The sequence below is a fragment of the Streptomyces sp. NPDC059003 genome (assembly GCF_042740445.1).
Taxonomy (GTDB): domain Bacteria; phylum Actinomycetota; class Actinomycetes; order Streptomycetales; family Streptomycetaceae; genus Streptomyces.
Genome location: NZ_JBHYJH010000075.1, coordinates 1 through 44416, shown reverse-complemented (window position 1 = coordinate 44416; position 44416 = coordinate 1). Strand labels below are relative to the sequence as shown.

Here is a 44416-nt window from a genome sequence, read left to right as displayed (position 1 = left end):
CGTGGGCTCGGAGTTGTGTATACGAGCCAGCTGCTCGGGAACCGAAGTTGTGCCGCACCCCACTTCTGGGGTGCGGCCCATCTGCGTAAGGCCAGAGGCCAGAAGCGTCAGCCAGCCAGAATGGCCCGCGCCAGCTTCGCGGTCTCGGTCGGCGTCTTGCCGACCTTCACACCGGCGGCCTCCAGGGCCTCCTTCTTCGCGGCAGCCGTGCCGGAGGAGCCGGAGACGATGGCACCGGCGTGGCCCATCGTCTTGCCCTCGGGCGCGGTGAAGCCCGCGACGTAGCCGACGACCGGCTTCGTCACGTTGGCCTTGATGAAGTCCGCCGCGCGCTCCTCCGCGTCGCCGCCGATCTCACCGATCATCACGATCAGGTCGGTGTCGGGGTCGGCCTCGAAGGCGGCCAGGGCGTCGATGTGCGTCGTGCCGATGACGGGGTCGCCACCGATGCCGACGGCCGACGAGAAGCCGATGTCACGCAGCTCGTACATCATCTGGTACGTCAGCGTGCCGGACTTCGAGACCAGGCCGATGCGGCCCGGCTTCGTGATGTCGCCCGGGATGATGCCGGCGTTCGACTGGCCCGGCGTGATCAGGCCGGGGCAGTTCGGGCCGATGATGCGGGTCTTGTCGCCCTGCGACTTCGCGTACGCGTAGAACGCGGCGGAGTCGTGGACGGCGATGCCCTCGGTGATGACGACCGCGAGCGGGATCTCGGCGTCGATGGCCTCGACGACGGCGGCCTTGGCGAAGGCCGGCGGCACGAAGAGGACGGAGACGTTGGCGCCCGTCTTCTCCATGGCCTCGGCGACGGTGCCGAAGACCGGGATCTCGGTGCCGTCGATGTCGACGCTGGTGCCCGCCTTGCGCGGGTTCACGCCGCCGACGATGTTCGTGCCGTCACCCAGCATGAGCTTGGTGTGCTTCATGCCCGTGGCACCGGTCATGCCCTGGACGATGACCTTGGAGTCCTTGTTGAGGAAGATAGCCATGGCTGTTCTGTCCCTCGTCCCTTACTTCGCAGCCGCGAGCTCGGCGGCCTTGTCGGCCGCGCCGTCCATGGTGTCCACGCGCTGCACCAGCGGGTGGTTGGCGTCGGAGAGGATCTTGCGACCCAGCTCGGCGTTGTTGCCGTCCAGGCGGACGACCAGCGGCTTGGTGACTTCCTCGCCCTTGGACTTGAGGAGCTCCAGGGCCTGGACGATGCCGTTGGCGACCTCGTCGCAGGCGGTGATGCCACCGAAGACGTTGACGAAGACGGACTTGACGTCCGGGTCGCCCAGGATGATCTCCAGGCCGTTCGCCATGACCTCGGCGGAGGCGCCGCCACCGATGTCGAGGAAGTTGGCGGGCTTCACGCCGCCGTGGTTCTCACCGGCGTACGCGACGACGTCCAGGGTCGACATGACCAGGCCGGCGCCGTTGCCGATGATGCCGACCTCGCCGTCGAGCTTCACGTAGTTGAGGTTCTTGGCCTTGGCAGCAGCCTCGAGCGGGTTGGCTGCGGCCTTGTCCTCGAGCGCCTCGTGCTCGGGCTGGCGGAACTCGGCGTTCTCGTCGAGCGAGACCTTGCCGTCGAGGGCGATGACCTTGCCGGAGGCGACCTTGGCCAGCGGGTTGACCTCGACCAGGAGGGCGTCCTCCTTGACGAAGGTCTCCCACAGGGTCACGAGGATGTCGGCGACCTGGTCGGCGACCTCGGCCGGGAACTTCGCCGCCTTGGCGATCTCCTGGGCCTTCTCCTTGGTCACACCCTCGTTGGCGTCGATCGGGGTCTTGGCGACGGCCTCGGGGCGCTCTTCCGCCACCTGCTCGATCTCCACGCCGCCCTCGACGGAGGCGATGGAGAGGAAGGTGCGGTTGGTGCGGTCCAGGAGGAAGGAGACGTAGTACTCCTCCACGATCTCCGGGGCCGTCTCGGCGATCATCACCTTGTGGACCGTGTGGCCCTTGATGTCCATGCCGAGGATGTCCGTCGCGCGGGCGACGGCCTCGTCCGGGGTCGCGGCCAGCTTGACGCCACCGGCCTTGCCGCGGCCGCCGACCTTCACCTGCGCCTTGACGACCGACTTGCCGCCAAGGCGCTCGGTCGCCGCGCGGGCCGCCTCAGGCGTGTCGATGACTTCACCGGCCAGCACCGGTACACCGTGCTTGGCGAAGAGGTCCCTCGCCTGGTACTCGAACAGGTCCACGCGCGTCCGTCCCTTTTCAGTGATCTCGCGCCGCTGTCGCTAGTGCAGCGGCTTCAGTCTCTGCGTGCTCTGCGTGGGCGTGCCGCGAAGGGCAACGTGACTGCGCTGTCACAAGGGAGGCGTAGCCGAAGAGTCCGGTACGCGGCATGTCCGTCTCGCAGGTTATCGCCGTGGGACCTGCGTCCCTAAATCGCAGATCACATTTGCGCGGTGATGACGGTCACAGATCGCGGTCGACCTGGTCCCGGACCGCTCCCGGGGAGGGGGTACGGCCCTGCCTCGGGCCCGTACGCGGGCGGGTCCGGGCCCCGCCGCGGGGGCGGGCACCGGGTTCCGGCGTTTGCGCACGCGATCAGCAGCCGGGAGGCGGTCCGCGGACGGCTGCACGTCGGCGACGGCACCGCCCACGAATGGCCGCACGCCCTCGGCCGCCCTGCGCGCCGGCCCCTTGTTACTGGCGCGTAGCCGCATCTGCTACCGGCGCGTGGCCACGTCCGGCACCGGCAGGGGCCGCCGCTCGATGGCCGCCGCCATCACCTCGGGGAAGAGGTCGGGCGTGCAGGCGAAGGCCGGCGCGTCGAGGGCGGCGAGCGCCGCCGCGTGGTCGTGGTCGTACGCGGGCGCCCCTTCGTCGGACAGCGCGAGCAGCGTCACGAACTGCACGCCCGACGCCTTCATCGCCGCGACCCGCTTCAGCATCTCGTCCCGGATGCCGCCCTCGTACAGGTCGGATATCAGCACCACGACCGTGTCCGCGGGCCTGGATATCTTCGACTGGCAGTACGCGAGGGCTCTGTTGATGTCGGTGCCGCCGCCGAGCTGCGTACCGAAAAGGACCTCCACCGGGTCGTCGATCTGGTCCGTCAGATCCACGACGTTCGTGTCGAAGACGACGAGCCGCGTGCTGATGGACCGCATGGACGCGAGCACGGCGCCGAAGACCGACGCGTAGACGACGGACGCCGCCATCGAGCCCGACTGGTCGATGCAGAGGACGACCTCCTTCTTCACGGACTGCGAGGCCCCTCCGTACCCGATCAGGCGCTCGGGGACGATCGTCCGGTACTCCGGCAGGTAGTGCTTGAGGTTGGCCGCGATCGTGCGGTTCCAGTCGATGTCGTGGTGGCGCGGCCTGGTCACGCGGGCGCTGCGGTCGAGCGCGCCGGTGAGCGTGGCCCGGGTGCGCGTGGCGAGCCGCTTCTCCAGGTCCTCGACCACCTTGCGGACCACGGCCCGCGCCGTCTCCTTCGTCGTCTCCGGCATCGCCTTGTTGAGCGACAGGAGCGTGCCGACCAGGTGTACGTCCGCCTCGACGGCCGCCAGCATCTCGGGCTCCAGGAGCAGCGCGGAGAGCCCGAGCCGGTCGATCGCGTCACGCTGCATGACCTGGACGACGGACGACGGGAAGTACGTCCGGATGTCCCCGAGCCACCGCGCGACCGACGGTGCCGACGCCCCGAGCCCCGCCGAGCGCTCACGGCCGCGCTCCCGCCTGCCCTCGCCGCCGCCCCCGTACAGCGCGGCCAGCGCCCCGTCCATCGCCGCGTCCCGCCCGGCGAGGGCGCACCCGGTCCCGTCCGCCGCGTCTCCTCCGAGGACGAGCCGCCACCGCCGCAGCCGCTCATCCACCGACCCGCCGACCTCCACCATCAGGCCACCCCCACAAGACTGTTCCCCATCGACCCACTCGGCCCGTTCGACCCACTCGGCCCGCTCGGCCCGCTTGTATCCGTGTCGCTTCCGAGCCCCAGGAGCAGGCCCACCACCGGCAGCACCGCATCCGCCCGCTCCGCGTCCAACTCCCCCGCGAAACCGCGCACCCCCTGCGTCACCGGCGCCGCACCCGCCTGCCCCGGTCCACGGCGCACCAGCTCGCCGAGGGTCCGGCGCACGCCCGGCTCGTACACGGAGAACGTGCGGCGCAGCAGCGGCAGTACGTCGGTGAAGGCGTCGTCCGACACCCCGGCCAGCCACCGGTCGACGAGCCCGAGCAGCCGTTCGTCGTGCACGAGCAGCATCCCGCCCCCGGCCCCGCCGCCGACGAACCCCTCGATCCACGCGGCCGCCTCACCGGGCTCGGTCCCCACGGACAGGGCAAGCCCCATGAACCGAGCCGCCTCCCCCTCGTCCAACACCCCGTCGTCCAACAGCAGCCGCGCACACCGCCCCCGAACCACCCCGACGACCCGCTCCCCCCGAACAAGCCCCCGAAGCACACCTTGCCAACGCCTACGCAGTGTGGAAACAAGGCCGCCGGACCCGGCTGTGGGCAATCGTCCCGCAGGGCGGGACGGGTGGGCACAGCCCCACGCGCCGGGCGCCCTCTCGTCAGACGGCTCCCCCTCCGACGAGGGCAAGGGCGAGGACGGCGAGGGCGAGGACGGCGAGGGCGAGGGCGAGGGCGAGGGCGAGGGCGACGGCGACAACTCCCCCAACAGGCCCACGGCCACGTGCACCGCGTCGACATGCCCCCGCATCACCCCACCCGCATCCGCGTCGAGCCCCACACACGCCGGCGGCAACCCCACGAACACCCGCTCAGCAAGCCCGAGCGCCACCTCGCCCAGGGCCCCCGTGCCAGTCCCCCGCACGTCCCCGTACCGCAGCGACCGCACCAGCGCGGGCAGCGCCTGCGCCAGGTGACCGACATCCGCGTCGAGCGCCGCCCGGTCGGCGAGGACCCGCATGACCACCGGCAACGCGTCCGGCAGGTCGGCGAGCAGACACCGCTCGGCCAGCGCCGTGACGTCGGCGAGGGCCCCCGCGCCCACCGCGTCCGCCGCCGCCTTGGCGGTGGCCGCGCCCGCCACCGTCGTGCCCCACACCCCGGCCTCGGCGACCCGTACGGACAGCTCCGGCTCCCACCGCAGCCGCCAGGTCTCCCGGAACGTGCCGGTGCTCCCTCGCGACTCCGTCGGCTCGCCCCAGTCGATGCCGAGGAGCCGCAGCCGGTGCAGGAGCCTGCTGCGCTCCGCGTCGGTGTCCTTGCGCAGGTCGAGCTCCAGCTGCCGCTCCAACGCCTCCGGCTTGAGCCGCAGCCTGCGCTGGGCCCTGGTGAGGTCCCGCTGCAACGGCACGGCCGGGGCGGACTCCGGCACCTCGCCGAGCACGTCGCCGACGACGAGCTTGTCGTGCACCAGCGCGAGCGGCACGTCGGAGCCTTCGCACATCACGGCCCGTACCGCGTCCATCGTCTCGGTGAGCCCCGGCAGCGGCCGCCCCCGCATCGCGGCGAGCGTGTCGGCGAGCCGCACGGCCTCGATGACGTGCGCGGACGACACGATCCGGTCCTCGTCCCTGAGCAGCCCCGCGACCTTGGTCAGCCAGCGCACGACGGGCCGGTCGGGCGCGCCGAACAGGTGGCCGTACCAGCCGGGCGAGTCGATGCCCGCCCCGTACCCGCTGGCGCGGGCCAGGCGGCGGTGCGTCCAGGGCACCCAGGTCATGTCGACCTTGACCTTCGGCAGCCCCTTGAGCAGCGCCCGGTCGGCGGTCAGGGTGACCTTCCGCCGCAGTGCGGGCACGTGCCAGGCCCCGCAGACGACGGCCACGCCCCCGTCCCCGACATCCCGCTGCGCCGCCCGCACTTGGAGCCGCATGTACGCCTCGCGCAGCAGATCCCGGTCGCGCTCGCTGCCGGGCGCCTCGCGCAGCACCGCCATGGCGTCCCCGAGCGCCTCGAACGGCGCGAGCGCGTCACCGCCCGCCCCGCGGAGCTCCACGACGTCCTCCCACCAGCGCTCCGGATCGTCGTACCCGGCGGCTTCGGCGAGCGCGGCAATGGGGTCGCCCCGCTCTCCGCGCCCTTCCTCGTCCTCGTGCTCGTCCTCGTGGTCCTCCTGGTGCTCCTCGTCCCGGTGCGCGAGCGCGTGTGCCGCCGGGAGGTCCATGAACCGCACCGGCACGCCCCGCCGCAGCGCCCACTGGATCGCCACCCACTCCGGGGAGAACGCGGCGAGCGGCCAGAACGCCGACCGGCCCGGCTCGTCCACCACGTGCGCGAGCAGCGCGACCGGTGGCCGCATGCCCTCGTCGGCGGCGAGCCGTACGAGCCCGTCGGCCTCCGGCGGCCCCTCGATCAGGACCACGCGGGGCTCCGTCGCGTCCAGCGCGGCCCGCACGGCGCGCGCGGAGCCCGGCCCGTGATGCCGTACGCCAAGGAGCACCGGCCCCGTCGCCGGCCCGCCCGCCGCGGCCGCCGCCCCCTCCCTGGCCGTCGTCATGCGCTCACCTCGCGGCAGGCGCGGTAGAAGTCCTTCCACCCGTCGCGCTCGCGCACGACCGCTTCCAGGTACTCCTGCCAGACGACGCGGTCCGACGCCGGGTCCCGCACCACCGCGCCGAGGATGCCCGCGGCGACGTCGCCGGGCCGCAGCACACCGTCCCCGAAGTGCGCCGCGAGGGCCAGACCGCCTGTGACCACGGAGATCGCCTCGGCCGTCGAGAGCGTTCCGCTCGGCGACTTCACCTTCGTACGGCCGTCCGTCGTGACGCCGTCGCGCAGCTCGCGGAAGACCGTGACGACGCGGCGGATCTCGTCGATGCCGTCGGGCGCGGCCGGCAGGTCGAGGGAGCGGCCGATCTGGTCGACGCGGCGCGAGACGATGTCGACCTCGGCGTCGGCACTCTCCGGCAGCGGGAGCACCACGGTGTTGAAGCGGCGGCGCAGGGCGCTGGAGAGGTCGTTGACCCCGCGGTCGCGGTCGTTGGCCGTGGCGATCAGGTTGAACCCGCGGACGGCCTGCACCTCCTGGCCCAGCTCCGGTATGGGCAGGGTCTTCTCCGACAGGATCGTGATCAGCGTGTCCTGCACGTCCGCCGGGATGCGCGTGAGCTCCTCGACGCGGGCCGTCATGCCCTCGGACATGGCCCGCATGACGGGGCTCGGGACCAGCGCGTCGCGGCTGGGGCCGTGGGCGAGCAACTGCGCGTAGTTCCAGCCGTACCGGATGGCTTCCTCTGGTGTGCCCGCCGTGCCCTGCACGAGCAGCGTCGAGTCGCCGCTGACGGCCGCCGCGAGGTGCTCGGAGACCCAGGTCTTCGCGGTGCCCGGCACGCCGAGCAGGAGCAGGGCGCGGTCGGTGGCGAGCGTCGTGACGGCGACCTCGACGATGCGGCGCGGGCCCACGTACTTCGGCGTGATCACCGTGCCGTCCGGCAGCGTGCCGCCCAGCAGATACGTCGCCACGGCCCACGGCGAGAGCAGCCAGCGCTCGGGCCGTGCCCGGTCGTCCTGCGCGGCGAGCGCGGCGAGTTCGGCGGCGAAGGCGTCCTCGGCGTGCGGCCGCAGGGCCTGTGCGGCGTCCTCCGCCTCGATCCCTGACGGACTGTCAGCAGTGCCGTCCGCGGTCTGCGTCACGGAAACAGTCATGGTGGTCCCCCTCCAGCTCGGGCATGCGGAAGCGACCGGCGCCAGCGCATGCTGCAGCGACGACGCGGCCCTCGCCGACGGCTCGGCCGCGATGTGTTTCCACGGTGCACCACGCCACTGACAATCGCCCTCGGAACGCCTCTGACCTGCGCGAACGCCGGGCCCGAGGTCGATTGTCAGTGGCGGGACCTACCTTCGACGACATGACTCAGCAGGGGGCGCGCTGGACGGCGGACCAGGTGCTTGCACTGGCACCTGACGCATCGTCACGCAAGGCGGGAAGCAGGCTCGGCGTGGCCGGGCCGTGGACGCAGGCGGGAAGTTCGGGCGAGGGGGCGGTGTGGGGGCTGTGCAAGGGCAGCGGCAGCAAGCCGTATCAGACGGTGATCGACGTGGCAGACGTGGCGGGGCCGGCGTACAAGTGCAGTTGCCCCAGCCGCAAGTTCCCGTGCAAGCACGCGCTCGGCCTGCTGCTGCTCTGGGCGGGCGACGAGGCGGGCGCGGGCGGGGAATCGGCCGTGACGGACGCGGAGCAGCCGCCGGACTGGGCGCTGGAGTGGCTGTCCGGGCGCCGCAAGAGAGCGGAGACGAAGCGGAGTTCGGCCGCCGCGCCGCAGAAGTCCGCTGATCCCGACGCGGCCCGCAAGCGGGCGGAGCGCAGGGCCGAGCGCGTCACGGCGGGCGCGACGGAGCTGGAGCGGCGCCTGGCGGACCTGCTGCGCGGCGGCATGGCCACGGCCGAGCAGTCGGGGTACGGACTGTGGGAGGAGACGGCGGCCCGCATGGTCGACGCCCAGGCCCCCGGACTCGCGGCCCGGGTCCGGGAGTTGGGCGCGATACCGGCCTCGGGTCCCGGCTGGCCCGCCCGTCTCCTTGAGGAGTGCGGACTGCTGCACCTGCTCAGCACGGGCTGGCTGCGCCGCGACCACCTGCCGGAAGCGCTCGCGGCCACGGTCCGCTCCCGCACCGGTCTGCCGACATCGGCGGAGGGCCGCCCGCTCAGGGACACCTGGCAGGTCCTCGCGCAGTACGACACGGCCGACAGCAAGCTGACGACGCGCCGCATCTGGCTGCACGGCAAGGAGTCCGGGCACACCGCGCTGCTGCTTTCGTACGGCGCGGCGGGCCGCGCGCCCGCCCTGGCCCTGCCGGTCGGCCTCGCGCTCGACGCCGAGCTGATCCCGTACGCCACGGACCCGGCATCCCGGCAGCTCCGCGCGGACCTGGGCGAGCAGTTCACCGCCCCGGGCCCCACGACGGGCCATCCGCCGGGCGTGCCGACGACGGAGGCGACGGCGCGGTACGGCGACGCCCTGCGCGACGACCCCTGGCTGGAGTCGTGGCCGACCACCCTCGACCGCGTCATACCGGTGCCGGACGGTCCCGGCTGGCAACTGGCCGACGCGGACGGCGACCTGGCCCTCCCGATAGCTCCGCACGCCGCGGCCCGCTCAGGCCTCTGGCGTCTGGTGTCCCTGTCCGGAGGCGCCCCGCTCACCGTCTTCGGCGAGTGCGGCCACCAGGGCTTCACCCCGCTGGCGGCCTGGCCGCACGACAGGGCCGAGACGGTACAGCTGTGAGCCGCTCCCCGGAGCCCGAGCCCATATACGCATCGCCGTTGCAGGAGTTGCAGGAGTTGCAGGAGGGGACATGACCGCACCCACCACCACCCACGCACAAGCAGCCGGGGACCTCACCCGCACACCCTGGGAGGACCTGGTGACGTCGGCGCTGCTCGGCACGGACAGGCGCACACCACCCGTCTCCGCACCCGGCAAGGACGCCCCGACCGCACTCCTGGACGCGGCCGCCGTGCAGACCGTGCGGCGCCGGGCCGGCCTGCGCCCCGCTCCCGCCGCCGCGCGCCCCGAGCCCGCGCCCGAGGACACCCGGCCCGTCGTACCGGCGGCGGCCCGGCGCAGGCTCGCGACACTGCTCTCCGACCACCCGACCGGCGGCAGCCGCCGCGGCACCGCCCCCGACCTGATGGAGCTGCTGCCCCAGTGGCTCGGCCTCGCCAACGAACGGGGCTTCGCGGCACCACCGGAGCTCCTGCCCGCGCTCCTGAACGCGGCCCGGGGCCGCACCGACCTGCGCCCCCAGACCCTGACCTTCGCGGGCCCGCGCGCTCGATGGCTGGCCACGCTCAACCCCGACTGGAAGTTCGCCCTGCGCACGGCACCGGGCGGCGCCCCGGCCCCGGACCCGCACGACGGGGAGGAGATCCAACGGCGCTGGCAGGAAGGCCTGTTCGCCGAGCGCGTCGCCCTGCTCACCGCCCTCCGCGTCCGCGCCCCCGCCGCCGCCCGCGACCTCCTCGTCGGCACGTGGCCGACCGAGCGCGCCGAGGACCGGCTGATGTTCCTCGACTCGCTGCGCACCGGCCTGAGCGCCGACGACGAGCCGTTCCTGGAGCAGGCCCTCGGCGACCGCAGCCGGAACGTCCGCTCCACGGCGGCCGAACTGCTCTCCGGCCTCCCCGACTCGGCGCTCGCCGGACGCATGGCGGAGCGCGCCGCCGCCTGCGTGTCCCTGGACAGCGCCGCGGACGCCCCGACGCTCACCGTGACGGCACCGCACGCGTGCGACGCGGGCATGGAGCGCGACGGCGTCACCCCGAAGCCGCCCGCCGGAAGAGGGGAGCGCTCCTGGTGGCTGGGCCAGTTGGTGGAAGCGGCACCGCTGGCCACCTGGCAGCGCGCGTTCGGCGGCCGCGCCCCGGCCGACATCGTGGCACTGCCGGTGACCGACGACTGGCACGGCGAACTGCACGCGGCGTGGTGCCGGGCCGCCGTGCGCCAGCGGGACACGGGCTGGTCCAGGGCGCTCCTCGGGACGCCCTCGGCCCCCGACGCGGCGGGCCCGGGCGCGGTGTCACTGGCGGAGCGCGCCAAGCTCCTCGCCGCCCTGCCCGCGCCCGAGCGGGCCGCGTGGGTCGCGGGATTCATCGACGCGCACGGCCTGTCGGAGGCCTTCCAGCTGCTCGGCGGGTGCGCGGTGCCCTGGGCCCCTGACCTGGGCCGCGCGGTGGTGGACGCGCTGAACATCGCCCGGGACGCGGGCAGTTACCCCTGGAGCTTCAGCGGCGTGATGGGCCTGGCCGAGCGCTGCCTCGACCCGGCGGAAGCGACCCGGCTCGACGCCCTCACGGCCGTGCCGGACGAGCGCGAGGACGCGTCGCCCGGAGCCGGGGGCTACTGGGCGGAGGCGTTCCAACGCCTGGTCACGACACTGCGCCTGCGCGCGGCGATGCGGGAGGAGCTCACCGGATGACGCGATTCGCCCGGAGGCTACGCGCCGGTCGGCTGGCGCACGTTCTCCCTGACCCACTCCACGATCGCCGTGGTCGTCGCCCCCGGCGTGAAGATCTCCGCCACGCCCTTCTCCTTGAGCGGCGGGATGTCCTCCTCGGGGATGATGCCGCCGCCGAAGACCTTGATGTCCGCCGCGTCGCGCTCCTGGAGGAGCTCGATGACGCGGGCGAAGAGGGTCATGTGCGCGCCGGACAGGATGGACAGGCCGATCGCGTCGGCGTCCTCCTGGATCGCGGTGTCGACCACCTGCTCGGGCGTCTGGTGCAGGCCGGTGTAGATGACCTCCATGCCGGCGTCGCGCAGCGCCCGGGCGATCACCTTGGCCCCGCGATCGTGACCGTCGAGCCCCGGCTTGGCGACCACCACGCGGATCGGACCGGCTCCCACACCCATCACTGCCTCCATGTACAGACGTCCACGTACGGAAATCCAGCTGTCCCAGCACGGATACCCCGCGCCGCACCGGCCGGGTAGGTGAACGAACGTTATCTCCAGCATCGCGCAACCCGCAGTTTCGTGGCGGAGAGGGAGGGGGAAATCACACGGTGGGACACGTTCGCTGCGCGCCACTCCCGTACCACCCGGCGCACGGGGACGGATCAGGCCGGGCACCAGGGCCGATCTCCACCCCGCACCCGGGCCGCGGAGGGGGCCGCACGAGGGGAGCCGCTGCGAGGTCGCCGCACCACCGTGCTGTCAGCCGCACAGCGCGGTGGTGGCGGTGCGTCGCCCACGGGGGCGACGCACCGTGGTCCGTCAGTCCACGGCTTCCCATGAGGGGCACACGGGGGACAGAGGTGTCTGCCCGCGTGCCGACCGGGAGGTCGACATGACGGTCACTGGAGTCCAGCCCTTTCGTCGCTGCAGCGCGCTGCTGCCCGCGAGACTGGCCGGGCTGCCACTCGCGCTCCTGAAGGCGACCGCGCTCGAGTTCGCGATCCTCGCCGGGCACCTCCTGCTGTACCCCTCGGGCATCATCCAGGAGCGAAGGACCATCCCACCGCCCCCACCGCCGGACGCCCCGCGGCTGCCCGCGCAGGACAAGCCCCCGGTCCTGCTCCTGCACGGATTCATCGACAACCGCTCCGTGTTCGTGCTGCTCCGCCGCAATCTCGCCCAGCACGGCAGGCAGCACGTGGAGTCGCTCAATTACTCCCCGCTGACGTGCGACGTCCGCACCGCCGCCGAGCTCCTCGGCCGCCACATCGAGGAGATATGCGAGCGCACGGGGCACGCGCGTGTGGACATCGTCGGCCACAGCCTCGGCGGACTCATCGCCCGCTACTACGCGCAGCGGCTCGGCGGCGACGCGCGCGTCCGCACGCTGGTCACGCTCGGTACGCCGCACGCGGGCACCCGGGTCGCGCCGCTGGCGGACGCGCACCCGATCGTCCGCCAGATGCGGCCGGGTTCGGACGTCGTCGAGGAGCTGCGCGCGCCCGCGCCGGGCTGCCGTACGCAGTTCGTGAGCTTCTGGAGCGAGCTCGACCAGCTGATGGACCCGGTCGAGACGGCCTGCGTCGACCATCCGGACCTGATCGCGCAGAACGTCCGCGTCTCCGGGATCGGTCATCTCGCCCTGCCGGTGCACCCCGCGGTGGCGGCGGCGATCCGGCAGGCACTCGACCTCGCGGATCCCGCGGTCGACACCGCCGCTTCGTCGGACGGTCTGACGGTCGCCTGAGGAGGTCGGGCAGGAGCGAAGGGCGCGCGACGGGCGTGTGACGGGCGGTCCGGCGGCGGCCCGACCGCGCCCCGAACGCCCGCCACCGGACCGGCGCACCCCCGCCTGCCTCGAACAATCCTCGAACGCCAGGCCAAGCCTGTGCCCACAGTCCGCCGAAAGACGGCCGAATGCCCGTTTCCTGCGAGCGCGGAACCTGCCGAAGATTGTCGCGCCCGCATACCGCCGGGTACAGTCGCGGCACTGCTCTGCCAGCCCCCCATGCTGTCGAGGCGAAAGAGAAGTTGGTGAACGACCGTCACCCGTCGGGGACCCCCGCCCCGGCCTCGGCGCCCGACGCCGACTACGCGCCCTACGGGTCATACGACCAGCAGAGCGCACAGCACGTCGGCTACGCCGGGTACGACGGCTACGCCACCGGCACCTTCACGGCCACCGGCTTCAACGCCCCGGGCGCCTATGACGCCACGGGTGTCTTCGACACGTCCGGCTCCGGATTCGCCGCTCCCGTCGGGGGCTTCGCGTCCGACCCGCTCTTCGGCGACATGCCGGGCGGCCACGACACCGGCCAGTGGGCCACGACGACGGGCGCCCAGCAGACCCTCGGCCATGACCCGTACGCCGCCCCGTCGCCGTACGACACGGGCAGCCACGACACGGCCCTGTGGGGCACCGACGGATACCAGCAGCTCGCGGACATCCCGTCGCAGCCCGGCCCCGACAGCACGGCGGTCTGGGACGCCTCCTCCTGGAGCCAGGCGGGCGAGGCGGCGACCGGCCAGTGGGCCACCACGCAGGTCTTCGACAGCGGCGTGTACGACGCCACGGCGTGGAACTCCGGCGCCGCCCACGATCCGTACGAGGCGACCCCCGAGGCGTACAACACGCCTCAGGAGACGTACAGCGGCGCAGCGGCCCACGGCGGCCCCGACGCGCACGAGTTCGCGGCCGACGACGCCCCCGCCGACGAGCTCGGCGGCATCGAGGCGGGCGCCGACAACCCGGATCACACCCCCGAGCACGCCCCGGCGGACCGGCAGGACCGCTCGGACCGTGCCCGTTCGTCGCGCACCGCGGCGTCCCGCACCCGCGGCCGTTCGCGCCGCTCCCCCGCCAAGCGTTCCGCGCTGCTCACCGTCGCCGTGCCGTCGGCCTGCGTGATGGGCGTCGCGGGCGTGGCCGCCGCGTCGGTGAGCGGCCTCGGCGGAGGCGACGACGACAAGGAGACGCGGGCATCGGCCCCGGACGCGACGGCGGTGAAGCCGTCCGCGGCCAACAACAAGCTCGACACCCAGCTCGCCAACGTCTCCGCCGACGTGGGCGACTTCAAGGACCGCGCGAGCCGTACGCAGGAACGTATCGACCTCAAGGCCGCGAAGGACGCCGCGCAGAAGAAGGCGGCCGCGGAGGCGGCCCGCAAGGAGCGGCTGCGTCCGAAGTTCGCGGTGCCGGTGACGCAGCGCGGCCTGAGCGCTTACTACGGCCAGGCCGGCATCAACTGGATGTCCGTGCACTCCGGGATCGACTTCCCGGTGTCGTACGGCACGCCGGTGATGGCCGCGACCGACGGCGTCGTGTCCACGAAGTGGAACAGCGCCTACGGCAACATGGCGATCGTGACCGCCAAGGACGGCACGGAGACGTGGTACTGCCACCTCTCCACGCACAAGATCTCGAACGGTCCCGTGAAGGCGGGCGACACCATCGCCTACTCCGGGAACTCCGGCAACTCCACGGGTCCGCATCTGCACTTCGAGGTCCGCCCCGGGGGCGGCTCGGCGATAGACCCCCTGTCGTGGCTGCGCAGCCACGGGCTCGACCCGACGTAAGCCTGCGGGCCCAACCCGACGTAACCCCCGCCTCGCGGCGGCTGCAACTCCGGCCCCCGTGACCGAAGTTGCAGCTTCCCCCGACGGCCTACAGCTTCTCGACCGGCGCGTACCGCAGCAGCAGCCGCTTCGGCTTGCCCTCTCCGAAGTCCACCGACGCCTCGGCGTTCGCCCCCGAGCCCTTCACGCCGACCACCGTGCCGAGCCCGAACTGGTCGTGCGTGACCCGGTCGCCGACGGCCAGCGCGACCACCGGCTTCTCGCCCGCCCGGCGCGTGGCGAAGCCCTGCGCGCCGCCCGCGCGGGACCGCGACGACGACAGCGAGGACGCCACCCCGGCGGCGGGGCCGGACGCCGCGGGCGCGCCGACGGAGCCCTTCCGCTTCCAGTCCACATGGACCTCGGGGATCTCCTCCAGGAAGCGCGAGGGCGGGTTGTACGACGGCTGGCCCCAGGCGCTGCGCATGGAGGCACGCGTCAGGTACAGCCGCTCCCGCGCGCGGGTGATGCCGACGTACGCCAGGCGGCGCTCCTCCTCCAGCTCCTTGGTCTGGCCGAGGGCGCGCATGTGCGGGAACACGCCGTCCTCCATGCCCGTGAGGAAGACGACGGGGAACTCCAGGCCCTTGGCGGTGTGCAGCGTCATGAGCGTGATGACGCCGGAGCCGTCGTCTTCCTCGTCGGGGATCTGGTCGGAGTCGGCGACGAGGGCGACCCGCTCCAGGAAGTCGGAGAGGGACCCGGTCGCAGCGGCGCCCTCCGCGGCCTCCGCACCCTCCACGGTCTCCGCGGTCTCCGTCCCTTCGGCGGCACCGTCCGCGCCCGCGGCGGCGCCGCTGTCCTGCTCGAACTCCAGGGCCACGGCGGCGAGCTCCTGGAGGTTCTCGATGCGGGTCTCGTCCTGCGGGTCCGTGGAGGACTGCAACTCGGCCAGGTACCCGGTCCGTTCGAGGACGGCCTCCAGGACGACCGCCGGGCCCGCGCCCGACTCGACGACCGTGCGCAGCTCCTCCATGAGCGTGTTGAAGCGCTTCACGGCGTTCGCCGAGCGGGCCGCCATGCCGTACGCCTCGTCGACGCGGCGCAGCGCCTGCGGGAAGGAGATCTTCTCGCGCAGCGCGAGCGCGTCGATCATCGCTTCGGCGCGGTCGCCGATGCCCCGCTTCGGCACGTTCAGGATGCGGCGCAGCGGGACCGCGTCCTCCGGGTTGGCGAGGACCCGCAGGTAGGCGAGGACGTCGCGGACCTCCTTGCGCTCGTAGAAGCGGACGCCACCGACGACCTTGTAGGGCAGGCCGACGCGGATGAAGATCTCTTCGAAGACACGGGACTGCGCGTTCGTCCGGTAGAAGATCGCCACGTCGCCGGCCTTGGCGTCGCCCGCGTCCGTGAGGCGGTCGATCTCGTCGGCGACGAACTGCGCCTCGTCGTGCTCGGTGTCCGCGACGTACCCGGTGATGCGGGCGCCCGCGCCCGCGTTCGTCCACAGGTTCTTCGGGCGGCGGCTCTCGTTGCGCTCGATGACCGCGTTGGCGGCGGTCAGGATCGTCTGGGTGGAGCGGTAGTTCTGCTCCAGGAGGATCGTGGTCGCGTCCGTGTAGTCCTCCTCGAACTGGAGGATGTTGCGGATGGTGGCGCCGCGGAAGGCGTAGATCGACTGGTCGGCGTCACCGACGACGCACAGCTCGGCCGGGTCGTCGCCCTCGCCTCCGGAGGGGCCGACCAGCTCGCGCACCAGGGCGTACTGGGCGTGGTTCGTGTCCTGGTACTCGTCGACCATCACGTGGCGGAAGCGGCGGCGGTAGTGCTCGGCGACGTCCGGGAAGGCGCGCAGGAGGTGGACCGTCGTCATGATCAGGTCGTCGAAGTCGAGGGCGTTGGCCTCGCGCAGGCGCGACTGGTACATCGCGTACGCCTGGGCGAGGGTCTTCTCGAAGCCGTCGGCGGCCTGGGCGGCGAAGTCCTCCTCGTCGATCAGCTCGTTCTTCAGGTTCGAGATCTTGGCGCTGAAGGACTTCGGCGGGAACTTCTTCGGGTCCAGGTCGAGGTCACGGCAGACCAGGGCCATCAGGCGCTTGGAGTCCGCGGCGTCGTAGATCGAGAACGAGGACGTGAAGCCCAGCTTCTTGTACTCGCGGCGCAGGATGCGCACGCACGCGCTGTGGAACGTCGACACCCACATCGCGCCCGCGCGCGGGCCGACGAGCTGCTCGACGCGCTCCTTCATCTCGCCCGCGGCCTTGTTCGTGAACGTGATCGCGAGGATCTGGCCGGGGTGCGCGCCGCGCTCGGCGAGGAGGTACGCGATGCGGTGGGTCAGGACGCGGGTCTTGCCGGATCCCGCGCCCGCGACGATGAGCAGCGGGGAGCCCGCGTGCACGACGGCCGCGCGCTGGTTCTCGTTCAGCCCGTCCAGGAGGGTCGCCGGGTCGATCGCGGGGCGGGGGGCGCCGTCCCGGTAGTACGCGTCCGCGGGCGGGGGCGCGTCGAACTTCCCGCCGAACAAGTCGTCCGGAATGGGCTCCGGAGCGCTGTCCTCGGGCGGCGGCGGGGGCTCCTCCTCATGTGCCTGCGAGGGCTTGAGGTCCGCCAGGAAGCTGTCGTCAAAGAGGCTGCTCATCGCCTCCCGAGTCTAGGCGGACCCACTGACAACCCGCCCCGGGTTCCGGCCATCCACGCTCCGCCCCGTCGCCGTCACGCAGCGCGACAGCACGTCAGGGCCGCGCCAAGGGCTTCGTAAAGTCACGAAAATGTATCGGGCATATCGAACATCAACCTTCCCCGGCACCACACGAGTTGGCTAGCGTGCTCCGCGGGCCGCACGTCCCCCACCGGCGATCCCCGCCGGTCACGCGTGGCCTCCGCCGAGTCCGACGCGTTGTCCGACCTCCACGTCGTCCGACGCTCCCGGAGCCGGGGACCCACCATGATCCTGGGGTGAATCGGTCCCGTACGCCGTACGGGACGGTAGGGCAGCCTTCCGAACCACCCGCCCGAACCCGACAGCTAACCCGGTAGGCGGTCCACGGAAGGAGTCGCCGACCTTGGCGTCGCACCGCAAACCGCGCAGTCGCTCAGCGCTCATACGCACGACCCCCGCCCTCGGCATCACGACGGCCGCCCTGACCTCGGTGGCCCTGCTCTCACAGAGCGCGAACGCCGCGCCGTCCGCCCCCTCCGAGCCCGGGAAGCCGACCCTCGAAGAGGTCCAGAAGAAGGTCGACGACCTCTACCACCAGGCGGGCGTGGCCACGCAGAAGTACAACTCGGCCAAGGAGCGCACCGACAAGCAGCGCAAGAAGGTCGACCGCCTCCTGGACGACGTGGCCGAGCGCACGGACAAGCTGAACGACGCCCGCCAGGAGCTCGGCTCCTTCGCGGCCGCGCAGTACCGCACCGGCGCCGTCTCCGAGACGGCCGCGATGATGCTCGCCGACGACCCGAAGGGGTTCTTCGACCAGAACCACCTCGCGGACCGGCTCACGAGCCGCCAGAAGAAGGCCGTCGACGACTACCAGACGCAGCAGGTCGCGGCGACCCAGCAGCGCGCGAAGGCCGCGAAGAGCCTGAAGACGCTCGGTGACTCGCGCGACGACCTGAAGGCGAGCAAGCAGACCGTCCAGACCAAGCTGAGCGAGGCCCGCGGCCTGCTGTCGAAGCTGACCGCCGAGGAGAAGGCGCGGCTCGCGGCGATCGAGAAGCGGAAGGAAGAGGCCGCCCGGCGCAAGGCCGCCGAGCTGGCGCGCAAGCAGGCGGAGGCGGAGCGCAAGCGGAAGGCCGAGGAGGCCGAGCAGCGCGAGCGGGAACGGGAGCGGGAACAGGGCCGGGATCAGGACCAGGACCAGGGCTCCGGTGGGGGTACGGGTACGGGGTCCGGCTCGGACAGCGGCTCCGGGTCCGGGTCGGGATCCGGCTCGGGCTCGGGCTCGGGCAGCACGGACGGCAGCTACGCCGCCAAGGCCGAGAAGGTGATCTCCTTCGCCGAGCGGCAGATCGGCAAGCCCTACGTGTGGGGCGCCACCGGGCCCGACTCCTACGACTGCTCCGGGCTCACGCAGGCCGCGTGGAAGACCGCCGGGATCTCGCTGCCGCGGACGACCTGGGACCAGGTGAAGACCGGCACGAAGGTGTCGACGTCGAACGCCAAGCGGGGCGACCTGGTCTTCTTCTACGACGACATCAGCCACGTCGGGATCTACATCGGCAACGGCAAGATGATCCACGCCCCGAAGCCGGGCGCGAACGTCCGCGTCGAGTCGATCTACTACATGCCGATCCACAGCGTGGTGCGGCCCGCATAACCACCCTCTACGTAGAGGGGGCCGTACACGCCCTCCCTCCACACGCCCCTCTACGTAGAGGGGCGATAGACGTGTGGGCCCGCACCCCGGTCCGGGTGCGGGCCCACGTACGTCAGGTGGCCGGGGCCTACGTCCACAGGACGGCGATGAAGATGTTCGCCGTCGTCAGCGCGCCGACCGCGCCGAACATCGCCTTGTCCACCTTCTCCTCGTCGCGCTTCACGTACACGAGCGCGAGGATCACGATCAGCAGGGCCAGCTTCACGCCGATCTTGACGTTGTTGACCGTGTTGTCGTCGGCCTGGTTGAGGCCCACCAGGGCCACGCCGGTGACCAGCATGGTCAGCGCGCCGTGCAGCATCGCGGGGCTGAAGCGGGCCGTGCCCTCACCCATCGCCTTCATCTGGGTGAGGAAGCCGCCCAGGAGCGAGGCGATGCCGATGATGTGCAGGCCGACGAAGAGATGGATGAGTACGTCCATGGGGCGGAGCCTAGCGGGGCCCCTATCACCTCCCTCCGGGCAGGGCTGCCGCCAACGCCACATCGGTCACAGGAGCGGGTGAAGCGGGCACCGGGTGGCCATCGGCCCGATCGCTCGCGTTCACCCGTCGACCCGCGCCTTCCACTTCCGCGCATCGCGCCACGGCCCGGCGAGGAAGAGGTTTAGCGTCCTCCACCAGGTGACCGGCTCCCCACCGCCGCCCGGACCACGGACGGCAGCCGGCCGCCCCCGCCGAGAAGTCCGGCGGCGTTCCGCTCCCCCTGTGCGGCGCGCCGCCGGACACGTACCGGACCGCCGGCCCCCCACCGGCATCGGGCCACCGTGGAAGGACGTGGAGCCTCCGTGGCAGAGCACCGCAAGCCCAAACAGCGCTCGCTCAGCGGCCATACCGCCCGTACCGCCGCCACCCTCGCCCTCGCGTCGGCCGCCACGGCGACCGCCTTCGAAGGCACCGGGCACGCCGAGCCGCGGCTCACCCCCAGCGAGGTGAAGGCCAAGGTCGACGAGCTCTACCGCGAGGCGGAGGTCGCCACCGAGAAGTACAACGGCGCCAAGGAGAAGGCCGACGAGGCCGAGCGGTCCCTCGGCGACCTGCGCGACGAGGCCGCCCGCAGGACGGAGCGGCTCAACTCCGCGCGCCAGGGCCTGGGTTCCCTGGCCACCGCCCAGTACCGCACGGGCGCCATCGACCCGTCGCTCCAGGTGGCGCTCTCCTCCGATCCCGACGAGTTCCTGGACCGGGCGAGCCGCGCCGACCGCGCGGGCCACCGGCAGGCGGCCACCGTCAACGACGTACGCAAGCAGCTCCGCGAGCTCGACCAGCTGCACTCCGAGGCGGACGACACGCTCGCCGACCTCAAGGCCCGCCAGGCGGCCCTGAAGAAGCACAAGAAGACCGTGACCGGCAAGCTCGGCGACGCCAAGCGGCTGCTCGACCGGCTGACCGCCGACCAGCGGGCCCGCCTCGCCGCCGACGAGGGGGGCGAGCGGGCGGGCGACCCCAACAGGGCCTCGCGCGTCGGCGACCGCGACACGGCGGAGCGTAGCGGCGCGAACGGAGGCGGGGGTGCCGTGGGCGCCCCCGACTCGCGGGCCTCGGCGGCGGTCTCGTACGCCTACAAGGCGCTCGGCAGCCCCTATGTGTGGGGCGCCACCGGGCCGAACGCCTTCGACTGCTCAGGCCTCATCCAGGCCGCCTACCGCTCGGCGGGCGTGTCCCTCCCCCGCACGACCTACGCCCAGATCGGCGCGGGCAAGCGCGTGTCACGCGCCGAACTCGCTCCGGGAGACCTGGTGTTCTTCTACTCCGGCATCAGCCACGTCGGCCTCTACGTCGGCAACGGCCGGATGATCCACGCCCCCAACCCCAGCGCGCCGGTCCGCCTGGCCCCCATCGACCAGATGCCGTTCGCGGGGGCCACGCGGGTGGTGTGACGCCGGGGCGGTGGGGTGCCGTCGGAACGTCGGGGTGCCGTCGGAACGTCGGGGCGCCGTCGTGGCGTCAGACCAGCCTGCGGGCCGTCGCCCACCGCGTCAGCTCGTGCCGGTTCGACAGCTGGAGCTTCCGCAGGACCGCCGACACATGCGACTCGACCGTCTTCACGGAGATGTAGAGCTGCTTGGCGATCTCCTTGTACGCGTAGCCGCGGGCGATGAGGCGCAGGACCTCGCGCTCGCGCTGCGTGAGGCGGTCCAGGTCCTCGTCGACCGGCGCCGCGTCCGTCGACGCGAAGGCGTCCAGGACGAAACCGGCGAGGCGCGGCGAGAACACCGCGTCGCCCTCCTGGACGCGGAAGATCGAGTCGACCAGGTCGGTGCCGGTGATGGTCTTGGTGACATAGCCGCGGGCGCCGCCCCGGATGACGCCGATGACGTCCTCCGCGGCGTCGGAGACGGACAGCGCGAGGAACCGCACCGGGTCCTCCGCGTCCGCCATCAGGGACGCGCAGCGGCGCAGCACCTCGACGCCACCGCCGCCCGGCAGGTGCACGTCGAGGAGCACGACCTCGGGGCGCGCCGCCGTGATCACCGAGACCGCCTGGTCGACGTCGGCGGCCTCGCCGACGACCTCGACACCCGTGCGCTCGGTCTGGCCGATCTCCGCCTGCACGCCCGTGCGGAACATCCGGTGGTCGTCCACCAGGACGACCCGCACGTGCCGCCCGGCGCCGGTCCCCGCGTCCGCGCTCGCCCCGGCGGCCTCCCCGGTCCCGGCGGCCGGGTCCACGGGCCCGGTCGTCCCGGCCGGCTCCGCGGGCCCGCCCGCTTCGGTCGCGTCGCTCATGTCGCCGCCGTCCTCTCCATCTCCAGCTCGACTTCCGTGCCGCCGCCCGGCACCGCGCGCAGCCGCGCCGTGCCGCCGTTCCGCTGCATGCGGCCGATGATCGATTCTCGTACGCCCATGCGGTCGTCCGGCACGGAATCCAGGTCGAATCCCGGGCCGCGGTCCCGGACGGACACGAAGACCGTCTCCCCCTCGACTTCGGCGAAGACCTGCACCGCGCCGCCCTCGCCACCGTACTTGGCGGCGTTCACCATCGCTTCCCGCGCGGCCTGCATCTGTGCCGTCAGGCGGTCGTCGAGCGGGCAGTCGCCGACGACGACCACCTCGATCGGGACGCCGTGCTTGTCCTCGACCTCCGCGGCGCTGCGCCGGACCGCCTCGGCGAGCGTGTCCGGCTCCTCCGCCTCGTCCTTGCCGGTGCCCTCCGGTTTGTACAGCCAGGCGCGCAGGTCGCGCTCCTGGGCGCGGGCGAGGCGGCGCACCTCGCCCGGGCTCTCCGCGTTGCGCTGGATCAGGGTCAGGGTGTGCAGCACCGAGTCGTGGACGTGGGCGGCGACCTCCGCGCGCTCCTGGGCGCGGATGCGCATCAGACGCTCCTCGGAGAGGTCCTGCGTCATCCGCACGAGATAGGGGCCCGCGAGCAGCGCGATGCCGACGAGCACGGCGAGCGCCGCCTGCAGCGCGGCGCCGAGGTCGGAGGCGGAGCCGCGCAGCACGAAGATGCCGGAGACACCGACGCCGACGAGGAGGACACCGGCGCCGGACCGGGCGATCGTCAGGGTGCGCCGCTTGCGGCCGACCTCCATCCAGCGGGCCCGCCGCGCGTTGTCCGCCTGGCGCCAGACGAGGGCGACACCGGCGGCGACGAGCAGCGTCGGCCACAGATACGCCTTCGTGGGGCCGCCGAGGTCGACGCTGCCGACGAAGACCATGGCGACGACGAGCATGGCGAGCAGCGCGAAGATCTGGCCCTTGTCCGGCTTGCGGGCGACGAGTCTTCGGCGGCCGTCCGGCGCCGTCTCCGTCGTCACCACCGCGGGTCTGCCGTCCCCGACGCCGCCGACGCCGAGCGGCACGAAGAACCAGAACGCCGCGTACAGCAGCGCGCCGAGGCCGTTCGCCGTGAACAGGCCGATGAAGATGAGCCGCACCCAGATCACGGGCAGCCCGAGGTGCCCGGCGAGGCCGCGCGCGACTCCGCCGAGCATGCGGCCCTCACCGCTGCGGTAGAGCTTTCGCAGCGGCCGCTCTTCTTCGGTGGTGACAGCTGCGGCTTCCGGCATGTCCACGATGGTCACACGCGGGCGGCGGCGCGGGCATCAGGGTGCATCCCCGAGACTCCCCTGATCTCTGCCGCGGCTGTGCCGGTCCGGCCGGTCAGGGGCGATATCAGGGATCGGCCAGGGTTGTCCCGACTGCCGCGGCCGGGCCGCGGCCGTCACCATGGAGGCATGACAGATCAGCAGCCCGCGCCGGGCCCGCAGGCCCCGTCGCGCGATCCTCTGTCCGCCGCGGCCGACGAGCCGGGCGGGCCGGAGGCCGTGCGCGAGCGCAAGTTCCGCCGCGACCGCAGGCACCGCAAGCTGGGCGGCGTGTGCGCGGGGCTCGGGCGGCACTGCGACATGGACCCGGTGATCTTCCGCATCGGCCTCGTCGTCCTCGCGATAACGAGCGGCCTGGGCCTGGTCTTCTACGGCTTCGCGTGGCTCCTCATTCCGTACGAGAACGAGGAGGAGAACGAGGCGCGCAGGCTGCTGACGGCCCGCGTCGACGGCCACGCGCTGACGGCGGTCCTCTTCGCGCTCGTGGGCTGCGGGGTCTTCCTGACGCTGTTGAGCAACGGCGGGGCGCTGACGTTCGCGGCCGTCCTCGGCCTGCTCCTCGCGGGCGCGGGGTACTGGTCGCGGCAGCGCGGCGCCCCCGACCCGGACCCGGCGGCCGCGCAGGCCGTGGCGGATGCCCCGCCGGAGACCAAGGCCCCGCCTGTCACGGGCGCCCCGTCCTGGTGGCGCGACCCCCTTGTGCGGGACGGCGTGCAGGAGAAGATCCCGCAGTACTTCTGGGGGCCGGACCCGGTCGCGATGGAGTACGACCCGGCCGCGGCGCACGCCACGGCTGCGGAGCGTGCTGCCGCGGCCGAGGCCGCGCGGCGCGGGCCGCGGGGTCCGCGCTGGATCGGCGGCTGGGTGTTCCTCGCCGCCGTCCTCGCGGCGGGCCTCGGCACCACCCTGACCTGGGCGGACCACCCGCTCGGCAGCAGCCTGCAGATCGGTTTCGCCTGTGCGCTCGCCGTGCTCGGCGTCGGCATCGCGATCAGCTCGTTCCTCGGGCGCACGGGTGCGGGATCCCTCGTCCTCGCGGTGATCACCGCCGCCCTCGTCGCGTCCTCGGCGGCCCTGCCGAAGAACATCACGACGGACTGGATACGTACGGACTGGCGCCCGGCCACGGCATCGCAGGTCCGCCCGGCGTACGAGCTGGGCACCGGCGTGGGCACCCTGGACCTGAGCGGGATCGACCTCCGCAAGGACCAGACGCTGACCACACGGGCCGAGGTGGGCGCGGGCCGTCTGAAGGTGATCGTGCCGAAGGACGCCAGGGTCGAGCTCGAGGTGGAGGTGGGGGTCGGGGACATCCAGTTGCCGAGCGACGACCGGCGGGACGTGGACATCGCCCCGGGCAAGGAGCGCAAGGCGACTCTCGACCCGCCCGCGGGAAGCAAGGGCGGCGGCACGGTCGACCTGCGGCTAGAGGTGGGCGTCGGACAGGCGGAGGTGGCACGTGCTGCGTCATGAGTTCCAGCCGGGCAGGCTGGTGGCGGGTTTCTTCCTGACAGCGGCGGGGCTCGTGTACGCGGGCGACGCGGGCGGCCTGTGGGACACGCCCTGGTTCGTGATCATCCCGATCGTGACGGGAGGTCTGTGCCTCGCGGGCGCCGCGGCGACCGTGGCCCATGGCATACGCAAGAACCGCGCGGGCCGCGCGGGTCACGCGGGTCACGCGGGTCACGCGGAGGCGGTCGAGGGCCGGGCACACAGCGCCGGGGCCGGGGCCGGGTCTGGATCCGGGACTGGGTCTGGATCAGAGTCCGGGTCGGGGTCCGGGTCGGGGTCCGGGTCGGGGTCAGGGGCCGGCGAGGTCTAGCCGAGGTGTAGTCCGGTGCCGCGGCGGCGTTCGGTGAGCCAGGCGTCGACGGAGAGGACGGACGCCCCGGCGAGCACCAGGGGCAGCCAGGCCATCAGGTAGGCGAGGTCGTTGCCGAGGTAGTACGGCTCCTCCTGCCAGCTCATGGTCAGCCAGAGGCTGAGCGAGATCAGGGCGCCGCCGAGTGCGGCGACCCGGGCGAACAGGCCGATCAAGGTGCCGATGCCGACGGCCAGTTCACCGAGGGCGATGGCGTAGCCGAAGCCGACGGGGTTCTTCAGGGCCAGGTCGACGAGGTCGGGGATCGCGGAGAGGTCGCGCACGCCCCGCATGGTGTCGCCGATGGACCCGGTGCCGCTCTCCTTCATGAAGGCGCTGTCGGTGAGCTTGTCCAGGCCCGCGTAGACGAAGGTGACGCCGAGGAAGATCCTCAGTGGGAGCAGGGCGTACCGCGTGGCGTTCTCGCGCCAGTCGTCGCGCCTGACATAGCTGGTGTGGCTGTCGGTGCGCATGCCGTGAGCCATCGCTGCCCGCCTCTCCTGTTGAGCCGTCAACTGACCATACGTAGGAGTGGGAGCCGCTGCTCAGTGGCGTGCGGAGGAGATCTCGACGGTTCCCCGGAAACGCGCAGGGTCCGGGGTTCCGGAGCCCTGGCCGGGCGGACAGGGAGCACACAGGAGGGGGAAGGGCATGCGTCCATTCGGGGCGGTGCGGGCTGCCGCACGGGCGGTGGGAGCGGTGGTGCGGCGCGGGGGTCAGTCGGTGACGTCGATCGTGCAGCGGTTGGTCTCGACGCCGGCCGCCGTGACCACCTGGACCTCGACGCGGCCGGGCTCGACGTCGACGGGCACGGGGACGGTCAGGACGGCGTCGGTGGGATTGGTGAAGCCGCCGGCGACGGGGACGAGCGGCACGTGGACGTGGACGGCGCCGATGCGGACGGCCATCCTGGCCAGCCGGTCCGCGCTCTGCGCACCGGGCGGCACGAAGCCCGCGCCGCGGATCTCGATGTCGTCGCCGGTGCGGATCGGCGCGTCCAGATCGCCCGCCTCCCGGCGCCGTACGACGGAGAGGATCACGGGGCGGCCGCCTTCGGCGTACTTGCCCGCGACGTACGTGGCCGCCGACACGAGGACGAGGACGGCGAGGCCCCACGGCAGATCGGGCAGCTGCTCGGGGCGGCGGGCGAGGCGGACGGCGACGAACACCACGGCGACGGTGCTGACCAGGACGTACTGGACGTCGGCGAAGTGGCCGCGGCCCGCGTCGTCGGTGAGCAGGTCGGCGGCGCGCGGCCGGTCGGCGCGGACCTTCTGCAGCCGCTGGCCGAGGACCCGCAGGCCCACCACGCGGCGGACGAGGACGGCGACGGCGCACACGACGGCGAGGACGGTCACCAGGCCTGCCGCGCGGGCGAGTTCGAGGCCGTCGATGAGGTCGTCACGGGCCTCGTGGCCGGAGGCCGCGGCGAGCTCGCAGGCGAGGACGAGCACGGAGAAGACGGTGAAGAGGACCCAGCAGCCTGCCACGGCCCGTGAGGTGGACAGGCGGTTGTCCTCGCCGATGACCGGTGCGAGCACCCCGCCCCGCGCCCGGTGCAGATACGCGGCGCCGGACAGCAGGACGGCGACGGCGAGTGCCGCGAGCAGCCCGGCCGTGCGCGTGTCCGTCCAGCCGGTGCCGACCGCGGTGAGCGCCTGGACGAGCAGCAGCGCCACGACACCGGCCCAGACGGCGGCGAGGGTGTACTTCCAGAGCCGGGCGAGCCAGGCCTCGCCCTCCGCGCGGCCGCGCTCGGCGACGTCCCGCGCGGACTGCGTCAGCTCGTCCGACACCCACTGGCGGGACGCGCCCGCGGAGTGTGCGACCGCCGCGGGCAGCCCACGCCCGGCCGCGAGCTCGTCGCGTTTGGCGAGGAACGCGGCCACGGCGCGCCGGTGTCCCGCGCGTGCTCCGTGCGGGCAGTCGCCGCACGTGCAACCACCCCCGTGCACGTCCTGCCTGGCTTCCTGCACCGCCACCGCGTACGCCGCCTTCCCCGCCCTCGACCGAAGTCGTCATCGAACCCGCGATCGGATCTCCCGTCCGCAACCGGGCCGTGAACTTCCTTGCAACGACTGGGAATTGTGCCGCACGGACGCCTGTGCGTGCTCCCCGGGTCAGGTCAGCAAGGGTGGCCTTGCCGCACGCGTGTTGACGCCGCACGTGGAGCGAGGCCGACGGGTGGAGGCGGGGTCAGGTGAGGAGGTCGGGTTCGCCGCGGCTGATGTCCTGCCACAGGGACTGGTAGTTGATCCAGGCCACGAGGTCGCCGCCGAGCTGTTCACGGGTCTCCACGGCCTGCTCGTGGTCGATGAGGACGGGGCGGCCCGCGGCGCGTGCGGCGAGCTGGACCTGGCAGGAGCGCTCCATGGAGATGAACCACCAGGCGGCGGCGTCGACGGTGCCGCCCACGGTGAGCAGGCCGTGGTTGCGCAGGATCATCGCCTTGTGGGTGTCGAGCGCGGCGGCGATCCGGCGGCCTTCGTCGGCGTCCACGGCGACGCCGGTGTAGGCGCCGTACAGGGCGTGGCTCTCGTAGAAGGCGCAGGACTCCTGGGTGATCGGGTCGAGGAGTTCGCCGAGCGCGGCCAGGGCGCGGCCGTGCAGCGAGTGGCAGTGGGCGACGGCGACGACGTCGGGCCGGGCCCTGTGCACCTGGGCGTGGACGGTGAAGGCGGCCTGGTTGACGTGGTGGCGGCCCTCGACGACCTGTCCGTCCTCGTTCGCGAGGACGAGGTCGCCGACGGTGATGTGCTTGAAGGGCATGCCGAAGGGGTTCACCCAGAAGCAGTCAGGGTGTTCCGGGTCGCGGGCGGTGATGTGGCCGGAGACGCCGTCCTCGTAGCCGAGCCGCCCGAAGATCCGCAGGGCGCCCGCGAGCCGTTCCTTGCGGTGGCGCCGCTCGTCCTCCGGTGTCGCGTGCACCGGGGGCATCGCGAACTGCAACCGCTCGACGGGTATCGGTGTGGGCGCCCGCATAGGTCCTCCGTCCCTCGCTGTCCAGGGCGGAAGGTACCGGCGGGGTGTCCAGGAGAACAGAGGCGTACGGCGATCAAGGGAGAGGAGAAAGGAGACAGGAGGTGTCGGGTATGGGAGGCAGAATCGACGCATGACGTTCTCCTGGGAAGCCTTCGCCACCGCAGAGCCCGATCTCGCCGCGACCGTCGAGAAGCGGTTCGGCTCGTTCACCCACCACGTGCTGGCGACGCTCCGCAAGGACGGGGCGCCGCGGACCACGGGCATCGAGGTCCGTTTTCTGCACGGGGAGCTGTGGCTCGGCATGATGCCGCACTCGCTCAAGGCGCTGGATCTGCGCCGGGACCCGCGCTTCGCGCTGCAGGCGAACCCCGGTTCGGGTACGGAGATGGGGGGTGGGGACGTCCGGATCGCCGGGCGGGCGGTCGAGGTCACGGAGCCGGAGGAGGTCGCGCGGTACGCGGACGAGGTGAACCCGCCGGATCCGTCGGCGTTCCACCTGTTCCGGGTGGAGCTGACGGAGGTCGTGCGGACGTACATCGAGGACGAGCAGTATCTGGCCGTGCAGCTCTGGAAGCCGGGGCAGCCGGTGCGGACGACCAGGCGGACCTGAGGGCGGACGGCAGAACGCCGGTGCCGCCGTCCCGTACGCGGACGGCGGCACCGGCGCTCAGACCTCGGGGAGCGCGGGCGCCCGGCCCGGTCCCCCGGAGGTCACTCCCACTCGATGGTGCCCGGCGGCTTGCTCGTCACGTCGAGGACGACGCGGTTGACGTCGGCGACCTCGTTCGTGATCCGCGTGGAGATCTTCGCGAGGACCTCGTAGGGCAGGCGGGACCAGTCGGCCGTCATGGCGTCTTCGGAGGAGACGGGGCGCAGGACGATCGGGTGGCCGTAGGTGCGGCCGTCGCCCTGGACGCCGACGGAGCGGACGTCGGCGAGCAGCACGACGGGGCACTGCCAGATCTCCCGGTCGAGACCGGCGGCCGTCAGCTCCTCGCGTGCGATGGCGTCGGCCTCGCGCAGCAGGTCGAGGCGGTCCTTGGTGACCTCGCCGACGATGCGGATGCCGAGGCCGGGGCCGGGGAAGGGCTGGCGCTGGACGATCTCGTCGGGCAGGCCGAGCTCCTGGCCGACCATGCGCACCTCGTCCTTGAAGAGCTTGCGCAGCGGCTCGATGAGCTGGAACTCGAGGTCCTCGGGGAGGCCGCCCACGTTGTGGTGGGACTTGATGTTGGCGGTGCCCGTGCCGCCGCCGGACTCGACCACGTCCGGGTAGAGGGTGCCCTGGACCAGGAACTCCACCGGCTGGTCGCCCGGGGCCTCGGCGACGATCTCGGCCTGGGCCTGCTCGAAGACGCGGATGAACTCGCGCCCGATGATCTTCCGCTTCTCCTCGGGGTCGGACACCCCGGCGAGCGCGGACAGGAACCGCTCCTGGGCGTCGACGACCTTCAGCTGGACGCCGGTGGCGGCCACGAAGTCCTTCTCGACCTGCTCGGTCTCGCCCTTGCGCATCAGGCCGTGGTCGACGTACACGCAGGTCAGCTGGGAGCCGATGGCCTTCTGCACCAGCGCGGCGGCCACGGCGGAGTCGACACCGCCGGACAGGCCGCAGATGGCGCGCTTGGTGCCGACCTGGGCGCGGATGGCGGCGATCTGCTCGTCGATGACGTTGCCGGTGGTCCAGTTCGGCTTGAGGCCCGCGCCGCGGTAGAGGAAGTGCTCGAGGACCTGCTGGCCGTGCGTGGAGTGCATGACCTCGGGGTGGTACTGCACGCCGTAGAGCTTCTTCGCATCGTTCTCGAAGGCGGCGACGGGCACGACGTCCGTGGACGCGGTGACGGTGAAGCCCTCGGGGGCGGCGCTGCACGCGTCGCCGTGGGACATCCACACGGACTGCTCGGCCGGGGTGCCCTCGAAGAGCGTCGAGCCGGGCTTGGAGACGGCGAGCGGGGTGCGGCCGTACTCGCGGGCGCCGGTGTTGTCGACGGTGCCGCCGAGGCTGGTGGCCATCAGCTGGAAGCCGTAGCACATGCCGAAGACGGGGACGCCCGCCTCGAACAGGGCGCGGTCCACCGACGGCGCGCTCTCCGCGTACACCGAAGACGGGCCGCCGGAGAGGATGATCGCCGCGGGGTTCTTGGCGAGCATCTCGGAGACCGGCATGGTGCTCGGCACGATCTCGCTGTAGACCCGGGCTTCGCGGACGCGGCGGGCGATGAGCTGGGCGTACTGCGCTCCGAAGTCGACGACCAGGACGGTGTCGGGAGCGGCGGCAGCGGGAGTCGCTGAGGACACGGCGGCGGCCTTCCGGCGTTGAGCGCGCGCAAGGGGTTCGTGAGCGGGGGTTCGCGAGTGGCGTGCGCGCGCGGTTGGAGCTGGGGTTGTTTTGTCGATTCTAACGGGCCCGCGCGTACCGCCTTCGTCGTATCCGACGGAGCCCGGGCGGCCGGGGGCCGCCCGGCGGCATGACTCGGGGCGCCCGAGACCGCCCCGGGCCGCGCCTCGGGCCCGCCCGGCACCAGGGGCACGCCCGCGCCTCGCCCCCCCGGCGTCTCGTGCACGCCCGGCACCTGGGCCACGCCCGGTACCTCGACCACGCCCGGCGCCTTGTGCACGCCCGGCGCCTCACGCCCGCCCATCCCGCACGTCCCGCACGTCCCGCACGTCCCGCACGTCCCGCACGTCTCACCATGCGAGCCGCCCGCACCCCGGATTGACCCGGCGCGCTCGCATGGGGGCATACTGGGGCCGTGAACAAGCACCTCGGCTTCCTCTTTACCTATGGCACCCGGCCCGCCGGCTGCCATGGTCGAGCTGCTTGATCTCCTGACAAGCGACTTCCAGGCGCCCCGGGCCGAAAGGCCCGGGGCGCTCTGTCGTTCCCGGACCCGTCGCCCCGGGGCACCGCCGCCACCCGATTCCAGCGAGGAGCCCCGCCCATGACCGCCAGCACGACGCAGTCCAGGACCACCACGCAGCCGCAGGCCAGCACGCAGTCGCAGGCCGGAACGCCGCAGACCGCCGCCGAGCGGACCGGTGCCCGCACCACCGAGGCCGCCGAGCTGATCGGCGGTGCCCGTGAGCGGATCGACGCACTCGACGACCGGATCATCGGGCTCGTCCAGGAACGGATGGCCGTCTCGGCCGTCATCCAGGAGGCCCGCATCGGCTCGGGCGGGCGGCGCGTGAACCTCTCGCGCGAGATGGAGGTCCTCGGCCACTACAGGGACGCGCTCGGCAAGCCCGGCACCGCGCTCGCGATGACGCTGCTCGAACTGTGCCGCGGCCGCATCTGACCGGGAACCGCTGCGCCACGGACCTGAGTTCGGATCGGCTCTCACCCGTACGGCGCGTGACCGGGTCCGGACGGGCTTCGTTGGTCCCGGTGTCCGTGCCAGCCAGGGGCGGGCCCGAAAGAACCACGCGTGGCTCCGCTGGGGCGATGAGGCGTACGGGTCGTGCGTACGCCGTGGGACCTCGCCCCAGAGACGTGACCGGACGGCAGGGGACAGCAGCCCGGTCACCCAGGGAACGGTCGGCTCCGGGGACGCCCGGGGTCGACCGGCCTAGACCTTTGCCGATCCCCTCGGCAGCCCCTCAAGATCCTTCAGCGATCTCCCAGCGATCTCCCATCAGGCCCTTCGTCGGCTCTCCAGCAGGCCCTTCGCCGATTTTCCGCCATCCCTTCGCCTTGTCTTCGCCGCATGTTCGCCCAGATGTTTCGTCCCAGCACATTTGGATGTAGTCGAAACGGTTGCGCGGGGAAGCGGCCATCCCCCACGATGCCTAGAGGACAGCGGCAGGAGCCGCTTTCCGGAGCACCATTGCCATTGGTCTAAACCAGTCGCGCTCCCCCGGCGCGCCGGATGGACCACCGGCGCGGAGAAACCAGCGGCGTACTCCCCCGGCGCCGCCCTGAAGCATCGACGCTGCCCTGACGTCGGTGCTGACGGCCAAGGGCCCCGCGGATCCGTCCCGCGGGGCCCTTCGCTCTGTGCGCTCGGCGGCTACGTCACTTCACCTTCTTGAGCTGCACGTCAAGGACGGCCGACGGGATCCTCGGCTCGTCGTCCGCCTTGTCCGGACCGGCGATGTCGGGACCGCCCTCGCTCTCCTCGCGGCTCCGCTTGTCGCTCGCCACGCTCTCGGGGTCGTACTGGTTCGACGCGGCGAAGGAGACGAGGGTCGCGCCCTTGCGCACGACGGTGACGGTGTTCCGCTGCAGGAACTCCCCCTCCCGCATGCCCAGTTTGTACGCGACCGCCTCGTCGCCCCGGTCCGGCGCGGGGAGCGTGGCGACACCGCTGAAGTGCAGGCCGGGGGAGCGGAAGGAACCGCACGGCTTCGACTTCGCCGCCGCACGCAGGTCCCGCAGCGCCTTCTTGGCGTCGTCGGCGCCGCCGTACGTGAAGAGCTGGACGTCCGTGGCCGAGGTGTTCGTGGTGCCCTTGCCCGTGACCGTGCGGCCGACGTGGGCCTTCGCGTTCGGCGGGGTCGCGGCGGCCAGCATGTCCCAGAGCGGACGGCAGGCGGACGGCTTCGTCGGGGCGCCGGCCGACACGGCCTCGCCCTTCGTGATCTCCTTGCGGTGCACGTCGTAGCGGTCGAGGTCGCCCTTCGTCAGGGCCGAGGCCGCCAGCTTCCGGGCGGCGGGCGAGTCCTCGTCGGCGCCTCCGCCAGCACCCGCGCCACCCGCACCCGTGCCCGCGCCCGCGTCGCCACCCGGCCCCTTCGGCTTCGCCTGCGACGTCGACGACTTGCCGCCGTCACGGCCGTCGCGACCGGAACCGCCGTCACCGCCGCCGTCGCCCCCGCCACACGCGGCGGTCAGGCCCAAGGTGGCCACGACCGATGCGGCCACCACGACACGCGACACAGCTGACTTCACGTTCCCCCACTTTCACCCTGCGCGCGCCCGTCCCGCGCGACGCGCACGCCTTGCCCGTACTACCCGTACCTGCGGAGTCACCCGCACCCCTTCTACGACTGAAGATCGCCGCCCGCGGTTCCACCGCGAAGGCAACGGACCGGCAAACACGCAGGCGGGCACACAGGCGGGTACGCAGGGCGGGCACACGGGCAGGCGCCGACAGGCGCGCGTGGGCCGCCCGGCCCTACTGCCAGGGCCAGAACCGGTACGGGCTCAGGAGGGCGATCGCCAGGATCATGCAGCCCGCCACGATCACCACGCTGCGCACCTGGCGCCACCGCTCGGACCGCTCGCCGCGCCGCCCGCCCCCGCGCCGCGGGCCCTCGGGCGCCGACCGCCAGTCGTCGGGCCGCCAGGGCGCCGCGGACTCCTCCTTGCGCCGACGGCGCTTGCGCCCGATGGTGCCCTCGGCCTCCTTGCGCGCCGCTTCCTCGTCCAGGCGGCGAAGGCGCTCGGCCACCATGCGCGCCCGCGCGGACGGCTCCTTCGGCGCGGACGCGCGGATGTCCCGCTCGCTGTCCTCGGCGAACCTCCGCCACACCTCGTCGGGTATGGGCGCCTCGTCGTCGGGCTCACGCGGCGACTGCACGGACACTGTGCCCCCACTCTCGATTCCGCTCGGCTCCCGGCCCCGCGTCCACTCCCACCGCCGCGCCGGGCGTCATCTCGCTTGCAAACGGGGGAAGTTCTACGACACCCCGGGGCGGCCGCACAAGCCGAGCCTCCTCAGGTTCTCCAAGTATGTGACCCAAACCACATAAATTTTCCGTGAGTTCGAGTGCAACCATTCACAGGAAACACGGGTCATCCTTGCGTAACTACGGTCACTTCCGCGCGCCCGCGCGGGGGCCTCCAGCTTCGTACCGCGCGCTGAAGCGTGGTGCGCCGGACTCACTGAGGTCTTCATGAAGCTTCGCCGTGCTCTGGCCACCGCGGCCGCGACGGCTGCCATCGCCCCGCTCGCGCTGATGTCGGCTCCGGCCGCCTTCGCGACCGGGGACACCACGACCCCGGGCGCGGCCACGAGCGAGAGCCCGGCGCCCGACGACACGACGAAGCCGGGCACGACGACACCGGGCACGACGACGCCGGACCCGGAGAACCCGGGTGAGAAGCCGGGCGAGGACCCCGCGACCCGGCCCGGCGGCCCCGGCGAGGAGGAGAAGCCCGGGGACGGCACCGGTGAGCAGCCCGGCGACAAGCCCGGCGGCGGCACGGGTGACAAGCCGGGCGACAAGCCCGGTGACAAGCCGGGGGACGGCACCGGTGACAAGCCGGGCGAGAAGCCTGGTGAAGAGCCCGGTGACAAGCCTGGCGACAAGCCCGGCAAGCCGGGTGAGGAAGAGCCGACCGACGAGCCCACCGAGTGCCCGGTCGACGACGACTCCGGCGAGGACGTCGACAGCAAGCTGGAGCTGGAACTCTCCGGCCTGCCCGGCAAGATCACCGCGGGCAGCGGCTGGCACGAGTTCAAGCTGACCGCGGCGAACCCGAGCGACGAGGACCTCGGCGAGGTCAAGTGGCTCGCGGCCGTGGACAACTTCTCCGACAGCGAGCACGAGAAGGACTGGCTGAGCACCTACGCGCAGATCCAGTTCTACGACCCCGGGGCCAAGGGCTGGAAGTCGATCCTGAACGAGGTCGAGGGCGGCCTGTACTTCGGCAAGACCACGCTCGGACCGCAGGAGCAGGTCGAGCTCCAGCTGCGCCTGAAGATCAGCGGCAAGGCCCCGGCGGGCCCGGGCTACGCGCTCGGCCTCGGCGGCTACGTCGACGCGGAGCAGGACTGCACGCACAGCTCCTTCTCGTTCTACGAGTTCGACGTCGTGAAGCGCGGCAGCGGCATCGACTACCCGGGCGAGGCCGTGCCGGTGCCGGGCAGGCCCAAGCCCAGGCCGCAGGGCGGCATCAAGCCGGTGGCCCACGTCAAGCAGTTCAAGAAGAGGGTCACCGAGGTCCCGCCGACCGGCAGCCTCGCCGAGACCGGCTCCAGCTCCATGCTGCCGACCATCGGCATCGTCGGCGGCATCGCCGTGGCGGTGGGCGCGGGCGCCGTGTTCGTGGTGCGCCGCCGGAGCGGCTCGGACGCCGCCGCGTAACGCGCGCTCCGCGCGCCGAAAGCCGCGAAGGACCTGCACTCGGAGGGGGGTGCAGGTCCTTTCGCGTACGCCGTGCGCCTACCCCGTATCTACTGCGTCGACTCCGACGCCGACTGCGCATCCGACGCCGAATCTGTCTCCGAATCCGACGCCGGCTTCTTCGGCGGCACCACCGGTACGCCCAGGAGCGGGAGCCGGAGCGCGCCGAACGCGTCCGCCGGGACCGTCGGCGACTTCGGCTCGACCGCCGCGACGCGCACGTACGCGGCGCCCGGCGCGGGCCGCGGGTCCGCGCCGCCCTTGTTCGGCCAGAACGACATGGCGCGCTCGGCCTGCGCGGTGATCGTCAGGGACGGGTTCACGCCCAGGTTCGCGGAGACCGCGGAGCCGTCGACGACGGAGATGCCGGGGTGCCCGTACAGGCGGTGGTACGGGTCGATGACGCCCGTGGCCGCCGAGTCCCCGATGGGGCAGCCGCCCAGGAAGTGCGCGGTCAGCGGGGTGCCCATGAGCTCGCCGACGTTCGAGCCGGGGAAGCCGTTGATCTCCTGTGCGATGAGGCTCGCGGCGCGGGTGGCCTCGGGGATCTGGTCCGGGTTGGGGGCGCCGTGGCCCTGGCGCGCGGTGAGCAGGCCCTTGCCGAGGCCCTTCTGCTTGCGGTACGTGGTCAGCGAGTTGTCGAGGGTCTGCATGACCAGGCCGATGATGGTCCGCTCCGACCAGCGGCGGTTGGACAGGGAACGCAGGGTGAGCACCGGGTGGCGCGCGGAGTTGGCGAGCCAGCCGACGACGCGCGCCTTGCCGCCCTTGGCGGTGTACGGGACCTGGAGGAGGGTCAGTCCGCCCATCGCGTTGGACTTCTTGCCGTAGCGGACGGGCTCGATGTGGGTGGTGTCGTTCGGGTGGATGGACGACGTGATGGCCACGCCCTTGGTGAAGTCGGCGCGGTCCCCGCCGGTCCTGCCGTGGCGCTTGCGGTAGCGGCGGTCGGTGGTCTGGGCGCCCACCAGGGCCTCGGAGTTGGTGCGGGTCAGCTCGCCGAGCCGGGCCGAGACGCGCGGCAGCAGACCGCTGTCCTTCATGCGGTGCAGCAGGGTCTGGGTGCCGTACGTGCCGGCGGCGAGGACGACGTGGCGGGCCCGGAACGTGCGGCCCCGGCCCTTGCGCTTGTCGTCGGTGGGCAGCGTCCCGACCGCGTAGCCGCCCCGCGAGTCCTCGGTGAGGGCGACCACGGACGTCATCGGGTGGATGACCGCCCCGGCCTTCTCGGCGAGGTAGAGGTAGTTCTCGGTGAGGGTGTTCTTCGCGCCGTGGCGGCAGCCCGTCATGCACTCGCCGCACTCGGTGCAGGCCCTGCGGGCGGGGCCCGCGCCGCCGAAGTACGGATCGGGAACTTCCGTGCCGGGACCGGCCGTTGAATCACCAGCGGCGTCCCGCCCGTCGCCGAAGAAGACGCCGACCGGCGCCATGTGGAAGCTGTCGCCCACTCCCATGGCCTGCGCGGCCGCCTTGAGGTGCACGTCGGAAGGGGTCGTTGTTGGATTGAGCCGCACACCGAGCATGCGCTCGGCCTGCTCGTAGTACGGACGCAGCTCGTCCTGCCAGTCCGTGATGTCCTTCCACTGCGGATCGTTGAAGAACGCCGCAGGCGGTACGTAGAGCGTGTTCGCGTAGTTCAGCGATCCGCCGCCCACGCCCGCGCCCGCCAGAACCATCACGTTGCCGAGCAGATGAATCCGTTGGATGCCGTACAGGCCGAGTGCGGGCGCCCAGAGGTAGTTCTTGATGTCCCAGGAGTTCTTGGGCAGTGTGGCGCGCGTGAAGCGGCGGCCCGCTTCGAGCACGCCGACGCGGTAGCCCTTCTCCGTGAGTCGCAACGCCGATACGGAACCGCCGAAGCCGGATCCTACGACGATGACGTCGTAGTCGTACCCCGCGTTTTCCTCCCTGTCCTCGCTCCGGACAGAGCTCTCCTGTGACATTGGGTCTCCTCTGTGCGAGTTGATCCGCGGGCCGTCTGTAGCCGGGCGCTCAGCGCAGGCGCAGCGCCTTCATCAGCTTCAGGCTCGTCGTCATGAGCGCCGCGTACTTCTCGTCGTCCATGCCGAAGGACGGTGCCAGCGGGATGAGGCGCTGGTGGGCCACGGTCTGGGCCTCGGTGTACTTGAGGATGCCCTCGGAGCCGTGGCGGCGGCCGAGGCCGGAGTCCTTCATGCCGCCCATCGGCGACTGCACGCTGCCGTAGGCGGGCGCGAAGCCCTCGTTGACGTTGACGGTGCCGGTGCGCAGGCGGGCGGCGACGGCGCGGCCACGCTTGCCGTCCTTCGTCCAGACCGAGGAGTTCAGGCCGTACGAGGTGGCGTTGGCGAGCTCCACCGCCTCGTTCTCGTCGGTGAAGCGGTAGACGGAGACGACGGGGCCGAAGGTCTCCTCCGTGCACACGGCCATCGGGGCCTCGACGCCGTCGAGGATGGTCGGCTCGTAGAAGTACGGGCCGATGTCGGGCCGGGCCCTGCCGCCCGCGACGAGCGTGGCGCCCTTGGCGACGGCCTCGTCGACGTGCCGCCGGGTCGTCTCCAGCTGCCGCTCGCCGACGAGGGAGCCCATCTCGGCGCCGTACGCGAGCGAGCGGCCGAGCCGCATGGCCTTCGTCCGCGCCGCGAACCGCTCGACGAACGCGTCCGCGATCGACTCGTGGACGTACAACCGCTCGATGGAGATGCACAGTTGACCCGCGGACGAGAAGCAGGCGCGCACGGCGCCCGCGGCGGCCTTCTCCACGTCGGCGTCGTGCAGCACCAGCATGGCGTTCTTGCCGCCGAGTTCGAGGGAGACGCCGACGAGCCGTGCCGCCGCGCCCGTGGCGACCTCGCGGCCGGTGCGCGTGGAGCCGGTGAACGAGACGTAGTCGGCGCCCTTGACGATCTCGGGGCCGACGACCGGCCCGTCGCCGAGCACGACCTGGAAGGCCTCCGACGGCAGGCCCGCCTCGATGATCAGGTCCCGGGCCCACAGGGCCGTCAGGGCGGTCTCCGTGTCGGGCTTCATCACCAGGGCGTTGCCCGCGACGAGGGCGGGCAGGGCGTCGCCGATGGACAGTTCGAGCGGGTAGTTCCAGGGGGCGATCTGGCCGACGACGCCGCGCGGTTGGCGCAGTTCGGTGACCTTCGTGAGGGTCGGTACGACTCCCGTGTGCCGCTTGGGGTTCAGATACGCGGCGGCGCGGCGGCCGTAGTGGCGGGCCGCGACGGCGACGGCCTGGATCTCCTCGTGCGCGTGCAGCCGCGCCTTGCCGGTCTCCAGCTGGATCAGGTCGAGCGCCTCCGCCTGCCGCTGGAGCAGCAGGTCGTGGAAGCGAAGCAGCACGGCCGCGCGCTGCCGCACGGGGGTGCGCGCCCAGGCTATCTGCGCGGTGCGGGCCCGCTCGAAGGCGGTGGCGACGTCCTCGGGCGTGGACTCGGGCAGGTCGGCCAGCTTCTCGCCGGTGAACGGCGTGTGGTTGGCGGTCCGGCCGGAGCCGATCACCCCGCGGGTGAGCCGGGCGACGAGGTCGGGCGTGACCACGTCGGCGGCGGTGCGCGCGCCACCGGGAGCAGGAGCGATCGGGTTCGTGCCGAGGGGCGCCGCGGGGGCCTGCGAGTCCGTCATGACGGTGAGCGTATGCCTGAGCGGACGCTTTGGGTACCCATGGGTAACGAGGTTTCACCAGGCACGCACATGGCGCCAGCGATCGCTGGCAGCAAAGCGCCTGATCAGGGCATTCTTTGGCCGGTCAGGTCCGTGCCGACCTTGAGTCGGTCGCGTACGCCCTTGAAGAGCGCGGTGCCCTTCCGCTCGTCCGGCGTGCCCTTCGGCATGTCCACGCGGAGCTCGTAGAACTCCAGGTCGTCGGTCACGATCATGAGTTGCATGCAGCGGATCGGGGCGCCGTCGTTGTACGTGGTGTCGGCGAGCGCCGCGTCATAGCCGTGGAAGGACGTCTTCGTGTAGTTCGTCCGGGCCTTGCCGTCGGTGTCGTGCCAGGTCCGCGCCGCCTGCCGCGCCCAGGTCATGGCCGGTGTCGAGCCGCCCTCCGACTTGGTGAGCCGCACGTACACAGGGCTGTTCTCCTCCTCGCTGTACTCGACCAAACGGGTCGCCGTCCGCGCGTGGTCGGCGTCGCTGTCCTCGCGCGCGTACGCCTTGTAGCCCTTCGGCACCGACAGCTCCGCGACCAGCTTCGGCTCCTTGCGGACCGTCCAACCAGCGTCCCGGGACACGGACTTGGGGTCGTCGGGCAGCGCTTCCTCCGGAGAGATGACGCTCTCCTCGCCGGTCGCCACCTCACTGTCCTCGTACGTCATCGGGTCGTCGCGCCCCAGTGACGTGCCGAGCCATACGCCGCCGCCGACCAGGAGTGCGCCTACCAGGGCCGCAGCGATCAGGGCGGGGGTGCGGCGGCGGGGCGCGGCGGCGGCGCCCCCTAGCCCGCCCCTTCCCGAATCTAGGGGGCTCCGCCCCCTAGGACCCCCTTCTTTCCGCGCTGCGCGCTCGTCCTCAAGCGCCGGACGGGCTTTGCCCGCCGCCGCTGCCAGCGCCTCCGCTACCTCCTTCGCGCCCGGCCTGAGTTCGGGATCGCGGGACAGCAACCGGGCGATCAGGGGGGCGAGTTCGCCGGCCTGTTTCGGCTCGGGGGGCTCCGCCGCGAGCACCGCGGCGAGGGTGGACTCAAGTGTCGTACGCCGGAAGGGGGACCAGCCCTCCACGGCCGCGTAGAGGAGTACGCCCAGGGACCACAGGTCGGCCGCGGGGCCCGCCGTGCCGGTGCCCGACATGCGCTCCGGCGCGATGAATTCGAGGGAGCCGACGAACTCGCCGCTGACCGTGAGCGCCTCCTCGCCCTGGATGCGCGCGATGCCGAAGTCCGTGAGCACGACCCGGCCGTGCGGCCCGAGCAGCACGTTCGCGGGCTTCACGTCGCGGTGCACGATGCCCTTGGCGTGCGCGGCCGCGAGCGCGCCGACGAGTGCGAGGCCGACGCGGGCGGCCTCGGCGGGCGGCAGGGCGCCGCGCTTGAGGACCTCGTGCAGGGACTCGCCGCGGATCAGCTCCATGACGATCCACGGCAGTCCGTCCTCGACGACCACGTCGTGGACGGCGACGGCCGCCGGGTGGTCGACCCGCGCCGCCGCCCGCGCCTCGCGCCGGAGCCGGGCGTAGGCGCGCTGGGCGGCCTCGTCGTGCGGATCCCCGGGAAGCCGCGGCTCCTTGACCGCGACCTCCCGGTCGCCCACCAGTTCGTCGACGGCGCGCCACACGGTGCCCCATGCCGCCGGAGCCGATGCGCTCGGCGAGCCGGTAGCGGCCCCCGATCAGGCGCCCTCCGGCCTTGCCGTCGCCGCCCGTCCCCCCGTCAGTCGTCATGGGTCATGAGTACCGTGCGCGGGCGTTCGAGTGCCAGCCGGGTGATCCTCCTGTGACGCGGACCGGTCAGGGCTTGTCGACCTTCAGGCCGTCGATGGTCTTCTTCGCCACCTCGCGGCCGCGCTCGGTGAAGTCACTCTTGAGCGGATAGCTGATCCTCAGCTTGTACATGTCCCCGGACTCGGTCCGGTAGTAGAAGATCCGTGCCTCGCGCGGGTACTCGAGCTCGCCGTCCTTGACCGTGTACGGGATGACGTTCTCGGCGGACTGACGCCCCTTGTACTCGCTCTCCGACGTCTGCACGCGCCCCGCCAGCTGGTCGGGGCCGAACGTGCCGATGTCCCTGCCCTCCTGCAGCTCCTTGGCGTCCTCGTACGCCTCCGCCATCGAGGTGGCCGCGATGGCCTTCAGGTCGTCCTCGGACTTCTTGCTGAGCTCCAGGGTGATGGTGAGCCGACCGCTCATGTCGTCGAACTGGGCCCAGTGCTCCTTGGCCGAGCTTCCGTCGTCGGCGAATCTGCGGTACCCGTCAGGCACGGGCAGCGACGCCCCCAGCGCCTTCTCCTTGCGCGTCGTCCAGCCCTCGTCGTCCGAGCCGCCGAAGGGGTTCACGGCGACCAGGACCCCGGCCGCCACCGCCGCGACCACCACACCCCCGACGACCGCCAGCGCCTTCCGGCTCAGGAACACGCCCTTGCCGCGCGGCGCCGCGTCGCCCGCGACCGTGACGAGCTGGGTGGCCGGCAGCTGCGGGGGCTCGGGCGGCTTGACGGCCTCCTCCAGGAGGGCGCGGACCCGCGCGGCGTTCGGGCGGTGGCCCGGGTCCTTGTGCAGCAGGCCGTTGATGGCGTCCGCGAGCGGGCCCTGCGCCGACGCGGGCGCGGCGGGCGTGGCGTTGAGGACGGACTGGAGCGTCGCGGGCGTGTTGCTGCGCCGGAACGGCGAGACGCCCTCCGTCGCCGCGTACAGGACGACACCCAGCGACCACAGGTCGGAGGCGGGGCCCGGCCGCTGCCCGAGCACCCGCTCCGGGGCGATGAACTCGGGCGAGCCGACGAAGCCGCCGGTGTCCGTCAGATTCGTCTCGCCCTCGATCTGCGCGATGCCGAAGTCGGTGAGGACGACGCGGTCGTACTGGCCGAGCATCACGTTGTCCGGCTTCACGTCGCGGTGCAGGATGCCCGCAGCGTGCGCGGCCTCCAGGGCGCCGAGGACCTCCAGGCCGACGCGGGCCGCCTCGCGCGCGCCGAGCGTGCCTTCGCGCAGGGCCGCGCCGAGCGAGCGGCCCTGCACGAACTCCATGACGATCCACGGCTGGCCGTCCTCCACGACGACGTCGTGGACGTTCACGACCGCCGGGTGGTCGAGGCGCGCCGCGGCGCGCGCCTCGCGGCGCATGCGCTCGAAGGCGTTGGCGCGCTCCCGCTCGGGCAGGTGGTCCGGAACGCGCGGCTCCTTGACGGCGACCTCGCGGTCCACCGTCTCGTCCTTGGCGCGCCACACCGTGCCCATGCCGCCGTGGCCGAGCTTGGAGAGCAGCCGGTAGCGGCCGCCGATCAGCCGGCCCGAGCCTGGCTCGGCCTGCGTGGGCTGCGTGGCGCTCCCGGGCTGCGCGGGCTGCGCCGACGGCGCGGCCGGTGCGGGCTGCGGCGGCTGGGTCTGCTGGTTCGGTACGACCTGCGTCGGCTGGGCGTACGGGTTGGGGTACTGCGCCCCGTCCGGCTGCGGAGGCTGCGGCGGCTGCAGCCCGTAGCTGGTGGTTTCGTTCGGGCCGTACGAGGCTCCCCCGTCGTTACTCATGCCCCCATGAGTACCCTGCGGGGTACCTCTGGTTCCAGCCAGGGTGCCCAGTTGTGACCGGGGTGATGCACGCTCCCGCCTCAGTGTGCGCGGGAAGGGGCCCCGCAGTACTCGGCGTTCAGGACGGGGAAGAGGGTCTCCGCGCCCCAGTCGCTGTTGTAGTTGAACGTGAGCTGGTGGCCGTCCTCCGTGGTGGCGACGAACGTGGTCCAGCCCGGCATGATGCCGTCGTGGTACCAGAGCGTGGTGCCGCAGCTCAGCGTGTACTTCTCGATGCCGAGGCCGTAGGACGCGCCCGGGAAGTAGGGGTTGTCGACGGTCGTCTTCATCTCCTTCAGCTGCTTGGGCGGCAGCAGCTTGCCGCGCAGCAGGGCTCCGTAGAACCGGTTCAGATCGCCCGCGCTGGAGATGATGTCGCTGTTGCCCCAGGCCTGCGAGCCGTTCACCTCGGTGACGTCGTCGATCCGGTCGGGCTGCGCCTTGAAGAGCTTGGAGTAGCCGCGGCCGCTCGGCCGGGGCAGGCGGGTCCGGTTGCCGGGGTTGGACGTCGCCTTGAGCTTCAGGGGCTTGATGATGCGCTTGCGCACCTCCTTCTCGTACGACCTGCCGCCGACCTTCTCGATGATCAGCGCGGCCAGGACGTCGTTGGTGTTGGAGAAGGTGTGCATGGCGCCGGGCTTGAACGCGGGCTCGTGGGAGAGGGCCACCTTGATGCGCTTCTCGGGCGACACGGTGTCGTAGCGGTGCTTGAGGTAGCCGTCGCCCTCGAAGTACGTCGCGGCGAACTCCTTGTCCCCGGCGAAGTCGAACAGGCCGCTGGTGTGGTTGAGGAGCTGCCGCACGGTGATCTCGCGGCCGTCGTTGCCGTTGCCCCGCACCAGGCCGGGCAGATGCTGCTCCACGGTGTCGTCGAGGCTGAGCTTCTTCTCCGCCTCCATCTGGAGGAGGACGGTCGCCACGAAGGTGTTGGTGATGTTGCCGACGCGGAAGCGGTCGTTCTTGCCGCGCGGCGCGCCCGTCCTCAGGTTGCCCACGCCCGATGCGGACTTCCATATTCCGTTTGCGTCCCGCACCTGAGCGGTGATGCCGGGGACGCCGGCCCGCACGGCCTCGTCCATCGCGCGCTGCGTCGCCCGGTGGTCGCCCGCCGCGGCGGCGGTGCCCGGCGACGCCTGGGCGGGCCCCGTGAAGGCGGTGGCCGCCAGCGCGCACGCCGCCAGGCCGACCACGCCGGCTCTCGAGCTCTTCCGCATCGTCATTCCCCGTTTCTGGACATCGCCGTTTCTGGACATCGTCGTTTCCAGGAGTCAGCGCTCCCGGAAGCCGTCGTTTCCGGAAGTCATCTGCACTTGGCCATATGCCTACTTGTGCGCTCCGTGGGCGGCAGCGTAGGTCACCCGTGTCGCGTGTGGGGCGTTTGGGCAGCAAAAGCGCGGACAACGGCAGAGAGCGCGATGTCCCGTTCAACGGGACCGGCCCGACGGCGGGCCGCGAGGCGGAGCGGTGCCGCCTCGCGGCCCCGGATGGCGTCACATGGCATCACATGACGCCGAGTGGCGCCGCTTGGCGTCATCCAGCGTCACCCGGCGCCATCCGGTGTCATCGGACCGCGCCCCGTGCCAGTCCAGCGCCATTCCGGGCCCCAAAAGCGCCCGGACAGGTGTGGCACCACCGTGGCCCGGGCAACCTCCTCCGCATTTCCGCAGGTGGGGCGGGTGCTCCCGGCCCCATCTCCCCGGAGGTGCCATTCCGACTTGCGCATGGCGCCATCGTGCTGCCATGATGACGTCATGGACCTCACCCCGTACGTCGACACTCTCCGCCGAGAACTGGCGGTGGCCGCTGAAGCCGGCGGGGAAGACGCTCGCGAGATGGTCGAGCGGCTCATCGCTCCCCTGGAGTCGGCGACCCGCCTGACCATGCTGAACGTGCTCTCGGCCGCGATGGACGAGATCACCCGCGAGCTCGCCCCCGGCTCCGTCGACATACGGCTGCGCGGGCTCGACCCGGACTTCGTGGTGACACCGCCGCCCACCAACGGCAGCGCACCCGCGGAGCCCGCCGCGCCCGTCGAACCGTTCACGGCTCCGCTCCCCGCCGACGGCGACGAGGGCGGCACCGCGCGCGTCAACCTGCGCCTTCCGGCCCACCTCAAGGCCCGCGCCGAGGAGGCCGCGAGCCGCGAGGGCCTGTCGGTCAACGCCTGGCTGGTCCGCGCCGTGTCGGCCGCGGTCAACGGCGGGACGAGGCCGCAGACAACAGGAAGGACCCAGACCGTCGGACAAGCCATGACGGGCTGGGTGCGCTGACCGCACTCCCCGCCCGCACCACGTCACCCGCACCACCGCATCCACACCACGTCCCACCAGCGGGGACGCACCGAAGACCCAAGGGGACGAGACCGCCATGCCTTCCTTCGACACTCCCGAACCGATCGTGGCCACGGGCCGCGTGGAGGCCGGTGCCATCCGCTTCAGCGCGAGTGACCGCGCCGACACCGTGGTCGAGGTGCGTCCCCGCGACCCCAAGCGCGACCAGG

31 protein-coding genes, 2 pseudogenes and 1 riboswitch are annotated in these 44416 nt (G+C 72.3%); of the genes and pseudogenes, 12 read left to right on the top strand and 21 right to left on the bottom strand.

The genetic code is table 11. The features are described 5' to 3' along the window. Positions 1-107 precede the first annotated feature (107 nt). From sucD to ACFWZ5_RS24800, 5 genes are all read right to left on the bottom strand, one after another. Positions 108-992, bottom strand: a complete 885-nt coding sequence (gene sucD, locus ACFWZ5_RS24820) for a succinate--CoA ligase subunit alpha (protein ID WP_384795940.1) — start codon at positions 990-992, stop codon at positions 108-110. Positions 993-1013: 21 nt separating this feature from the next. Next, entirely contained in the window at positions 1014-2192 is a 1179-nt protein-coding gene (gene sucC, locus ACFWZ5_RS24815; protein WP_384795938.1) for an ADP-forming succinate--CoA ligase subunit beta, read from the bottom strand. Positions 2193-2666: 474 nt separating this feature from the next. Continuing rightward, complete coding sequence (locus ACFWZ5_RS24810; protein WP_384795936.1) at positions 2667-3842, bottom strand: VWA domain-containing protein; 1176 nt, start codon at positions 3840-3842, stop codon at positions 2667-2669. Next, positions 3842-6415, bottom strand: a complete 2574-nt coding sequence (locus tag ACFWZ5_RS24805; protein ID WP_384795934.1) for a DUF5682 family protein — start codon at positions 6413-6415, stop codon at positions 3842-3844. Before ACFWZ5_RS24805 ends, ACFWZ5_RS24810 begins: the two co-directional genes overlap by 1 nt. After that, on the bottom strand, positions 6412-7563 hold the full coding sequence (locus ACFWZ5_RS24800) for an AAA family ATPase (protein ID WP_384795932.1): 1152 nt from the start codon (positions 7561-7563) through the stop codon (positions 6412-6414). The genes ACFWZ5_RS24805 and ACFWZ5_RS24800 overlap by 4 nt, the downstream gene beginning before the upstream one ends. A 203-nt stretch (positions 7564-7766) precedes the next feature. Between ACFWZ5_RS24800 and ACFWZ5_RS24795 the strand changes: the two genes are divergently transcribed. Both ACFWZ5_RS24795 and ACFWZ5_RS24790 read left to right on the top strand, forming a co-directional pair. Then, entirely contained in the window at positions 7767-9143 is a 1377-nt protein-coding gene (locus ACFWZ5_RS24795) for an SWIM zinc finger family protein (protein ID WP_384795930.1), read from the top strand. A 70-nt stretch (positions 9144-9213) separates the two neighbouring features. Continuing rightward, positions 9214-10836, top strand: a complete 1623-nt coding sequence (locus ACFWZ5_RS24790; RefSeq protein ID WP_384795928.1) for a DUF5691 domain-containing protein — start codon at positions 9214-9216, stop codon at positions 10834-10836. A gap of 17 nt (positions 10837-10853) precedes the next feature. On the opposite strand, the gene ACFWZ5_RS24785 is transcribed toward ACFWZ5_RS24790, so the two are convergent. Further along, on the bottom strand, positions 10854-11270 hold the full coding sequence (locus ACFWZ5_RS24785; protein WP_384795926.1) for a cobalamin B12-binding domain-containing protein: 417 nt from the start codon (positions 11268-11270) through the stop codon (positions 10854-10856). Between the two features lie 436 nt (positions 11271-11706). Here ACFWZ5_RS24785 and ACFWZ5_RS24780 point away from each other — a divergent pair, with 436 nt between their 5' ends. After that, on the top strand, positions 11707-12561 hold the full coding sequence (locus tag ACFWZ5_RS24780) for an esterase/lipase family protein (RefSeq protein ID WP_384795924.1): 855 nt from the start codon (positions 11707-11709) through the stop codon (positions 12559-12561). A 287-nt stretch (positions 12562-12848) separates the two neighbouring features. Continuing rightward, complete coding sequence (locus ACFWZ5_RS24775; protein WP_384795922.1) at positions 12849-14390, top strand: peptidoglycan DD-metalloendopeptidase family protein; 1542 nt, start codon at positions 12849-12851, stop codon at positions 14388-14390. Positions 14391-14478: 88 nt separating this feature from the next. Here the strand turns inward: ACFWZ5_RS24775 and pcrA are convergent, their stop codons facing one another. Then, positions 14479-17010, bottom strand: coding sequence for a DNA helicase PcrA (gene pcrA, locus ACFWZ5_RS24770; RefSeq protein WP_384795920.1), 2532 nt, complete (start codon positions 17008-17010; stop codon positions 14479-14481). A 269-nt stretch (positions 17011-17279) separates the two neighbouring features. Next, a riboswitch (cyclic di-AMP (ydaO/yuaA leader) is annotated at positions 17280-17427 on the top strand. A gap of 7 nt (positions 17428-17434) precedes the next feature. Between pcrA and ACFWZ5_RS24765 the strand changes: the two genes are divergently transcribed. Continuing rightward, positions 17435-18691, top strand: coding sequence for an NlpC/P60 family protein (locus ACFWZ5_RS24765; protein WP_384795918.1), 1257 nt, complete (start codon positions 17435-17437; stop codon positions 18689-18691). A gap of 127 nt (positions 18692-18818) precedes the next feature. Here the strand turns inward: ACFWZ5_RS24765 and ACFWZ5_RS24760 are convergent, their stop codons facing one another. Next, positions 18819-19172, bottom strand: coding sequence for a hypothetical protein (locus ACFWZ5_RS24760; RefSeq protein WP_384795916.1), 354 nt, complete (start codon positions 19170-19172; stop codon positions 18819-18821). Between the two features lie 363 nt (positions 19173-19535). Between ACFWZ5_RS24760 and ACFWZ5_RS24755 the strand changes: the two genes are divergently transcribed. Next, positions 19536-20627: an NlpC/P60 family protein gene (locus ACFWZ5_RS24755; protein WP_384795914.1), complete on the top strand. Its 1092-nt coding sequence runs from the start codon at positions 19536-19538 to the stop codon at positions 20625-20627. 67 nt (positions 20628-20694) lie between these two features. Here ACFWZ5_RS24755 and ACFWZ5_RS24750 read toward each other — a convergent pair whose 3' ends face one another. Together ACFWZ5_RS24750 and ACFWZ5_RS24745 are read right to left on the bottom strand one after the other, a co-directional pair. Next, on the bottom strand, positions 20695-21477 hold the full coding sequence (locus ACFWZ5_RS24750; protein ID WP_384795912.1) for a LuxR C-terminal-related transcriptional regulator: 783 nt from the start codon (positions 21475-21477) through the stop codon (positions 20695-20697). Continuing rightward, positions 21474-22760, bottom strand: a complete 1287-nt coding sequence (locus ACFWZ5_RS24745) for a PspC domain-containing protein (protein WP_384795910.1) — start codon at positions 22758-22760, stop codon at positions 21474-21476. Before ACFWZ5_RS24745 ends, ACFWZ5_RS24750 begins: the two co-directional genes overlap by 4 nt. A 168-nt stretch (positions 22761-22928) precedes the next feature. Here ACFWZ5_RS24745 and ACFWZ5_RS24740 point away from each other — a divergent pair, with 168 nt between their 5' ends. Together ACFWZ5_RS24740 and ACFWZ5_RS24735 are read left to right on the top strand one after the other, a co-directional pair. Beyond that, on the top strand, positions 22929-24272 hold the full coding sequence (locus ACFWZ5_RS24740; RefSeq protein ID WP_384795908.1) for a PspC domain-containing protein: 1344 nt from the start codon (positions 22929-22931) through the stop codon (positions 24270-24272). Further along, positions 24259-24459, top strand: a pseudogene (locus ACFWZ5_RS24735) (hypothetical protein); the annotation flags it as partial. The gene ACFWZ5_RS24740 and the pseudogene ACFWZ5_RS24735, both read left to right, overlap by 14 nt. 158 nt (positions 24460-24617) lie before the next feature. Here ACFWZ5_RS24735 and ACFWZ5_RS24730 read toward each other — a convergent pair. The 3 genes from ACFWZ5_RS24730 to ACFWZ5_RS24720 all read right to left on the bottom strand — a co-directional run bounded on the left by ACFWZ5_RS24730 (position 24618) and on the right by ACFWZ5_RS24720 (position 27642). Next, on the bottom strand, positions 24618-25145 hold the full coding sequence (locus ACFWZ5_RS24730; RefSeq protein WP_384795906.1) for a DoxX family protein: 528 nt from the start codon (positions 25143-25145) through the stop codon (positions 24618-24620). Between the two features lie 231 nt (positions 25146-25376). Next, the gene (locus ACFWZ5_RS24725; protein WP_384795904.1) at positions 25377-26642 is read right to left on the bottom strand and encodes a hypothetical protein; all 1266 of its coding nucleotides are present in this window, start codon (positions 26640-26642) and stop codon (positions 25377-25379) included. 214 nt (positions 26643-26856) lie between these two features. Beyond that, entirely contained in the window at positions 26857-27642 is a 786-nt protein-coding gene (locus tag ACFWZ5_RS24720; RefSeq protein ID WP_384795902.1) for a class II aldolase/adducin family protein, read from the bottom strand. Positions 27643-27772: 130 nt separating this feature from the next. Here ACFWZ5_RS24720 and ACFWZ5_RS24715 point away from each other — a divergent pair, with 130 nt between their 5' ends. Continuing rightward, complete coding sequence (locus ACFWZ5_RS24715) at positions 27773-28252, top strand: pyridoxamine 5'-phosphate oxidase family protein (RefSeq protein WP_384795900.1); 480 nt, start codon at positions 27773-27775, stop codon at positions 28250-28252. A gap of 101 nt (positions 28253-28353) precedes the next feature. Here ACFWZ5_RS24715 and guaA read toward each other — a convergent pair whose 3' ends face one another. Next, entirely contained in the window at positions 28354-29940 is a 1587-nt protein-coding gene (gene guaA, locus ACFWZ5_RS24710; protein ID WP_384789453.1) for a glutamine-hydrolyzing GMP synthase, read from the bottom strand. 644 nt (positions 29941-30584) lie between these two features. Between guaA and ACFWZ5_RS24705 the strand changes: the two genes are divergently transcribed. After that, positions 30585-30941: a chorismate mutase gene (locus tag ACFWZ5_RS24705; protein ID WP_384789456.1), complete on the top strand. Its 357-nt coding sequence runs from the start codon at positions 30585-30587 to the stop codon at positions 30939-30941. Positions 30942-31657: 716 nt separating this feature from the next. Here ACFWZ5_RS24705 and ACFWZ5_RS24700 read toward each other — a convergent pair. Then, a complete protein-coding gene (locus tag ACFWZ5_RS24700; RefSeq protein ID WP_384789459.1) occupies positions 31658-32533 on the bottom strand; it encodes a hypothetical protein in 876 nt (291 codons plus the stop codon). A 226-nt stretch (positions 32534-32759) separates the two neighbouring features. Next, positions 32760-33164: a hypothetical protein gene (locus ACFWZ5_RS24695; protein ID WP_384789461.1), complete on the bottom strand. Its 405-nt coding sequence runs from the start codon at positions 33162-33164 to the stop codon at positions 32760-32762. Positions 33165-33480: 316 nt separating this feature from the next. On the opposite strand from ACFWZ5_RS24695, the gene ACFWZ5_RS24690 reads away from it, so the two are divergent. Continuing rightward, positions 33481-34674 (top strand): LAETG motif-containing sortase-dependent surface protein, encoded by a 1194-nt coding sequence (locus tag ACFWZ5_RS24690; protein ID WP_384789464.1) that lies wholly within the window; start codon positions 33481-33483, stop codon positions 34672-34674. Positions 34675-34763: 89 nt separating this feature from the next. Here ACFWZ5_RS24690 and ACFWZ5_RS24685 read toward each other — a convergent pair whose 3' ends face one another. The 5 genes and pseudogenes from ACFWZ5_RS24685 to ACFWZ5_RS24665 all read right to left on the bottom strand — a co-directional run bounded on the left by ACFWZ5_RS24685 (position 34764) and on the right by ACFWZ5_RS24665 (position 43136). Then, a complete protein-coding gene (locus tag ACFWZ5_RS24685) occupies positions 34764-36656 on the bottom strand; it encodes a GMC family oxidoreductase N-terminal domain-containing protein (protein ID WP_384789467.1) in 1893 nt (630 codons plus the stop codon). A 49-nt stretch (positions 36657-36705) separates the two neighbouring features. Beyond that, the gene (locus tag ACFWZ5_RS24680) at positions 36706-38322 is read right to left on the bottom strand and encodes a succinic semialdehyde dehydrogenase (RefSeq protein WP_384789470.1); all 1617 of its coding nucleotides are present in this window, start codon (positions 38320-38322) and stop codon (positions 36706-36708) included. A gap of 104 nt (positions 38323-38426) precedes the next feature. Next, positions 38427-40077 (bottom strand): annotated as a pseudogene (locus ACFWZ5_RS24675) (serine/threonine-protein kinase). Between the two features lie 66 nt (positions 40078-40143). Further along, positions 40144-41877 (bottom strand): serine/threonine-protein kinase, encoded by a 1734-nt coding sequence (locus ACFWZ5_RS24670; protein WP_384789473.1) that lies wholly within the window; start codon positions 41875-41877, stop codon positions 40144-40146. Between the two features lie 80 nt (positions 41878-41957). Beyond that, complete coding sequence (locus ACFWZ5_RS24665; protein WP_384789476.1) at positions 41958-43136, bottom strand: serine hydrolase domain-containing protein; 1179 nt, start codon at positions 43134-43136, stop codon at positions 41958-41960. Between the two features lie 531 nt (positions 43137-43667). On the opposite strand from ACFWZ5_RS24665, the gene ACFWZ5_RS24660 reads away from it, so the two are divergent. Beyond that, on the top strand, positions 43668-44186 hold the full coding sequence (locus tag ACFWZ5_RS24660) for a hypothetical protein (RefSeq protein ID WP_384789479.1): 519 nt from the start codon (positions 43668-43670) through the stop codon (positions 44184-44186). The last annotated feature ends 230 nt before the right edge of the window (positions 44187-44416 follow it).

Coding starts and splice junctions, on each gene's coding strand:
- sucD (WP_384795940.1), bottom strand. CDS start 992: ATGGCTATCTTCCTCAACAAGGACTCCAAGGTCATCGTCCAGGGCATG.
- ACFWZ5_RS24810 (WP_384795936.1), bottom strand. CDS start 3,842: ATGGTGGAGGTCGGCGGGTCGGTGGATGAGCGGCTGCGGCGGTGGCGG.
- ACFWZ5_RS24805 (WP_384795934.1), bottom strand. CDS start 6,415: ATGACGACGGCCAGGGAGGGGGCGGCGGCCGCGGCGGGCGGGCCGGCG.
- ACFWZ5_RS24800 (WP_384795932.1), bottom strand. CDS start 7,563: ATGACTGTTTCCGTGACGCAGACCGCGGACGGCACTGCTGACAGTCCG.
- ACFWZ5_RS24795 (WP_384795930.1), top strand. CDS start 7,767: ATGACTCAGCAGGGGGCGCGCTGGACGGCGGACCAGGTGCTTGCACTG.
- ACFWZ5_RS24790 (WP_384795928.1), top strand. CDS start 9,214: ATGACCGCACCCACCACCACCCACGCACAAGCAGCCGGGGACCTCACC.
- ACFWZ5_RS24785 (WP_384795926.1), bottom strand. CDS start 11,270: ATGGGTGTGGGAGCCGGTCCGATCCGCGTGGTGGTCGCCAAGCCGGGG.
- ACFWZ5_RS24780 (WP_384795924.1), top strand. CDS start 11,707: ATGACGGTCACTGGAGTCCAGCCCTTTCGTCGCTGCAGCGCGCTGCTG.
- pcrA (WP_384795920.1), bottom strand. CDS start 17,010: ATGAGCAGCCTCTTTGACGACAGCTTCCTGGCGGACCTCAAGCCCTCG.
- ACFWZ5_RS24760 (WP_384795916.1), bottom strand. CDS start 19,172: ATGGACGTACTCATCCATCTCTTCGTCGGCCTGCACATCATCGGCATC.
- ACFWZ5_RS24750 (WP_384795912.1), bottom strand. CDS start 21,477: ATGAGCGACGCGACCGAAGCGGGCGGGCCCGCGGAGCCGGCCGGGACG.
- ACFWZ5_RS24745 (WP_384795910.1), bottom strand. CDS start 22,760: ATGCCGGAAGCCGCAGCTGTCACCACCGAAGAAGAGCGGCCGCTGCGA.
- ACFWZ5_RS24740 (WP_384795908.1), top strand. CDS start 22,929: ATGACAGATCAGCAGCCCGCGCCGGGCCCGCAGGCCCCGTCGCGCGAT.
- ACFWZ5_RS24730 (WP_384795906.1), bottom strand. CDS start 25,145: ATGGCTCACGGCATGCGCACCGACAGCCACACCAGCTATGTCAGGCGC.
- ACFWZ5_RS24720 (WP_384795902.1), bottom strand. CDS start 27,642: ATGCGGGCGCCCACACCGATACCCGTCGAGCGGTTGCAGTTCGCGATG.
- ACFWZ5_RS24715 (WP_384795900.1), top strand. CDS start 27,773: ATGACGTTCTCCTGGGAAGCCTTCGCCACCGCAGAGCCCGATCTCGCC.
- ACFWZ5_RS24705 (WP_384789456.1), top strand. CDS start 30,585: ATGACCGCCAGCACGACGCAGTCCAGGACCACCACGCAGCCGCAGGCC.
- ACFWZ5_RS24690 (WP_384789464.1), top strand. CDS start 33,481: ATGAAGCTTCGCCGTGCTCTGGCCACCGCGGCCGCGACGGCTGCCATC.
- ACFWZ5_RS24685 (WP_384789467.1), bottom strand. CDS start 36,656: ATGTCACAGGAGAGCTCTGTCCGGAGCGAGGACAGGGAGGAAAACGCG.
- ACFWZ5_RS24680 (WP_384789470.1), bottom strand. CDS start 38,322: ATGACGGACTCGCAGGCCCCCGCGGCGCCCCTCGGCACGAACCCGATC.
- ACFWZ5_RS24670 (WP_384789473.1), bottom strand. CDS start 41,877: ATGAGTAACGACGGGGGAGCCTCGTACGGCCCGAACGAAACCACCAGC.
- ACFWZ5_RS24665 (WP_384789476.1), bottom strand. CDS start 43,136: ATGACGATGCGGAAGAGCTCGAGAGCCGGCGTGGTCGGCCTGGCGGCG.
- ACFWZ5_RS24660 (WP_384789479.1), top strand. CDS start 43,668: ATGGACCTCACCCCGTACGTCGACACTCTCCGCCGAGAACTGGCGGTG.